The sequence below is a fragment of the Flavobacterium sp. genome (assembly GCF_004295795.1).
Taxonomy (GTDB): domain Bacteria; phylum Bacteroidota; class Bacteroidia; order Flavobacteriales; family Flavobacteriaceae; genus Flavobacterium.
The window spans coordinates 1-56,368 of the sequence record NZ_SEBR01000021.1 but is presented as its reverse complement, the minus strand read 5'-3'; the positions used below and the strand labels follow the sequence as shown (position 1 = coordinate 56,368).

General features: G+C 46.0%; 61 protein-coding genes and 1 pseudogene (1 of these 62 cut by a window edge). 53 read left to right on the top strand and 9 right to left on the bottom strand.

Annotation, left to right across the window (positions count from 1 at the left end):
- Positions 1-3,788 carry the start of a PKD-like domain-containing protein gene (locus EOO49_RS15425; RefSeq protein ID WP_290847292.1) on the bottom strand. 4,351 nt of this gene lie to the left of the window's left edge, so only the first 3,788 of its 8,139 coding nucleotides appear in the window; its start codon is at positions 3,786-3,788; the stop codon falls past the left edge of the window.
- 361 nt (positions 3,789-4,149) lie between these two features.
- Here EOO49_RS15425 and EOO49_RS15420 point away from each other — a divergent pair, with 361 nt between their 5' ends.
- From EOO49_RS15420 to EOO49_RS15405, 4 genes are all read left to right on the top strand, one after another.
- On the top strand, positions 4,150-4,794 hold the full coding sequence (locus EOO49_RS15420; RefSeq protein ID WP_290847290.1) for a hypothetical protein: 645 nt from the start codon (positions 4,150-4,152) through the stop codon (positions 4,792-4,794).
- A gap of 63 nt (positions 4,795-4,857) precedes the next feature.
- Positions 4,858-6,216, top strand: coding sequence for a Mur ligase family protein (locus EOO49_RS15415; protein WP_290847288.1), 1,359 nt, complete (start codon positions 4,858-4,860; stop codon positions 6,214-6,216).
- Positions 6,217-6,225: 9 nt separating this feature from the next.
- Entirely contained in the window at positions 6,226-6,930 is a 705-nt protein-coding gene (locus EOO49_RS15410; RefSeq protein WP_290847286.1) for a hypothetical protein, read from the top strand.
- Positions 6,931-6,938: 8 nt separating this feature from the next.
- A complete protein-coding gene (locus EOO49_RS15405; RefSeq protein ID WP_290847284.1) occupies positions 6,939-7,496 on the top strand; it encodes a YdeI family protein in 558 nt (185 codons plus the stop codon).
- Between the two features lie 122 nt (positions 7,497-7,618).
- Here the strand turns inward: EOO49_RS15405 and EOO49_RS15400 are convergent, their stop codons facing one another.
- Positions 7,619-8,191, bottom strand: a complete 573-nt coding sequence (locus EOO49_RS15400; RefSeq protein ID WP_290847282.1) for a DUF1287 domain-containing protein — start codon at positions 8,189-8,191, stop codon at positions 7,619-7,621.
- Positions 8,192-8,355: 164 nt separating this feature from the next.
- Between EOO49_RS15400 and radC the strand changes: the two genes are divergently transcribed.
- The 3 genes from radC to EOO49_RS15385 are packed head-to-tail and all read left to right on the top strand — an operon-like array spanning position 8,356 to position 10,557.
- The gene (radC, locus tag EOO49_RS15395) at positions 8,356-9,051 is read left to right on the top strand and encodes a DNA repair protein RadC (protein ID WP_290847280.1); all 696 of its coding nucleotides are present in this window, start codon (positions 8,356-8,358) and stop codon (positions 9,049-9,051) included.
- A gap of 48 nt (positions 9,052-9,099) precedes the next feature.
- Positions 9,100-9,792, top strand: coding sequence for a YjjG family noncanonical pyrimidine nucleotidase (locus EOO49_RS15390; RefSeq protein ID WP_290847278.1), 693 nt, complete (start codon positions 9,100-9,102; stop codon positions 9,790-9,792).
- Positions 9,793-10,557, top strand: coding sequence for a hypothetical protein (locus EOO49_RS15385; RefSeq protein WP_290847276.1), 765 nt, complete (start codon positions 9,793-9,795; stop codon positions 10,555-10,557).
- Here the strand turns inward: EOO49_RS15385 and EOO49_RS15380 are convergent.
- Positions 10,554-11,831, bottom strand: coding sequence for a replication-associated recombination protein A (locus EOO49_RS15380; protein ID WP_290847274.1), 1,278 nt, complete (start codon positions 11,829-11,831; stop codon positions 10,554-10,556). The genes EOO49_RS15385 and EOO49_RS15380 overlap by 4 nt on opposite strands.
- A 344-nt stretch (positions 11,832-12,175) precedes the next feature.
- On the opposite strand from EOO49_RS15380, the gene EOO49_RS15375 reads away from it, so the two are divergent.
- Complete coding sequence (locus tag EOO49_RS15375) at positions 12,176-12,967, top strand: rhomboid family intramembrane serine protease (RefSeq protein ID WP_290847272.1); 792 nt, start codon at positions 12,176-12,178, stop codon at positions 12,965-12,967.
- Positions 12,968-13,262: 295 nt separating this feature from the next.
- Here EOO49_RS15375 and rlmB read toward each other — a convergent pair whose 3' ends face one another.
- Both rlmB and EOO49_RS15365 read right to left on the bottom strand, forming a co-directional pair.
- The gene (gene rlmB, locus EOO49_RS15370; RefSeq protein WP_290847269.1) at positions 13,263-14,033 is read right to left on the bottom strand and encodes a 23S rRNA (guanosine(2251)-2'-O)-methyltransferase RlmB; all 771 of its coding nucleotides are present in this window, start codon (positions 14,031-14,033) and stop codon (positions 13,263-13,265) included.
- 104 nt (positions 14,034-14,137) lie between these two features.
- The gene (locus EOO49_RS15365; protein WP_290847267.1) at positions 14,138-15,802 is read right to left on the bottom strand and encodes a hypothetical protein; all 1,665 of its coding nucleotides are present in this window, start codon (positions 15,800-15,802) and stop codon (positions 14,138-14,140) included.
- Between the two features lie 304 nt (positions 15,803-16,106).
- Here EOO49_RS15365 and EOO49_RS15360 point away from each other — a divergent pair, with 304 nt between their 5' ends.
- From EOO49_RS15360 to rplQ, 33 genes and pseudogenes are all read left to right on the top strand, one after another.
- On the top strand, positions 16,107-16,376 hold the full coding sequence (locus EOO49_RS15360; protein WP_290847265.1) for a hypothetical protein: 270 nt from the start codon (positions 16,107-16,109) through the stop codon (positions 16,374-16,376).
- A 248-nt stretch (positions 16,377-16,624) separates the two neighbouring features.
- Positions 16,625-17,008, top strand: coding sequence for a 30S ribosomal protein S12 (gene rpsL / locus EOO49_RS15355; RefSeq protein WP_169528676.1), 384 nt, complete (start codon positions 16,625-16,627; stop codon positions 17,006-17,008).
- An 88-nt stretch (positions 17,009-17,096) separates the two neighbouring features.
- Positions 17,097-17,573, top strand: a complete 477-nt coding sequence (rpsG, locus tag EOO49_RS15350) for a 30S ribosomal protein S7 (RefSeq protein ID WP_176005649.1) — start codon at positions 17,097-17,099, stop codon at positions 17,571-17,573.
- Positions 17,574-17,580: 7 nt separating this feature from the next.
- Positions 17,581-19,523 (top strand): annotated as a pseudogene (fusA, locus tag EOO49_RS15345) (elongation factor G).
- A gap of 18 nt (positions 19,524-19,541) precedes the next feature.
- The gene (gene rpsJ, locus EOO49_RS15340; RefSeq protein WP_091141407.1) at positions 19,542-19,847 is read left to right on the top strand and encodes a 30S ribosomal protein S10; all 306 of its coding nucleotides are present in this window, start codon (positions 19,542-19,544) and stop codon (positions 19,845-19,847) included.
- 266 nt (positions 19,848-20,113) lie between these two features.
- On the top strand, positions 20,114-20,731 hold the full coding sequence (rplC, locus tag EOO49_RS15335) for a 50S ribosomal protein L3 (protein WP_290847259.1): 618 nt from the start codon (positions 20,114-20,116) through the stop codon (positions 20,729-20,731).
- Complete coding sequence (gene rplD / locus EOO49_RS15330) at positions 20,731-21,360, top strand: 50S ribosomal protein L4 (protein WP_290847257.1); 630 nt, start codon at positions 20,731-20,733, stop codon at positions 21,358-21,360. The genes rplC and rplD overlap by 1 nt, the downstream gene beginning before the upstream one ends.
- A gap of 7 nt (positions 21,361-21,367) precedes the next feature.
- Positions 21,368-21,658 (top strand): 50S ribosomal protein L23, encoded by a 291-nt coding sequence (rplW, locus tag EOO49_RS15325; RefSeq protein ID WP_290847255.1) that lies wholly within the window; start codon positions 21,368-21,370, stop codon positions 21,656-21,658.
- A 13-nt stretch (positions 21,659-21,671) separates the two neighbouring features.
- Positions 21,672-22,496 (top strand): 50S ribosomal protein L2, encoded by an 825-nt coding sequence (gene rplB, locus EOO49_RS15320; protein ID WP_290847253.1) that lies wholly within the window; start codon positions 21,672-21,674, stop codon positions 22,494-22,496.
- A gap of 6 nt (positions 22,497-22,502) precedes the next feature.
- Entirely contained in the window at positions 22,503-22,781 is a 279-nt protein-coding gene (gene rpsS, locus EOO49_RS15315; RefSeq protein ID WP_191021041.1) for a 30S ribosomal protein S19, read from the top strand.
- Between the two features lie 6 nt (positions 22,782-22,787).
- Positions 22,788-23,201, top strand: a complete 414-nt coding sequence (rplV, locus tag EOO49_RS15310) for a 50S ribosomal protein L22 (RefSeq protein ID WP_290847251.1) — start codon at positions 22,788-22,790, stop codon at positions 23,199-23,201.
- 6 nt (positions 23,202-23,207) lie between these two features.
- Positions 23,208-23,972 carry a 30S ribosomal protein S3 gene (gene rpsC / locus EOO49_RS15305; protein ID WP_290847248.1) on the top strand — a complete coding sequence of 255 codons (765 nt, stop codon included), beginning with the start codon at positions 23,208-23,210 and terminating at the stop codon, positions 23,970-23,972.
- Positions 23,973-23,995: 23 nt separating this feature from the next.
- Positions 23,996-24,421 carry a 50S ribosomal protein L16 gene (gene rplP / locus EOO49_RS15300; RefSeq protein ID WP_290847246.1) on the top strand — a complete coding sequence of 142 codons (426 nt, stop codon included), beginning with the start codon at positions 23,996-23,998 and terminating at the stop codon, positions 24,419-24,421.
- 18 nt (positions 24,422-24,439) lie between these two features.
- Positions 24,440-24,631, top strand: coding sequence for a 50S ribosomal protein L29 (gene rpmC, locus EOO49_RS15295; RefSeq protein ID WP_290847244.1), 192 nt, complete (start codon positions 24,440-24,442; stop codon positions 24,629-24,631).
- A 12-nt stretch (positions 24,632-24,643) separates the two neighbouring features.
- Positions 24,644-24,904, top strand: coding sequence for a 30S ribosomal protein S17 (rpsQ, locus tag EOO49_RS15290; RefSeq protein WP_290847242.1), 261 nt, complete (start codon positions 24,644-24,646; stop codon positions 24,902-24,904).
- A 2-nt stretch (positions 24,905-24,906) separates the two neighbouring features.
- A complete protein-coding gene (gene rplN, locus EOO49_RS15285; protein ID WP_007803649.1) occupies positions 24,907-25,275 on the top strand; it encodes a 50S ribosomal protein L14 in 369 nt (122 codons plus the stop codon).
- Between the two features lie 11 nt (positions 25,276-25,286).
- A complete protein-coding gene (gene rplX, locus EOO49_RS15280) occupies positions 25,287-25,601 on the top strand; it encodes a 50S ribosomal protein L24 (protein ID WP_290847369.1) in 315 nt (104 codons plus the stop codon).
- Positions 25,602-25,603: 2 nt separating this feature from the next.
- Positions 25,604-26,155, top strand: coding sequence for a 50S ribosomal protein L5 (rplE, locus tag EOO49_RS15275; RefSeq protein WP_290847240.1), 552 nt, complete (start codon positions 25,604-25,606; stop codon positions 26,153-26,155).
- Between the two features lie 3 nt (positions 26,156-26,158).
- Positions 26,159-26,428, top strand: a complete 270-nt coding sequence (rpsN, locus tag EOO49_RS15270) for a 30S ribosomal protein S14 (protein ID WP_191021034.1) — start codon at positions 26,159-26,161, stop codon at positions 26,426-26,428.
- 132 nt (positions 26,429-26,560) lie between these two features.
- Entirely contained in the window at positions 26,561-26,959 is a 399-nt protein-coding gene (rpsH, locus tag EOO49_RS15265; RefSeq protein ID WP_176005663.1) for a 30S ribosomal protein S8, read from the top strand.
- An 18-nt stretch (positions 26,960-26,977) separates the two neighbouring features.
- Positions 26,978-27,520: a 50S ribosomal protein L6 gene (gene rplF / locus EOO49_RS15260; RefSeq protein WP_290847236.1), complete on the top strand. Its 543-nt coding sequence runs from the start codon at positions 26,978-26,980 to the stop codon at positions 27,518-27,520.
- A gap of 11 nt (positions 27,521-27,531) precedes the next feature.
- The gene (gene rplR, locus EOO49_RS15255; RefSeq protein WP_290847234.1) at positions 27,532-27,885 is read left to right on the top strand and encodes a 50S ribosomal protein L18; all 354 of its coding nucleotides are present in this window, start codon (positions 27,532-27,534) and stop codon (positions 27,883-27,885) included.
- Between the two features lie 5 nt (positions 27,886-27,890).
- Positions 27,891-28,415 carry a 30S ribosomal protein S5 gene (gene rpsE / locus EOO49_RS15250; RefSeq protein WP_290847232.1) on the top strand — a complete coding sequence of 175 codons (525 nt, stop codon included), beginning with the start codon at positions 27,891-27,893 and terminating at the stop codon, positions 28,413-28,415.
- An 11-nt stretch (positions 28,416-28,426) separates the two neighbouring features.
- Positions 28,427-28,609 (top strand): 50S ribosomal protein L30, encoded by a 183-nt coding sequence (rpmD, locus tag EOO49_RS15245; protein WP_290847230.1) that lies wholly within the window; start codon positions 28,427-28,429, stop codon positions 28,607-28,609.
- Positions 28,610-28,618: 9 nt separating this feature from the next.
- The gene (gene rplO / locus EOO49_RS15240; protein WP_290847228.1) at positions 28,619-29,071 is read left to right on the top strand and encodes a 50S ribosomal protein L15; all 453 of its coding nucleotides are present in this window, start codon (positions 28,619-28,621) and stop codon (positions 29,069-29,071) included.
- 13 nt (positions 29,072-29,084) lie between these two features.
- Positions 29,085-30,422 carry a preprotein translocase subunit SecY gene (gene secY, locus EOO49_RS15235; protein ID WP_290847226.1) on the top strand — a complete coding sequence of 446 codons (1,338 nt, stop codon included), beginning with the start codon at positions 29,085-29,087 and terminating at the stop codon, positions 30,420-30,422.
- A gap of 4 nt (positions 30,423-30,426) precedes the next feature.
- The gene (gene infA / locus EOO49_RS15230) at positions 30,427-30,642 is read left to right on the top strand and encodes a translation initiation factor IF-1 (RefSeq protein ID WP_007136545.1); all 216 of its coding nucleotides are present in this window, start codon (positions 30,427-30,429) and stop codon (positions 30,640-30,642) included.
- Between the two features lie 65 nt (positions 30,643-30,707).
- Positions 30,708-30,824, top strand: coding sequence for a type B 50S ribosomal protein L36 (ykgO, locus tag EOO49_RS15225; RefSeq protein WP_002987490.1), 117 nt, complete (start codon positions 30,708-30,710; stop codon positions 30,822-30,824).
- Positions 30,825-30,826: 2 nt separating this feature from the next.
- Entirely contained in the window at positions 30,827-31,201 is a 375-nt protein-coding gene (rpsM, locus tag EOO49_RS15220) for a 30S ribosomal protein S13 (protein WP_290847225.1), read from the top strand.
- A gap of 9 nt (positions 31,202-31,210) precedes the next feature.
- The gene (gene rpsK, locus EOO49_RS15215; RefSeq protein WP_290847223.1) at positions 31,211-31,594 is read left to right on the top strand and encodes a 30S ribosomal protein S11; all 384 of its coding nucleotides are present in this window, start codon (positions 31,211-31,213) and stop codon (positions 31,592-31,594) included.
- A 92-nt stretch (positions 31,595-31,686) separates the two neighbouring features.
- Positions 31,687-32,292, top strand: coding sequence for a 30S ribosomal protein S4 (gene rpsD / locus EOO49_RS15210; protein ID WP_290847220.1), 606 nt, complete (start codon positions 31,687-31,689; stop codon positions 32,290-32,292).
- A gap of 20 nt (positions 32,293-32,312) precedes the next feature.
- Positions 32,313-33,305 (top strand): DNA-directed RNA polymerase subunit alpha, encoded by a 993-nt coding sequence (locus tag EOO49_RS15205; RefSeq protein ID WP_290847218.1) that lies wholly within the window; start codon positions 32,313-32,315, stop codon positions 33,303-33,305.
- A gap of 29 nt (positions 33,306-33,334) precedes the next feature.
- Positions 33,335-33,889 (top strand): 50S ribosomal protein L17, encoded by a 555-nt coding sequence (gene rplQ, locus EOO49_RS15200; protein WP_290847216.1) that lies wholly within the window; start codon positions 33,335-33,337, stop codon positions 33,887-33,889.
- 75 nt (positions 33,890-33,964) lie between these two features.
- On the opposite strand, the gene EOO49_RS15195 is transcribed toward rplQ, so the two are convergent.
- Positions 33,965-34,612 (bottom strand): hypothetical protein, encoded by a 648-nt coding sequence (locus tag EOO49_RS15195; RefSeq protein ID WP_290847214.1) that lies wholly within the window; start codon positions 34,610-34,612, stop codon positions 33,965-33,967.
- Between the two features lie 167 nt (positions 34,613-34,779).
- Positions 34,780-36,165 carry a T9SS type A sorting domain-containing protein gene (locus EOO49_RS15190; RefSeq protein ID WP_290847212.1) on the bottom strand — a complete coding sequence of 462 codons (1,386 nt, stop codon included), beginning with the start codon at positions 36,163-36,165 and terminating at the stop codon, positions 34,780-34,782.
- A gap of 539 nt (positions 36,166-36,704) precedes the next feature.
- On the opposite strand from EOO49_RS15190, the gene EOO49_RS15185 reads away from it, so the two are divergent.
- The 4 genes from EOO49_RS15185 (at position 36,705) to carA (ending at position 40,502) form a co-directional block, all read left to right on the top strand.
- Positions 36,705-37,124 carry a helix-turn-helix transcriptional regulator gene (locus EOO49_RS15185; RefSeq protein WP_290847210.1) on the top strand — a complete coding sequence of 140 codons (420 nt, stop codon included), beginning with the start codon at positions 36,705-36,707 and terminating at the stop codon, positions 37,122-37,124.
- 194 nt (positions 37,125-37,318) lie between these two features.
- Positions 37,319-38,437 (top strand): three-Cys-motif partner protein TcmP, encoded by a 1,119-nt coding sequence (gene tcmP, locus EOO49_RS15180; RefSeq protein ID WP_290847208.1) that lies wholly within the window; start codon positions 37,319-37,321, stop codon positions 38,435-38,437.
- Between the two features lies 1 nt (position 38,438).
- Positions 38,439-39,164 carry a DUF5131 family protein gene (locus EOO49_RS15175; protein ID WP_290847206.1) on the top strand — a complete coding sequence of 242 codons (726 nt, stop codon included), beginning with the start codon at positions 38,439-38,441 and terminating at the stop codon, positions 39,162-39,164.
- A gap of 231 nt (positions 39,165-39,395) precedes the next feature.
- Positions 39,396-40,502: a glutamine-hydrolyzing carbamoyl-phosphate synthase small subunit gene (gene carA / locus EOO49_RS15170; protein WP_290847204.1), complete on the top strand. Its 1,107-nt coding sequence runs from the start codon at positions 39,396-39,398 to the stop codon at positions 40,500-40,502.
- A gap of 48 nt (positions 40,503-40,550) precedes the next feature.
- Here carA and EOO49_RS15165 read toward each other — a convergent pair whose 3' ends face one another.
- Positions 40,551-41,981: an MBOAT family O-acyltransferase gene (locus EOO49_RS15165; protein ID WP_290847202.1), complete on the bottom strand. Its 1,431-nt coding sequence runs from the start codon at positions 41,979-41,981 to the stop codon at positions 40,551-40,553.
- Between the two features lie 36 nt (positions 41,982-42,017).
- Positions 42,018-42,917: a hypothetical protein gene (locus tag EOO49_RS15160; protein ID WP_290847201.1), complete on the bottom strand. Its 900-nt coding sequence runs from the start codon at positions 42,915-42,917 to the stop codon at positions 42,018-42,020.
- Between the two features lie 173 nt (positions 42,918-43,090).
- Here EOO49_RS15160 and eno point away from each other — a divergent pair, with 173 nt between their 5' ends.
- From eno to EOO49_RS15120, 8 genes are all read left to right on the top strand, one after another.
- The gene (gene eno, locus EOO49_RS15155; protein WP_290847199.1) at positions 43,091-44,386 is read left to right on the top strand and encodes a phosphopyruvate hydratase; all 1,296 of its coding nucleotides are present in this window, start codon (positions 43,091-43,093) and stop codon (positions 44,384-44,386) included.
- Positions 44,387-44,532: 146 nt separating this feature from the next.
- Positions 44,533-46,065: a T9SS type A sorting domain-containing protein gene (locus EOO49_RS15150; protein WP_290847197.1), complete on the top strand. Its 1,533-nt coding sequence runs from the start codon at positions 44,533-44,535 to the stop codon at positions 46,063-46,065.
- Between the two features lie 94 nt (positions 46,066-46,159).
- On the top strand, positions 46,160-48,118 hold the full coding sequence (locus tag EOO49_RS15145) for a tetratricopeptide repeat protein (protein ID WP_290847195.1): 1,959 nt from the start codon (positions 46,160-46,162) through the stop codon (positions 48,116-48,118).
- A gap of 33 nt (positions 48,119-48,151) precedes the next feature.
- Positions 48,152-48,913, top strand: a complete 762-nt coding sequence (locus EOO49_RS15140; protein WP_290847193.1) for a LytTR family DNA-binding domain-containing protein — start codon at positions 48,152-48,154, stop codon at positions 48,911-48,913.
- Between the two features lie 70 nt (positions 48,914-48,983).
- Positions 48,984-52,349: a T9SS type A sorting domain-containing protein gene (locus EOO49_RS15135; protein WP_290847191.1), complete on the top strand. Its 3,366-nt coding sequence runs from the start codon at positions 48,984-48,986 to the stop codon at positions 52,347-52,349.
- Positions 52,350-52,818: 469 nt separating this feature from the next.
- On the top strand, positions 52,819-54,102 hold the full coding sequence (locus tag EOO49_RS15130; RefSeq protein ID WP_290847189.1) for a citrate synthase: 1,284 nt from the start codon (positions 52,819-52,821) through the stop codon (positions 54,100-54,102).
- 231 nt (positions 54,103-54,333) lie between these two features.
- Entirely contained in the window at positions 54,334-55,251 is a 918-nt protein-coding gene (locus tag EOO49_RS15125) for a dimethylarginine dimethylaminohydrolase family protein (protein WP_290847187.1), read from the top strand.
- Between the two features lie 23 nt (positions 55,252-55,274).
- Positions 55,275-55,847 carry a hypothetical protein gene (locus tag EOO49_RS15120; protein WP_290847185.1) on the top strand — a complete coding sequence of 191 codons (573 nt, stop codon included), beginning with the start codon at positions 55,275-55,277 and terminating at the stop codon, positions 55,845-55,847.
- The last annotated feature ends 521 nt before the right edge of the window (positions 55,848-56,368 follow it).

Genomic DNA, 56,368 nt, shown 5'->3' with positions numbered 1-56,368 from the left:
CTGATCCAAGTCAAAGAAGACAAAGGAATGTTGGTCGACGAAAGACTGATAGCAGGCAAGGTCGCCAAATTACAGAAGGCCGCCGCCGGAACTGAAGTTACTGTTATAACAGGTCGCGGCTCGATCGTCACCTGAAAACTCGAAGAAGTCGCGCAAATCCCGGCAGTGACCGTTGCCGTGAAAGTCACGACTTGCGCCACGTTCGTATTGTTGACGAAAGTTCCCGCAATCGAATTGGTACTTCCCGAATCCGGGCCGCTTACGTTCAAATTGTTGTCGCGCGTCCACGAGAAAGTGCGTCCTGAAATCGCATTCGGGCTCAGGATCGTGACCGCGGGTGAGATATTTCCGCCAGAGCAGATCGAAGTTGGCGTGGCGGAAAACCCGATCGTAGGTTTTGGTCTCACTGTTACGCTCACGGTAAAATTCGCTCCGTTGCAAGTGTTTGCAGTTGGCGTGATCGTGAAAACCACGGTTTGGGAAGCACTTGTCGTGTTGATGAATTGCCCCGAAATGTCGCCGCTGCCCGAAGCCGGAATTCCCGTGACATTGACAGTGTTGCTGCGCGTCCAGTTAAAAGTCGCTCCGGCCACACTTCCAGTTGAGGTGAAAGCGATAGGAGCGATGTTGTCTTCAGAACAGATAATTTGCGCCGTGGGAGTTGCCGTCGAGCCAAGAGCAGGATTTACGGTAACCGAAACAGTTTCAACTGCAGAAGGACATCCGAATTGCGAGGTCGCGACAAGATTGAAAGTCACGACAACAGGATTCGCGGTCGTATTGATGAGCGTTCCCGAGATGTTCGGGCCAAAACCGCTTGCAGGGATCGTTCCGCCAACGATTCCAACCTGGTTGCGATTCCAACTGTAAGTGATAGTGCCGGGAACCGCATTCGGATTCGAGACCGCGATAGCAGCGATCGCCGCGCCCGAGCAAATGCTTTGGGTTGCAGGATTTCCGGTTACGGTAGGCGTAGGACGAACCGTGAAAACGACCGTAAAAGTGCTTTCGTCGCAAGTTCCGGATGCAGCCGTGACGGTGTAAACCGCTTGTCCGTTCACCGAAGAAGTATTGGTCAACGTTTGGCTCAACGCCGATTGGTTCGCACCCGAAGTCGCGCCACTGACACTTCCGGCAGGAGAAATCACGGGCAAACTCCACGAATAAGTCGTCCCGATCGGAACCACATTTCCGCCGCCGTTCGCAGGCGTGAAGTTGAACGTATTTCCGCTACAGGCGATCTGGTTTGGAGGATTTCCGATAATCGCCGCAGGATTCACCGTTACGACAAGAGTGAAAGGAATTCCAGGACATGTTCCTACAATCGGCGTGATCGTGTAAGTCGCCGTTTGCGGTGCGATCGTAGGATTCAGAAGTGTCTGTGAAATCGAGGCCTGGCCGACAGCTTGCGCACTTGCGCCCGTAATTCCGCCCGTGACCACAGGATTTGTCCAGGTGTAAGTCGTTCCTGATGGAATTATCGTCGCGGCCGTTGGGAATCCGTTTGCCGGAGTGAAATCGAAAGCGACATTGCCGCAGGTCGAAGTCACCTGATTTTCTATGAATGGCGTAGGATTTACGGTCAAAGCCGATGCGAGTGAAGTCATGAATCCGCAGCCGTTTGTCACAACGACGTGATAATCCGCGGAAGCGTCAGCCAAATTCGCCGGATTCAAAGTCAGTGTAGCCGAATTCGCTCCCGAAATGTGCCCGCCGTTCGACAGCGAAGTCGCTCCGTTGAACCACTGGTAAGTGAGATTTCCGCCAGTTGCCGAAACCGTGAACGAGACAGGACTTCCGGCGCAGACCGAATTTGTCGTAATAGGTTCGCCAACGATCGCAGGCAAAGAATTCACGACCAAAGCCGCCATGCCGGAATTGAGATTTGCGCAAGGCGATGTTCCGATGACTTCGACGTGATAGTTCGCCGATGCATCCGAAGAAGAAAGCGGATTCAGCGTTAAAGTGGCTGTGTTCGCTCCCGATACATTCCCGGTATTGGTCAAAGCAGTCGTTCCGTTATACCATTGATAGCCCAAAATCGCTCCGTTTGCGAGTACCGAAAAAGTAGCCGTCTGTCCTTCGCAATGCGTTTGGGTAACGACCGGTTGACTGGAAATCGCGATTTGTTGCGTGACCGAAAGACTGGCATTCGTAGAAATTGCCGGCGGAGCGCAAGTGCCGCTCACAACCACGTGATAATCCGCGGAAGCGTCGATCGCATTGACTGGATTTATCGTCAAAGTCTGCGAATTCGCTCCCGAAATATTTCCGCCGTCAGACAAAGCCGTCGCGCCGTTGAACCATTGGTAGGTAAGTCCCGCGCCAATCGCGCCAACGGTAAAACTGGCCGAACTTCCCGAACAGGCCGAAACGGGATTCGGGTTTGCGTTGATTTGCGGCAATTGGTTGACCGTGATGTTTCCTGTAGTATTTGCGCAACCGGAGCCGTTCGTGAACGTAAAAGTTGCCGTTCCGGAAGCCAATCCCGTGACTACGCCCGCGTTTGTGATCGATGCGATTGTCGGGTTATTCGAAACCCACGTTCCGCCGGATGTTGGTGAAAGCGTTGTGGTCGAACCGACGCACACCGAACCTGTCGAAGAAACCGTCGGTCGTGGATTTACCAAAACCGTTGTTGTTGCGTTCGTCGTACAGCCGTTTCCATTGGTTACGCTGTAGCGGATGCTTGCCGTTCCGTTCGCGATTCCGGTGACAAGTCCGGTTGCGTTTACTGTTGCGAGTGTCGGCGCTAGACTTATCCAGGTTCCGCCAGGTGTCGCGTTCGAAAGTTGTACTGTCGCTCCCGGACAAATCGGCGTTGAACCCAAGATTGAGAGAACAGTTGGTTGTGCATTGACCGTGAAGCTTGCCGCACTATTGGCAAATCCAGATGGAATCGTGATGCGAATCGACCCGGAAGTTGCACTAGCCGGAACGGTAGCGACAATTTGTGTTGGGCTAATAATCGTAAATGAGGCGTTCGTTCCGTTGAAAAGAACACTTGTCGTGCCCGTAAAATTCGTCCCGTTGATTGTTACGGAAGTTCCCGGATTTATACAGCCGTTTGCTGGTGTGAACGATGTGATAGTGGGAATGGTGTATGTGATCCGGATTTGTCCTCTCGCTCCGTTTCCGCCGTCTCGCGAAGCGGTAAATGTACCGCCTTTTCGGCCGCCACCGCCACCGCCACCAATTACTGCTCCGTTATTTCCGTCATCTGCGACAGCCAAAGCCGCACCTCCGGCACCTCCTAACGGGCCGTTATTTGATCCGCCTTGTCCCTGGTTGGCTCCGGCATTTCCAGCGATTCCATTGGAACCGTTATTGACCGTTCCTCCTGATCCTGAACCGCCATTTCCTGCTGCTCCGTTGTTTGCCGTTCCGCCGTTCCCGCCGTTGGCCGTGATTCCAAATATTGTTGACGATCCGCCGTTTCCGCCGTTTCCTGTGTTTCCAACTGCTCCTGCGCCAACAGTATAGGGAATTGTCGCAACAACGACTGGTACGTTTGTGGCAATGACATAACCGCCACCGCCGCCACCGCCTCCTCGATTATTATTCGAGGTTGCTCCACCACCGGCTCCACCGGCTCCCCAAACCTCTACCGTAACGGTGGTTACGCCAGCGGGAACAGTCCAGTTTCCACTTGCGGTAAAGATTACGGAGGTTTGTGCCTTGGCGCCAAAAGCAATCAGCAGCAAAAGCATCAGGAAGCTGATTTTGTGGATCATTCCTCGCTTTTTGGGTCGGGCGATATCATCCGGATTGAAGTAATTTTGTTTCATTTGTTTGTTGATTTATTGTTGTTGTCTTTTTGATTGATTAACGCGCAAAGTTATCCCGACAAAACAGCGAAATCGTTTTTTTTGGACGATTGGCATCAAAAGCCGATGAAGTGTTCAAACTGCGAAGTAGGTTGTGCGAAAAAACTGCAAAACGTCCGTAAGCGGCTGTAATTGCGTATTTTAAGACGTGTAATTCATCGGCATTACCAATCCTTTTACCGACTGGAAATCCCGTACACCATTACAATGTGTGAGTCTTTGGAGCTGTGAAAAATCACGGTTCGAATTTAAAACACAAAAACGGCATTGGAAATCCCCATTTTTAGGGATTTTTCTATTTTTGGGAACGAATCTTCGACCTATGGGCAAATGGTTTCTTTTCGCGTTTTTTCTGCTTCCGATTTTGGCATTGGCACAATCTGATCTCGAAAAGGCACGCGAATCGTTCGCCCAAAAACTGTATCCTGAAGCCAAAAAATACTACCTGACACTTTATCGGTCAGACGCGAACGACGCTGAAACCGTTGAACGTTTGGGCGATGTATGCAGTTATTCGAAAAATTGGGAAGAAGCGTCGGTTTATTATCGGAAACTCATTAAACTGCGTCCCAAGTCCGCGCAAGCGAATTACAAATACGGAGGTGCGTTGGCCATGCAAGCGTCCGAAAGCAAATGGAAAGCTTTGGGTTTGCTAGACGATATCGAACAAGCTTTCGAAAAAACCATCGCGCTCGATCCGAAACACGTCGAGGCAAGATGGGCGCTCGTGGAATTCTACCTGCAATTGCCAGGAATTTTAGGCGGAAGCGAGTCCAAGGCCAACAAATATGCCGACGATTTGGCCAGACTTTCGCCCGTCGATCACTATCTTGCAAAAGGTCGGATCGCCGAATATTTCAACCGATTGGAAGCAGCCGAAAAATATTATCTCAAAGCGCACGCCATCGGAAATTCCGAGACGACCTTAAAGAAACTAAAGTCAGTCCGGAAGAAAATGTCGGATTAAAACCAAGGTCAACTCTGTCCATACTAACTATTCATTATCAATTATTAATTATTAATTAAAAAAATGCGTACCCATTTCATCGCCATAGGCGGAAGCGCCATGCACAACCTCGCCCTTGCCTTGCATTCCAAAGGCTATCAAGTAACCGGAAGCGACGACGCCATTTTCGAACCGTCGCGCACGAGGTTGGAGAACAAAGGACTTTTGCCGACCGAAATGGGTTGGTTTCCCGAGAAAATAACGTCGGATATCGATGCCGTTATTTTGGGAATGCACGCCAAAAAAGACAATCCGGAGCTTGCCAAAGCACAGGAATTGGAACTCAAGATCTATTCGTATCCGGAATTCCTTTACGAGCAATCGAAGCACAAAACCCGTGTAGTCATTGGCGGTTCTCACGGAAAGACGACGATTACCTCGATGATCCTGCACGTGATGAATTACCAGAATATAGCCGTCGATTACATGGTTGGCGCGCAACTAGAAGGTTTCGACACGATGGTGCATTTGACCGACGACAATGATTTCATCGTTTTGGAAGGTGACGAATATCTTTCCTCGCCCGAAGATCTGCGTCCGAAGTTCCATTTGTACCATCCGAATATCGCGTTGATTTCAGGAATCGCGTGGGATCACATCAATGTTTTTCCTACGTTCGAAAACTATGTAGAACAATTCGAGATTTTTATCCAAAAGATCACAAACGGCGGTATGCTGGTTTACAACGCCGAAGACGAAGAAGTCAAAAAAGTGTCCGAAGCCGCGACGAACCCGATTAGGAAAGTGCCATACGTCACACCCGATTATTCGGTAGAAAACGGAAAAACGCTATTGCAAACGCCCGAAGGCCAAATGCCGATCGAGGTTTTCGGAAAGCACAACCTGAACAATCTCGCGGGCGCCAAATGGATCTGCCAGGCAATGGGCGTGGACGAAGCCGATTTTTACGAAGCGATTTCCACATTCAAAGGCGCGTCCAAACGACTCGAAAAAATTGCCGAGAACCAAAAAAATGTCGCATACAAAGATTTCGCGCATTCGCCAAGCAAGGTCGCCGCGACTACGAGAGCCGTCAAGGAACAATATCCAAACCGCAAACTCGTGGCCTGCCTGGAATTGCACACTTACAGTTCGCTGAATCCCGAATTTCTGTCGCAATACGAAGGCGCGCTCGATGCAGCCGATGTCGCCGTGGTGTTCTATTCGCCCGAAGCCGTGAAGATCAAACGCCTTGAGGAAATCACGTCGGAACAGATCGCGCAAGCTTTCAAAAGAGACGATTTGGTGATTTACACGAATCCCGAAGCGTTCCGGGAATATCTTTTCCACCTCAAATTCGACACTGAAGGAATCGCTTTATTGCTGATGAGTTCGGGAAATTACGGCGGACTGAACTTCGACGAGATCAAGACGTTGATCTGATTTTTTGCGATGGACGAATCTCAAAAAGCGATTTTCGAAAATTCCGAAGCACTCGTGAACTGGACTTATCCGGGCGCGACTTTGTATTATAAGGATTGCGATCTGAGCGATGAGGTTCGGAACCGATTCACGGTCGGGAAAATCCTCAGGAACGGCTATATGCTTGACGTGAGCAGTCGCGGCGGCGGAATGAAGTACAACACGCGCTTCCTGATCGCCTCGTCAAAAGCGGCAAAACTCTACGAAGTGAATCCCGACAATACCAAATACGGACATTGTTGCCTCAACATCGACAGCTACCTAAAAGTGCTCGATGTCTACGAATTGAATGGAAAAACGCAAATTTTCCTGTTGCACATTCCGTCGAAAGGCGTCGATTTTTTCCGTCAGACGACTACAAATCTAGATACCGAAATCATTGCGAAAGCGCGCGAAGGCTTCGAGAACAAAATCAAATTGGAACCAATTCCCGAACTGCTTGAGAAATTTTGGGTCGAGCGCACGAATTTTCCTGTCGGAATGGACGGTTACGACAAATTTTATCCGTTATCGGAAATCTCGAAATTGCCAGACGCGATCGGTTCTGCCTTTCGTGGCGTGAGAAGTTTGGCAAAAGACACGTCAGATTTGAACATTCCCGAACCGAATTTCAATTTTAGGGATGAATCACCGAAACGCAAAGGATTCTGGAACAATCTTTTCGGTAAAAACTGATTTTAATAATGGAGCCGATTTTTTTTGAAACAACGTCCGATTTTCGCAACTGGCTCGACAAAAACCACGATTCGAAAAAGGAGTTGCTCGTAGGATTTTACAAGGTCGCGAGTGGGAAACCGTCGATGTCCTGGTCAGGATCGGTCGACGAAGCCTTGTGTTTCGGATGGATTGACGGCGTGAGAAAATCGATCGATTCCGAAAGCTATTCGATACGATTCACGCCCAGAAAGCCGTCGAGCATCTGGAGCGCGGTCAACATCAAAAAAGTGGAGCAACTTATCAAATCCAAATTGATAAAACCCGAAGGTTTACAGGCGTTCGCATTGCGATCGGAAGCCAAATCGAGCATTTATTCACACGAGAATCCAACGGCGAAACTCGACGAAAAACTCGAATCGGAATTCAGGAAAAACAAAGTCGCCTGGAACTTTTTCAACGCGCAACCACCGGGTTACAAAAAGGTGATTCTGCATTGGATCACATCTGCCAAACAGGAAAAAACCAAAGAATCCCGATTGGAAAAAGTCATCCGCGAAAGCGAAAATGGGAAGCGGTTACAATGATTTTCGATTTTTAAAGCGTAAGATTTCAGACTTCAGATTTGAGATGTGAGATTTGAGATGTGAGATTTGGGATTTGAGATTTGAGATTTGGTCCCGATAGCTATCGGGATGAGATTTGGAATTTATCGAATGTATTTATAATGCCCAACAACCTCATACCGAAAAAGACAATCTTCCAAGACCTGTCCGCCGCCGACGTTGTGCACGATAAAATGTCTTCCGGTCGCCGTTTTGCGGTTTGTCACGATTCCTATGTGCGGTAATTTTCCGTTGATCATCCACGTCACGATTTCTCCCGTTTTGTAGTCCGATGCATTTTGCGTAACCGCGAGTTTCTTGCCCTTTCGCTCCAGAAATACTTCGAGATTTGGCACGCGCCTGTGGTCGATATTCGTGTCTGGCGTTTTCAATCCCCATTTTTTCGGATACTTCGCGAAGTTTTGGGCCATGTCTTCGTGCACCTCTTTTTGGAGGTCGATCCCAAGTTTGCGATACGACCGAATCACGACATCGGTACAAACGCCTTTGGTCTTTTCGACGTCCCCATTCGGGTACCCGATTTTCGTGTAAGCGCCGTCATACTTGACTTTGGTGTCGATTATGGAAATGGCTGCGTCAGACAATCGCGTCTCGAAATTCTTTTCAGTTCCGACGTGCAGCGTGGCGAGAATAAATAGCAAAGTGGCGAATTTCATACATATTGGTTTGGTCAAAGTTGTAACGCCGATCGCCTGCGATTTATTTTTGTAGGATTTGGATCGGAACCTACATTTAAGATTTTTTACAGATTTTCTGTAATTGGGATCGGTTTGCCCGACGTAATTTGGTCGATGCAAACGCCGAAACACGAATCATAGCCATGTCCGAAACCTCGAATTTCCAAATCCGCCAATGGTCTGAAGACGACAGACCGAGAGAAAAAATGCTGCTCAAGGGCAAAGCTGCGCTAAGCGACGCCGAATTGATCGCGATCTTGATAGGATCGGGAAACCGAAACGAGACCGCCGTCGATCTCGGAAAACGGATTTTGTCGAACGTCGGGAACAATCTCAATGAACTTTCGCGTCTGTCGCTCGCCCAACTCACGGCTTACAAAGGAATAGGCGAGGCAAAGGCGGTGACGATTTCGGCCGCGATGGAATTGGCGAGAAGGAAACGCGAATCGGAATCGCGGGAAATGTCGCAAATCTCGTCCAGCCACGATGTTTTTCAGATCATGCAACCTTTGATAGGAGAATTGCCCCACGAGGAATTTTGGGTGATTTACATGAACAACGCCAATAAAATCCTCAACAAATTCCAGTTGTCCAAAGGCGGAATGACGGGAACGATCGTCGATGTGCGCCTGGTTTACAAAGTCGCGCTGCAACACGGGGCGACCGGCGTGATCTTGTGCCACAATCATCCGTCGGGAACATTGAAAGCCAGCGAAGCCGACCGACAGATCACGCGAAAGCTCAAGATAGCCGGAGAAAATCTCGACATAAAAGTGCTCGACCACATCATCGTGACCGAAACGGCTTATATGAGTTTCGCCGACGAGGGAATATTATGAATTTGCCAACAATTCGTTTGCGCGCTAGTCGTTATATTTGCGGTCATTATGCAAACACTGACTTCCGTACGCGACGTTTTTTTCGACCTCGACCACACGCTTTGGGATTTCGATAAGAATTCGGCATTGGCTTTTGAAACGATTTTTTCCGAATTGGGAATCGACGTCGACCTCAAAGCTTACCTTGAGATCTACATTCCGATCAATCACGAGTACTGGGAAAAGTACAGAAAGGACGAGATTTCGCACGAAGAATTGCGCTACGGCCGATTCCGAAAAGCTTTTGATGTCCTGAAATTTGAGATTTCCGACGAACTTGTGCACCAGATTTCGGTCGAGTACATAAAATGCCTTCCGCAAAACAACCATTTGTTCGACGGCACTTTCGAGATTCTTGACTATCTGGGCCAAAAATATAACCTTCACATCATCACCAACGGTTTTGACGAAGTCCAGAAGCGAAAAATCGAGAACTCCGGATTGCAGCGTTATTTCAAGACCGTGACAAATTCTGAAATGGCGGGCGTCAAGAAACCAAATCCGCTTATATTTGAGCACGCTTTGCAGTTGGCCGAAGCCGACAAAAAACACAGCATCATGATTGGCGATTGTATCGAAGCTGACGTGAGAGGCGCGCTGAATTCGGGAATGGATGCCATTTTCTTCTGTCAGGATGCGACCGCATCGTATGAAGGCGTCAAAAAAATATCGAACCTCATTGAATTGAAAAAATTCCTATAAATGAAAAAACTTTTTACCGTTTTCGCGTTGCTGATTGCCCTGACTTTTCAGGCTCAAACCTCGGACGATGCACATCAGACGCTGAACAACTACAAGTTCGTGATCGTTCCGTCGAAATTCAGTTTCCTCAAGGAACCCGATCAATTCCAACTCAATATGTTCACGAAGATGTATTTTGAAAAATACGGCTTCAAGGTTTTTTACGACACCGATCTTTTGCCTCCAGAAGCTGCGGGAGATAACTGCAACAAGCTTTTCGCCGACGTAATCGCAGAAACCAATATGTTCGTCACCAAACTGACGGTTGTGTTGCGCGACTGCGTGAACAAAGAGGTATACAGATCTGACAAAGGTGCGAGTCGCGACAAAGATTACAAGATTTCATACAGGCAAGCACTTCGCGAAGCTTTCAAATCTTTCGACACTTTGGTATACGAGTACAACGGCAAAGACGGAATTCGTGGTGAATTGGGCGGCGCTGCGTTGCCCGCCTCAAAGTTGAAAACGGCTCCGAATCCTCAAAAGGACGATGTCATTGTCGACAAAAACACGCTATTCGCCCAACCTATAGAAAACGGTTTTCAATTGGTCAACTCTGAACCGAAAGTAATCTATAAACTCAAGAAGACTTCGTCCGACCAAGTATTTTTGGCCGAGAAAGACGGTCAGACCGGAACTTTTATCGCAAAAGGAAAAGGCAAATGGGTTTTCGAATACTATGTGAACGGACAGCTCAAAACTGACGAAGTCTCGGTCAAATTCTAGTAATCGTATCGGTCTTTCCAACGGTTGCGCAAGAACTCACGAGTGGAATTCTCGCGTGAGTTGTTGCCCGGATCGTAGATTTTCGTGCCTCTCAAAGCTTCGGGCAAAAAGTCCTGGTCTATGAAATTGTTCTCGTAGCTGTGGGCATATTTGTATTCTTCGCCGTATCCGAGTTCTTTCATCAACTTCGTAGGAGCGTTTCTCAAAGGCAAAGGAACGGGCAAATCTCCGTGTTCGCGAACCAGCTTTTGCGCGCGTCCGATAGCTTCGTAGCTTGCGTTGCTTTTGGGTGAAGTCGCGAGGTAAACCGCGCATTGGCTCAAAATGATACGCGATTCCGGATAGCCGATCGTCGTCACGGCCTGAAAGGTGTTGTTGGCGATCACAAGCGCCGTCGGGTTTGCGTTTCCGATGTCTTCGCTGGCCAGGATCAACATTCTTCTGGCGATGAATTTCACGTCTTCTCCGCCTTCGATCATTCTCGCAAGCCAATAAACCGCGCCGTTCGGATCACTTCCTCGCATCGACTTGATGAATGCCGATATGATGTCGTAATGCTGTTCTCCCGTCTTGTCGTACAAAACCGTGTTCTGTTGGGCAATTTTGAGCACCATTTCGTTTGTTATCGCAATGGTATCTCCGCCGGTCGCGTTCACTACGAGCTCGAACACGTTCAGCAATTTTCTTCCGTCTCCACCCGAAAGCCGCAACAGCGCTTCGGTTTCCTTGAGTTTTATCTTTTTGGATTGCAGGACGACGTCGGTTTTGATCGCGCGTTCCAAAAGCGCTTCCAGATCTTCTCTTGAAAACGGATTCAGCACATAAACCTGACAACGCGACAGTAAAGCGGGAATAACTTCGAAGCTCGGATTCTCTGTCGTGGCGCCAATCAGCGTAACCCAACCTTTTTCGACGGCCGCGAGTAGTGAGTCCTGCTGGGATTTGCTGAAACGATGGATCTCATCGATAAACAAAAGCGGATTTTTTGCCGTAAACAAACCACCTGACTGTTTGGCTTTGTCGATCACTTCGCGCACGTCTTTCACGCCGGCGTTTATGGCGCTCAAAATGTAGAACGGGCGCTTCGATTCTTCGGCGATGATTTGCGCCAAGGTCGTTTTTCCTGTTCCCGGCGGACCCCAAAAAATAAGCGAAGGCACAACGCCGCGCGCAATTTGCTGCGTGAGCGAACCGTCTGGCCCGATCAGGTGGCGTTGCGCGATGTAATCCTCGAGTTTCTGTGGTCTTATCCGTTCTGCTAGTGGTGCATCCATGTTGCAAAAATACAGGTTTTGAGGCGCAGAGTTTTATAGGATTTGAAGATTTTGGAACGGAGTTGCAGTAGCAGTAGCAGTGGCAGTAGCAGTGGCAGTAGCAGTAGCAGAAGCAGTCGCAGTCGCAGAGTCGGCAAAATGGCGTGCGATTTGCCCCAAAGCTTTGGACAATGGGAATTCAGACGCTACTATTCTCAGGCACTCAGACACTAACTTTCTCAGGCACTCCAAAAAAACCTGACAAAATTTCACCTATCTTGAACTGGCCGCATTTTTGACCATTGCCGTGAAACCAACCGAGCCAAGTCGGTCGACATCGACTTTTGACTTTTGACAACCAAACCATGAACGACAATTACTTCAAATTCACGCCTTCGGTCTTTCTTTTCCCGCTTTTGTTCGCTTCCATAATTTGGGGCATTTATGGTGTCGAGCAGTATTTTAACCTCGATTTGCACTTTCTGGCGATATTGCCGCGGACCGTTCAGGGCTTGCCGGGAATTTTTACCAGCGCATTTTTGCACGGAAGTCTCGAGCACATCGTCAACAATTCGGTTCCGCTTGTGATCCTGATGGCCGCCTTGATTTATTTCTACCGGGAACTTTCGCTAAAAGTGATTTTTTTCGGGATATTGGTTTCGGGCGCTTTTACCTGGATTTTTGGCCGACAGGATTATCACTTGGGCGCAAGCGGACTGATTTATGTGTTGTTCAGTTTTATCTTTTTCAAGGGAATAATCACCAAATACTACCGTTTGGTAGCGCTTTCAATGGCCGTAATATTGAGTTACGGCGGGCTGATCTGGTATGTTTTTCCGGGAATCGAGGAAAGGATTTCGTGGGAAGGACACTTGGGTGGTTTCCTCGCCGGATTGTTGTTCGCCTTCGTCTACAAAACGCCCGAATATCACGAAATGCTCAAGTACGACTGGCAACGGCCTGACTTCAATCCCGAAGACGATCCTTTTATGAGGCGATTCGACGAGAATGGCAATTTCGTTAATCCGCCGAAGCCTGAGCCGGAAGAAGTTGTTTTGGACGAACCTCAGAATGTCGTGAGAATCCATTACACTTTCGTGCCCGAAATCCAGCAAATACCGAAACCTGATTCGGACGGGAGCGAGTTGAAACCGTAATTTTTGTGAATTGAAACCGGAAATCGAACAACGAAAAATGAATAACGAATATTGAATGTTGAACGGGAATAGCCCTGATGCAAGCGGTTAGCTTTTCGCGAAAAACGACTTAGCTTTTGCCCGCTTTGCCAAAGCGACCGGCGGAAGCTCTTGGCGAGCGTTGCAAAACTTGGCGTTTTTAAGAAAACTAAAAGCGGGTCAGCGGGATTTTGCTTCTAAAAATAAATGAACCAGTAAGAAATCAAGCGTATTTCCTGACTCCTTACCGGTTTAAAATAATGGATTTATGGCGGAATTAAAGGGAGCGCTGACGCACGGCTTCGTAAAGAAAAGCGCCGCAAGCGACAGAAACGTTGAGCGACCCGATCGTTCCGAACATGGGCAATTTGGCTTTTTCATCGACGATTTTCAATACCGAAGGATTGATTCCGCGCTCTTCCGAACCCATGATTATCGCCACGGGATCAGTAAAATTGACGTCGTATAAAGCACTTTCGGTTTTTTCGGTGGCCGCGACAGTCTTGATTCCCGAACCTTGCAGGTAGAAAATCGCGTCCTTGATGTGTTCGACCTTGCAGATCGGAACGTTGAAAACCGCTCCGGCCGACGTTTTTACCGTGTCACCGTTTACCGGCGCAGAACCCGCTTTTTGCACGATGATGCCGTTTACGCCCGTACACTCGGCAGTTCTGATGATCGCCCCGAAATTTCTCGCGTCGCTGAGTTGGTCGAGGATCAGGAACAAAGGCGTTTTGCCGGATTCGGTCACTTCGGTCACCAAAGTTTCCATGTCGTAGAATTTCACGGGCGAAATGCTCGCGATCGCGCCTTGGTGATTGAGCTTGGTCATCCGGTTGAGTTTTTCGACCGGCACATAAGAAAAGTTGATGTTGTGTTTCTTGAGCGTTCCGAGCAAATCGCGCATCAAAGTGCCTTGCGCATCTTTCTGGATGAAAACCTTATCGACTTCCTGCTTGTTGCGGATGGCTTCGATAATGGCGCGTATTCCGAAAATCTGGGATTCTTTTGACGGGATTTGTTCTTGTTCGTGTGATTCTTGTTCCATGGCGCAAAGATAGTTTTTTTGGGTCGCAACTGGCAAGGTTTCAAAAACCTTGTAGGTTTGGTAGAATGCAGAGTGCCAAATTGAAATCTATAGTGTTGTGCAGATTAGAAGTTCGCCTTCAAACTCAGATGCACGATTGAATTCGAGAGCTTGATAGGTTGGTCGCCCGTGCTTCCGTTGGCGTAAACGAGGTTCAGAAGTCCGGTTTTGGTTTGGAGTCCGAAGCCGAAACCGAGTCCTAACAGCGAGTCGCGCCTATTCGAGGTTTCATCGACGAAATAGCCGTAGTCGATGATCGAATGCACGTAAAGGTTCGGCGCGAGCACGTATCGGTATTCCGTGAGGATCGAACTCAGGAAATTCGCCTGCAGACTGCTTTCCTGGAAACCGCGGATCGAGTTGATGCCGCCAAAACGGTAAAGTTCATTGATGATATAAGTGTCGCTGCTCAGGTAATAATTGAGACTTTTGACGTTGACGATGTTCTTGTCGTTGAGATAGAAATTGTGGCGCAAATTGGCTTCGGCGAAGAGCTGTGAGTTTTTTTGCAGATTCGAATCTCGTGAACCGATGCCGACTTTGAAGAACAGACGCGTCTTTTCGGGAAATAAAAAGTCGTCGATCTTGTAGTCGATGTAATCGAGGTTCACGGTCGCAAAACGGTTTTCGTAATCGTTTATCGAAAAGTTGTTCTGGTTTTGGATATCGGACGATTCCGTCGATTGATAACCGAGGTAAAGTCGCGTATTGTAGTTGAAATAATAGCCGATGTCGATTGCGGTTTTGGTATTCTGGAAAGTCGAATCCTGCTTGAAAATGTTGAGCGCGGCCTTTACCCCGAAGCGCGATTTGAAAATGTAAGGCAGTTCGATCGAGGCGTTGAAAGTGCGTTGTTCCTTTCCGTCCGATTTCCAGTAAAGCGAAAATTCCTCTCCGGTATTGACGAAATTCACGAGCAGCAAATCGAGATAACCGCTAAAGACAAGTTTGGAATTGGCTTCGTCATTGGCGAATCCGATAAGTCCGTCAAAGCGCGACGGTTTGGCTTTTTCGACGTAGACGTAGACTTTGGTCGTGTCTGTCGTAAACAGGATTTCGGGATATTTCGTCTGGTTCAGGAAGCGGTATTTTCCCACGTCGTTGTAAAGATTCTGCAGCGTTTCCTGGTTGAAGGTCTTGTTTTTGTAAAGCCTGCGGATGTTGCGTTTGTGGCCTTCGGGCATTTTGTCATAACCAGAAAACACGATGTCGTTGACAACCCGCTGTTTTCCGGTGTCGATATTCAGGTCTGCCATTAGCGAATTTCCTTGCTTTCGGATGTTGACCAATTGCAATTTCGCGAGCGAATAGCCTTTCTTTTCCAAAGTCTGCAAAGCGTTGTTCAGAAAGGTTTCGGTTTGGGAAATCTCGAGTGAAACCGTGTCTTTTTCGTTCGGAAAAGCCAGCATTTTCAACTCTGGATTTTTTCCGAGATAAATTCGGACGGTTTTGGTGCGTTGGCCAAGCGAGAATTTGTAGGTGAAAGTTGAATCGTTTGTCTTTGAATTTCCGACGATTTCTGCCGATAGGAAGCCAATGCGCCCGAGTTTGGCCGAAAGCGCTTTTGCCTCGGATTCAATCGCTTTTGCGTTTGCGAAACTTTTGGGGTATCCGATCGAATCGATGATTTTGGTTTCGGATGCGTCGTTTCCGGAAATGACAAGCCCGAGCTGTTGCGAATTCGCCGCAAAGCCAAAGAGCAGGATCAGGAAAGGAATCAGGTTTTTCACGCGCAGTTTTTATGCAAACGCAAAATACGGGCTTTTAATATTGACTCGGATTTTTTGAAGCCACGATTTTCCCGGATGCATTCGATGATGGTTCGTATATTCTTGGCTGAAAACGCTCACGGACAAATTATGCTGCAAATATATATAGGAGAAAAAGTAGGAGTGAGATAGTCGTTCCGTGTTTCCGATTTTTGTAGCGTAAATATAAGTTTGTTTTTCGCGTGGATTTTGCGGCGTGCACTGCGCGAGGGATAGCAGCGGCATCCTTTTGCCGGCCTTTAAGGTTTTAGAAATCTCGAAGGTCTTGGCAAAAGATACAGCGGATAGCCCGACGGCGGCTCCTGACGCAATCCCGGAAGCCAAAACCTGCTATCGCTTTCTGCGCGTTCAGCTGGAAACTGCCGCCGGCGCGCCCGAAGAAAAATTCCAAGGCTCAAATTTCAAATTTCAAATCCCAAATTCCAAATCCCAAATCCCAAATCCCAAATCCAAGTTCCATCCCTATAGCTATCTCGATGAAAATCCAAATGCGTTGTCTTGTAGCTTCACTTGCTTGGTGTTTTCGCTTGAATGAAATGCTACTGATTTCGAGTTGGTTTTTGGATTATTTTCGCGTCGGAAACTTTTTGAGTGCCGCTTTTTTTCAGTGTTGGATTGGACGATGTCTTTTCAGAATAGCCGTGGAATTTGGAATTCGTCATTTGGAATTTTCTGTGAGTTGAAAATTAATGGGTTAAGATTTGTTCCATTAAAATAATTGACTACCTTTGCGACCCCGTAAATAGCGGGAATTAGAATCATAAAATTTTTTTAGTAAACATTATGCCAACAATTCAGCAATTAGTAAGAACTGGAAGAACCCAGATAACTAAGAAGAGTAAATCGGTTGCTTTGGATTCATGTCCTCAAAGACGTGGCGTTTGTACGCGTGTTTACACCACGACTCCTAAAAAGCCAAACTCCGCGATGCGTAAAGTAGCGCGTGTACGTTTGACTAACGGAAACGAGGTGAACGCATACATCCCAGGAGAAGGACACAACCTCCAAGAGCACTCGATAGTATTAGTTAGGGGCGGAAGGGTAAAAGATTTGCCAGGAGTTCGTTATCACATTGTGCGCGGTGCGCTTGACACTTCTGGTGTTGCAGGCCGTACACAACGCAGATCGAAATACGGAGCAAAACGCCCTAAAGACGCAAAAAAGTAATTTAAAAACGTCAAAAGTCTGACGCTGGAAGTTTAACGATCGATTCGTTCTGACTTCGGCTGCAAACCTTTGGCAAAAACTTGAAGAAATGAGAAAAAGACAGGCCAAGAAAAGACCTCTTTTACCAGATCCGCGTTTCAATGACCAGTTGGTAACACGTTTTGTCAACAATTTGATGTGGGACGGTAAAAAATCGACTGCCTTTAAAGTATTCTACGATGCAATTGATATCGTCGAGTCTAAGAAGCAGGACGCCGAAAAATCGGCACTAGAAATTTGGAAAGACGCTTTGACTAACGTAATGCCGCACGTAGAAGTACGTTCGCGTCGTGTTGGTGGAGCTACATTCCAGATTCCAATGCAAATTCGCCCGGATCGCAAGATCTCCATGGCGATGAAGTGGATGATCCTTTACGCACGTCGCCGTAACGAGAAATCGATGGCTCAGCGTTTGGCTAACGAAGTTTTGGCTGCTGCCAAAGAAGAAGGAGCTGCCGTGAAAAAACGTATGGATACTCACAAGATGGCAGAAGCTAACAAAGCATTCTCTCACTTTAGATTCTAATCAGGAAATGGCAAGAGACTTAAAATTTACCAGAAATATCGGGATCGCTGCTCACATTGACGCAGGTAAGACTACGACAACTGAGCGTATCCTGTTCTACACCGGAAAATCACACAAGATTGGTGAGGTGGTCTTGTTTTCCTTTTCTCGGCTGTTGACGGTGTTGAGCCGCAATCAGAGACGAACTGGAGACTTGCTGACCAGTACCGCGTTCCACGTATGGGCTTCGTCAACAAAATGGACCGTCAAGGGTCAAACTTCCTTGGAGTTTGCCAACAGGTTCGCGATATGTTGAAATCGAATGCTGTGGCTATCACGTTGCCAATCGGTGACGAGGCAGACTTTAGAGGAGTTGTCGACTTGGTGAAAAATCAGGCTATCGTATGGCATGATGAAACACAAGGAGCTACTTTCGATATCGTCGAAATCCCGGCTGACATGGTTGACGAAGTGAAAGAATACAGAGATATCCTGATCGAGGCAGTTGCTGACTACGATGAGAACTTGCTTGACAAGTACATGGAAGATCCGGATTCTATCACAGAAGAAGAAATCAACAACGCTTTGCGCGCTGCAACTATGGACATGGCCATCATCCCGATGATCGCCGGTTCTTCTTTCAAAAACAAAGGAGTTCAGTTCATGCTTGATGCAGTTTGTAAATATTTGCCTTCTCCGCTAGACAAAGAAGGTATCCAAGGGATTCACCCTGACGATGCTGACTTGTTGGAAGAAGACCAAACGAAAATCTTGCGTCGTCCGGACGTGAAAGAGCCGTTCGCTGCTTTGGCATTTAAGATCGCTACTGACCCATTCGTTGGTCGTTTGGCATTCTTCCGTGCTTATTCAGGACGTCTTGATGCTGGATCTTACGTATTGAACACGCGTTCCGGAAACAAGGAGCGTATCTCTCGTATCTATCAGATGCACGCCAACAAGCAAAACCCTATCGATTACATCGAGGCAGGTGATATTGGAGCTGCAGTAGGATTTAAGGATATCAAAACAGGAGATACATTGTGTGATGAAAAACACCCAATCATCCTTGAATCAATGAAATTCCCGGCGCCGGTAATTGGTATCGCTATCGAGCCTAAAACGAAGGCTGACGTTGATAAGATGGGTATGGCTTTGGCTAAATTGGCTGAAGAAGATCCAACGTTTACAGTCCGTACGGACGAAGCTTCAGGGCAAACGATCATTTCTGGAATGGGTGAGCTTCACCTTGACATCTTGGTCGACCGTATGAAGCGTGAGTTCAAAGTGGAAGTGAACCAAGGTGAGCCACAAGTTGAATACAAGGAAGCTTTTACGAAAGCCGCTCAACACAGAGAGGTTTACAAGAAGCAATCAGGTGGTCGCGGTAAATTCGGTGACATCGTATTCAAATTGGAGCCAGCCGAAGAAGTTGACGGAAAAGTTCCTGTTGGATTGCAGTTCGTCAATGCAGTTAAAGGTGGTAACGTTCCTAAGGAATATATCCCTTCTGTAGAAAAAGGTTTCCGCGAAGCGATGAAACAAGGTCCTTTGGCAGGTTATCAAGTAGATAGTTTGAAAGTTACTTTGCTTGACGGATCGTTCCACCCGGTCGATTCAGATGCACTATCGTTCGAATTGGCTGCTAAACTTGGCTACCGTGAAGTGGCGAAAGCTGCAGGAGCGATCGTTCTTGAGCCTATCATGAAAATGGAAGTCATCACTCCGGAAGAGAATATGGGAGATATCGTTGGTGATATCAACCGTCGTCGCGGACAAGTGAATGACATGGGTGACAGAAACGGTGCTAAAACGATCAAGGCCGATGTGCCACTTTCTGAAATGTTCGGATATGTAACCACACTCCGTACGCTTTCTTCAGGACGTGCTACTTCTACCATGGAGTTTTCACACTACGCTGAAACGCCTTCAAACATTTCTGAAGCGGTAATCAAAAAAGCAAAAGGTAACTAACGCCTAATCTTTAAGAAAATGAGTCAAAAAATCAGAATAAAACTGAAATCTTACGATCACATGCTTGTTGACAAGTCGTCCGAGAAGATCGTAAAAACGGTAAAGAGCACTGGCGCTGTCGTTACAGGTCCGATTCCTTTGCCAACACATAAAAAATTGTTTACCGTATTGCGTTCTCCGCACGTAAACAAGAAAGCTCGTGAGCAGTTCGAGGTAATGTCTTACAAGAGACTTATCGACATCTACTCTTCCTCATCAAAGACAATCGACGCTCTTATGAAACTCGAATTGCCTAGCGGTGTTGAAGTCGAGATCAAAGTCTGATAATCTGTTTCAGATACCATAAATAAGCAAATGATCGGTTTTGTAGCCGGTCATTTGTTTTTTTATGCCGATTCGGTAAAAGGCGAAAAAGCGCGTTTTTGTTGGGATTTTGAAAGATTGTCTGTCATTGGCCGATAGTTTTTGGGAAATTTCCGAAAACATGCTGATTTCGTTTTGTTTACTGAATGTTAATCTCTATATTTGCACGCTCAAAAAATAGCGTATAGGCTGTTTTGAATCAATTGTTTAATAATTAATTAATTTTTATGTCTGGGTTAATTGGAAGAAAAATCGGCATGACCAGCATCTTCGACGAGAACGGAAAAAACGTTCCTTGTACGGTGATCGAAGCTGGACCATGTGTGGTTACCCAAGTCAGAACCAACGAGGTCGACGGGTATGAAGCGTTGCAACTTGGTTTCGATGACAAATCTGAAAAGCATTCCAACAAAGCTGCTGAAGGTCACTTCAAGAAAGCTGGTACGGTTGCCAAGAAGAAAGTCGTTGAATTCAAAGAGTTCGCAAGCGGGCAGAAACTTGGTGATGTTATCGATGTTACCATTTTCGAAGAAGGTGAATTTGTAGACGTTCAAGGCGTTTCAAAAGGAAAAGGTTTCCAGGGTGTAGTTAAGCGTCACGGATTTGGTGGTGTGGGTCAAGCGACTCACGGTCAGCACAACCGTTTGCGTGCTCCTGGTTCTGTTGGAGCTTCATCTTATCCTTCACGTGTATTCAAAGGAATGCGCATGGCAGGAAGAATGGGTGGAGATAATGTTAAAGTACAAAACTTGAGAGTATTGAAAGTCGTAGCCGACAAAAACCTTATTTTGGTTAAAGGTGCGGTTCCCGGACACAAAAACTCTTACCTAATCATTCAGAAGTAATGGACGTAAAAGTTTTAAATATCAGCGGAAAAGAAACCGGACGTACAGTTAGCCTGGACGCTGCGGTTTTCGGGATCGAGCCAAACAAACACGCCGTTTATCTTGATGTGAAGCAGTATTTGGCCAACCAACGCCAAGGTACTCACAAAGCGAAAGAGCGTGCTGAAGTTACAGGTTCAACCCGTAAGATCAAGAAACAAAAAGGAACTGGTACTGCTCGTGCCGGATCTATCAAGAACCCTTTGTTCAAAGGTGGTGGTACTATTTTCGGACCTCGCCCAAGAAGCTACTCGTTCAAATTGAACAAAAACCTAAAGCGTTTGGCTCGTAAGAGTGTGCTTTCTGCAAAAGTTCATGAGAGTAATTTGGTAGTAATTGAAGACTTCAACTTCGATGCTCCTAACACTAAAAACTTCATCAACGTATTGAAAGCTTTAGGGTTAGAGAATAAAAAGTCACTGTTTGTGTTGGGTGATGCCAACAAAAACGTATATTTGTCGTCTCGAAATTTGAAGAGCTCAAATGTTGTAACTTCTTCAGAACTAAGTACTTACGCTATTTTGAATGCAAATAATGTAGTGCTTCTTGAAGGATCTGTAGAAGGAATTGTAGAGAACCTAAGTAAATAAGAAGGCGATGAGTATCATTATCAAACCAATCGTTACTGAAAAAGTAACCCGTGAAAGCGAACTTGCTAACCGTTACGGTTTCGTTGTTGCTCAAAAAGCCAACAAAGTTGAAATCAAGAAAGCTGTTGAGGCTACTTACGGAGTTAGCGTAGTAGACGTAAACACTATGAATGTACGCCCTGACCGATCTGTGAAATACACGAAAAGTGGTATGATCAGTGCCAAGAAGAGTGGTTTCAAGAAAGCCATTGTTCAGGTTAAGGAGGGTGACACAATCGATTTTTATAACAATATCTAATTAGAAGACTAAGATGTCAGTTAGAAAATTAAAGCCTATTACCCCGGGTCAGCGTTTTAGAGTTGTGAATAGCTTTGACACTATCACAACTGATAAGCCGGAGCGTTCTTTGCTCGCACCGATAAAAAACTCAGGCGGTAGAAATAGTCAAGGGAAAATGACCATGCGTTACACAGGCGGTGGTCACAAGAAAAGGTATCGTATCATCGATTTTCAACGCACGAAAGCGGGAGTTCCTGCTACTGTGAAGTCAATCGAGTATGATCCGAACAGAACTGCGTTCATCGCTTTGTTGGCTTACGCCGATGGAGCCAAAACGTATGTAATTGCTCAAAACGGATTGAAAGTTGGTCAGACTGTAGTGTCTGGCGAGAACGCTCAGCCGGAAATTGGGAATACAATGCCACTTAGCAAAATTCCTCTAGGTACGGTTATCTCTTGTATCGAGTTGCGTCCAGGTCAAGGTGCGGTTATCGCGCGTTCGGCTGGAACATTCGCTCAGTTGATGGCTCGTGACGGGAAGTACGCTACAATCAAGATGCCTTCAGGAGAGACTCGTTTGATTCTTTTGACTTGTTCGGCCACGATTGGTGCTGTTTCCAATTCAGATCACCAATTGGTCGTTTCAGGTAAGGCTGGACGTTCACGTTGGTTGGGCCGTCGTCCTCGTACGAGACCAGTTGCCATGAACCCTGTTGATCACCCGATGGGTGGTGGTGAAGGACGCTCTTCTGGAGGTCACCCACGCTCACGTAAAGGTCTTCCGGCTAAAGGTTACAGAACTCGTGCTAAGGCTAATCCGAGCAATAAGTATATTGTAGAACGCAGAAAGAAATAATAAGACATGGCACGTTCATTAAAGAAAGGACCTTTCGTACACTATAAACTAGAAAAGAAAGTTCTTGAAAACGCTGAAAAAGGCAACAAAGGAGTTGTGAAGACTTGGTCTCGCGCTTCTATGATCACGCCTGATTTCGTGGGCCAGACTATCGCAGTCCACAATGGTCGCCAGTTCGTTCCGGTTTATGTTACCGAGAACATGGTCGGTCACAAACTAGGAGAATTTTCGCCTACCCGCTCATTCCGCGGTCACGCAGGTGCTAAAAACAAAGGTAAAAAATAAGAAGTCATGGGAGTTCGTAAAAGAGAAAGAGCGGAAGCTATCAAAGAAGCTAACAAGTCGTTGGCCTTTGGGAAATTGAACAATTGCCCTACTTCACCTCGCAAAATGCGCCTGGTAGCTGATCTGGTAAGAGGCCAGAAGGTAGGTCATGCACTAAACATCTTGAGATTCAGCCAAAAAGAGGCTTCTCGTAAACTTGAAACATTGGTTCGTTCGGTACTTGCTAACTGGCAGGCGAAAAACCCTGATGCAAGTATGGAAGACGCTGGCTTGTTCATCAAGGAGATCCGTGTAGATGGAGGAATGATGTTGAAGAGACTTCGTCCTGCTCCACAGGGTCGTGCACACAGAATTAGAAAACGTTCCAACCACGTAACTGTTGTTTTGGGACAAACCGATAACACACAAGTTAATTCATAAGTAAGCATGGGACAAAAGACTAATCCAATTGGGAATCGCCTTGGAATTATCAGAGGATGGGATTCAAACTGGTACGGAGGAAACGACTACGGCGACAAATTGGCCGAAGATCACAAAATCCGTAAGTACGTTCATGCTCGCTTGAGTAAAGCTAGTGTGTCTAAAGTGATCATCGAGAGAACTTTGAAGCTTGTAACCGTTACTATCACCACTGCACGTCCTGGTATCATCATCGGGAAAGGCGGCCAGGAGGTAGACAAGTTGAAAGAAGAGCTTAAGAAGATTACCGACAAGGAAGTTCAGATCAACATCTTTGAGATCAAACGTCCGGAACTAGATGCCTTTTTGGTTGCATCAAGCATCTGTCGTCAAATCGAAAGCCGTATTTCTTACCGTCGTGCCATCAAGATGGCTATCGCAGCCTCTATGCGTATGAACGCCGAAGGAATCAAGGTTCAGATTTCGGGTCGTTTGAATGGTGCCGAAATGGCCCGTTCAGAAAACTTCAAAGAAGGTCGTATTCCATTGTCAACTTTCAGAGCAGATATTGACTACGCTTTGGCGGAAGCTCACACGACTTACGGTCGTATGGGGATCAAGGTCTGGATTATGAAAGGCGAGGTTTACGGAAAGAGAGATCTTTCTCCACTTGTAGGTATGGACAAGCAGAAATCCGGTGGAAAAGGTGGAGACGCCCCACGCGGAGATCGCAAGCCTAACGACCGTAGGAGAGATGACAACAAATCTGGAGGTCCTCGTAAAAGAAAGTAATTAACTTAAGGTAAAGTAGAAAAATGTTACAGCCGAAAAGAACCAAGTACCGCAAGGTACAGAAGGGCAGAATGAAAGGTCTTTCCCAAAGAGGGCATGAACTTTCTAACGGTATGTTCGGAATTAAATCAGTTCACGAGACAGGTATGTTCCTGACTTCACGTCAAATCGAGGCTGCGCGTATCGCTGCAACCCGTTTCATGAAACGTGAAGGTCAATTGTGGATCAAGATTTTCCCGGATAAGCCAATCACTAAGAAACCTCTTGAGGTACGTATGGGTAAAGGTAAAGGTGCCGTTGAATATTGGGCAGCCGTTGTCAAACCCGGAAAAATCATGTTCGAAGTCGGAGGAGTTCCTTTGGCAGTTGCAAAAGAGGCACTTCGCCTTGCAGCCCAAAAGCTTCCGGTAAAGACTAAGTTTGTTGTAGCAAGGGATTTCGAAGCTTAATCTTAATCTGTAGAAAAAATGAAACAATCTGAAATTAAAGATCTTTCTGCAGAGCAATTGCAGGAAAAGCTCAACGAAAGCAAGAAATCATACCTTGAGTTGACATCAACTCACGCGATTTCTCCTATTGCGAATCCGCTTCAAATCAGAAGCCTCAGAAGAACAGTCGCAAGACTCCACACTGAAATCGCTAAAAGAGCACAACAATAATCTGCCCGAAAGATGGAAGAAAAAAGAAACTTAAGAAAAGAAAGAGTCGGGGTTGTCACTTCGAACAAAATGGATAAGTCCATTGTTGTTGCTGAGACAAAGAAAGTAAAGCACCCGCTATACGGTAAGTTCGTGTTGAAAACTAAAAAGTATCACGCACACGACGAAACAAACGACTGCAACATTGGTGACACAGTGCGTATCTCTGAGACACGTCCATTGTCAAAAACCAAGTGCTGGAGACTAGTTGAAATCATTGAAAGAGCTAAGTAATTATGGTACAACAGGAATCAAGATTAAAAGTAGCAGACAACACCGGAGCGAAAGAAGTTCTTACGATCCGTGTGCTTGGTGGAACGAAACGTCGTTACGCCTCTGTCGGAGATAAAATCGTAGTTTCGATCAAAGACGCCACTCCAAACGGAAACGTAAAGAAAGGTGCTGTATCGACTGCAGTTGTTGTACGTACCAAGAAAGAGGTTAGGAGAGCCGATGGTTCTTACATCCGTTTCGACGATAATGCATGTGTTCTTTTGAACGCTGCCGGCGAAATGAGAGGAACCCGTGTTTTTGGTCCGGTTGCGAGAGAACTTCGTGAGAAACAATTCATGAAAATCGTTTCACTGGCACCTGAAGTGCTTTAATTTTTACAATGATGACAAAGCTTAAAATTAAATCAGGAGATATCGTTCGCGTTATCGCAGGTGACCACAAAGGTTCTGAGGGCAAAGTCGTTCGCGTTTACCGTGAGAAAAACAAAGCGGTAGTAGAAGGCGTGAACATGGTGTCGAAACACACTAAACCGAGCGCGAAAAACCCACAAGGTGGAATCGTAAAGAAAGAAGCTCCTATCCACGTGTCTAACCTTGCTTTGGTTGACGCTAAGACGAAAACTACAACGAAAGTTGGTTTCCGTACGGAAGGAGACAAAAAAGTCCGTTTTTCTAAAAAATCTAATCAAGTAATCTAATCATGGCTTATATCCCAAGACTAAAGCAGGAATACAAAGACCGCGTTGTCTCTGCCCTGAAAGAAGAATTCGGCTATAAAAACGTAATGCAAGTTCCAAAACTTGAGAAAATCGTTTTGAGCCGTGGAGTAGGTGCTGCCGTTTCTGACAAGAAATTGATCGATTACGCAGTAGACGAACTTACAAAAATCACTGGCCAAAAGGCTGTTTCGACTATCTCTAAAAAGGACGTTGCGTCTTTCAAATTGAGAAAAGGAATGCCAATTGGAGCAAAAGTGACTTTGCGCGGAGAGCGTATGTATGAATTCCTTGATCGTTTGATCACGGCGGCATTGCCACGTGTTCGTGACTTCAGCGGAATCAACGCTACAGGTTTCGACGGCCGCGGAAACTACAACCTTGGAGTTGTTGAGCAGATCATCTTCCCTGAAATCGACATCGACAAGGTGAACAAGATTTCTGGTATGGATATCACTTTCGTGACTTCTGCCCAAACTGACAAAGAGGCTAAATCACTTTTGGCTGAACTAGGTTTACCATTTAAAAAGAACTAAGACATGGCTAAAGAATCAATGAAAGCCCGTGAGGTGAAGCGTCAAAAGACGGTTGACAAGTATGCAGAAAAACGTAAAGCTTTGCTAGAAGCTGGAGATTACGTAGGTTTGCAAAAATTACCGAGAAACGCTTCGCCCGTTCGTTTGCACAATCGTTGCAAATTAACCGGAAGACCAAGGGGTTACATGCGACAATTTGGTATTTCACGCGTTACTTTCCGTGAAATGGCAAATTCAGGATTGATCCCAGGTGTGAAGAAAGCCAGCTGGTAATTTGTTGAAAATTTCCTTTTGTTGTGAGTCAAATCCTACAAAAGGAAATTTTAACATATTTTTAACGAGTTTAATTGGTTACAGGTTCGTCAGTGTGGTGCTGCCGAATACCACAACCGCAATTTTATATAAATGTATACAGATCCAATCGCGGACTACCTCACACGAGTCCGTAACGCTGTGGCCGCAAACCACAAAGTGGTGGAAATCCCTGCTTCGAAAATGAAGAAGGAAATCACTAAGATTTTGTTCGATCAAGGTTATATCTTGAGCTACAAATTCGAAGATGACAAAGTCCAGGGAACCATCAAGATCGCTCTTAAGTATGACAAAGACACAAAAGAGCCGGTCATTAAAGATATCCAAAGAATCAGTAAACCAGGTCTACGTAAGTACGCAGGTGCTTCAAACCTTCCTCGCATCCTCAACGGATTGGGTATTGCCATCGTTTCTACTTCAAGAGGTCTTATGACCGGGAAACAGGCAAAACAACTCAATGTTGGTGGCGAGGTTATTTGTTACGTATACTAATCTTAAATCCGATAGAAGATGTCAAGAATAGGTAAAAACCCAGTCGCAATCCCAGCGGGAGTTACGGTTGACGTAGCAAATAACGTAGTTACGGTAAATGGAAAATTGGGTCAGCTTACACAGAATTTCGCAGATGTTGACGTGAAATTGGAAGATGGCCAAGTAGTGGTTGAACGTTCTTCAAACGACAAAGACCAACGTTCAAAACACGGTTTGTACCGCGCTTTGATCGCAAATATGATCACCGGAGTTTCTACGGGTTTCACAAAAGAACTCGAACTTGTAGGAGTCGGTTACAGGGCTTCAAACGCTGGCCAGAAATTGGATTTGGCGCTTGGATTCTCGCACAACATCGTGCTTGAAGTTGCACCTGAAGTAAAGATTGAGACTATTTCAGAAAAAGGTAAGAACCCAATCATCAAGCTTACGTCTTATGACAAACAGCTTTTGGGAGCAGTTGCGGCGAAAATCCGCGGATTCCGTCGTCCGGAACCTTACAAAGGAAAAGGTGTCAAGTTCGTAGGAGAAGTATTGAGAAGAAAAGCAGGTAAATCAGCTTAATAAGTAGAAGTATGTCATTAACTAAATCCGAGAGAAAACAAAGGATCAAGTTCAGAATCAGAAAGATTGTGAACGGAACGGCCACAAAGCCTAGACTCGCTATTTTCCGTAGCAACAAAGAGATCTATGCTCAGGTAATCGACGACGTGAATGGTGTTACGCTACTTGCTGCATCTTCAAGAGACAAAGGTTTCGACGCTTCGGGAACGGCTTCAGACAAGGCTACGGCCGTTGGAAAAGCAGTTGCTGATAAGGCGTTGAAAGCTGGTATTACAGAAGTTGCCTTCGACAGAGGAGGTAACCTTTACCACGGACGTATTAAATCACTAGCAGACGGCGCAAGAGAAGCCGGGCTTAAATTCTAAGAATCATGTATCATACATATAAAAACGTAGAACTGGTAAAGCCAAGCGGACTCGAATTGAAAGACCGTCTGGTTGCTGTGAACCGTGTAACTAAGGTTACTAAGGGTGGACGTGCCTTCGGGTTCTCTGCTATCGTAGTAGTCGGTGACGAGAACGGTGTTGTAGGTCACGGTTTGGGTAAGTCGAAAGACGTTTCTGAAGCAATCGCGAAAGCGGTGGAAGACGCTAAGAAAAACCTGGTTCGTATTCCACTTGCCGGACAATCGGTTCCACACGAGCAAAAAGGAAAATTTGGTGGTGCGCGCGTTAATTTGATGCCAGCCTCTCACGGTACAGGAGTTATCGCCGGTGGTGCGGTACGTGCCGTACTTGAGTCAGTTGGTATCCACGACGTATTGTCAAAATCACAAGGATCATCTAACCCTCACAACGTGGTAAAAGCGACTTTCGATGCTTTGCTTCAGATGAGAAGCGCCTACACTATCGCAAAACAGCGCGGTGTATCGCTTGAGAAAGTGTTTAAAGGTTAATAACAGGAATCATGGCAAAACTAGTAGTAAAGCAAGTTAGAAGTCAAATCAACTGTCCACTCACGCAAAAAAGAGGTCTCGTAGCTTTGGGACTTAAAAGAGTGGGTCAAGTTGTGGAGCACGAGTCAAATCCTGCTATCCTTGGGATGATAAACAAAGTCAAACACTTGGTTTCTGTAGAGGAATCAAATTAATCCACTGTTATGAATCTAAGTAATTTGCAGCCTGCAACAGGCTCAACTCATAATCAGAATAAGCGCGTAGGTCGCGGTGAAGGTTCCGGAAAAGGCGGAACTGCGGCACGTGGACACAAAGGAGCCAAATCTCGTTCGGGTTATTCTCGTAAGATTGGTTTCGAAGGTGGACAGATGCCATTGCAACGCCGTGTGCCTAAGTTCGGTTTCAAGAACATCAACCGTGTGGAGTATCAAGGGATCAACCTTGACACGCTTCAGGCTTTGGTAGAAAACAACGTCGTTACTGACACTGTAGATTTCACTACGATTGTCGCTAACCGTTTGGCTACTAAAAACGAAGTCGTGAAAATCCTTGGAAGAGGTGAATTGAAAGCGAAACTTAAAGTAAGCGCTCACAAATTTACTGCGACTGCAAAAGCTGCCATCGAGGCTGCTGGCGGAGAAGCTATAGAACTGTAATCAGTCTGGCACGATGAAGAAAATTTTTGAATCATTCGCTAACGTCTGGAAAATCGACGAATTGCGCAACCGTATCACATTTACGTTGTTGTTGCTTCTCGTCTATAGATTTGGTGCGCACGTTACTCTTCCGGGTATCGACGCAACAGCTCTGGACAGTTTGGCTAACCAGACAGATAAAGGTATCGGATCGATCATTGATATGTTCACGGGAGGTGCTTTCTCTAAAGCATCGGTGTTCGCCCTCGGGATCATGCCGTACATTTCTGCCTCTATCGTGGTTCAGTTGATGGGAATCGCTATTCCTTATCTTCAGAAGCTACAGAAAGAAGGTGAAAGTGGACGCAAGAAACTCAACCAGATCACACGTTGGTTGACTATCCTGATCACGCTCGTACAAGGTCCGGGTTACATTTATAACCTTTACCGTACGTTGCCGGCAGACGCTTTCCTTATGGGATTTGATTCGTTCTCCTTCCTTTTCTCATCGGTACTTATCCTTTCGACAGGAACCATCTTCGCGATGTGGCTTGGAGAGAAGATCACCGACAAAGGGATTGGAAACGGTATTTCCCTGTTGATCATGGTTGGAATCCTGGCTCGCCTTCCACAGGCATTCTTTCAGGAATTCACCTCTACGATCACTAACAACAATGGCGGACCGATGATTCTTGTAATCGAAGTCATCGTATGGTTGCTTGTCATCATCTCTTGTGTACTCTTGGTTATGGCGGTGCGCCGTATTCCGGTTCAGTACGCCAGAAGAACGGTATCAGGCGAGTTCGAACAAGATGGAAACCGTCAATGGATTCCACTTAAGCTAAACGCTGCCGGTGTTATGCCGATCATCTTCGCTCAGGCGATCATGTTCATCCCGGCTGCCCTTGCAGGACTTTCACAGTCTGAGACTTCACAGTCTGTAGCAGGAGCGTTCAGCAATATGTTCGGTTTGTGGTACAACCTTGTATTCGGTTTGTTGATTGTACTTTTTACGTACTTCTACACCGCCATCACGGTTCCTACCAACAAAATGGCCGATGATTTGAAAAGAAGTGGCGGTTTCATCCCAGGCGTTCGTCCGGGTCAGGAAACGTCCGATTTTCTTGATCACATTATGTCATTGATTACTTTTCCGGGTTCTTTGTTCCTTGCTTTGATCGCGATTTTCCCTGCGATCCTGGTAAGCGTGCTGAACGTACAACAAGCCTGGGCAATGTTCTTCGGAGGTACATCTTTGATCATTATGGTAGGTGTCGCTATCGATACCATCCAACAGATCAACTCGTATCTTTTGAACAAACATTATGACGGCTTGATGAAGAGCGGTAAAAACAGAAAAGCGGTAGCTTAATTTTATGGCGAAACAATCAGCAATAGAACAGGACGGATCGATTATCGAGGCACTGTCGAATGCAATGTTCCGAGTCGAACTCGAAAACGGTCACATCGTGATTGCACACATCTCCGGTAAAATGCGAATGCACTACATCAAGTTGCTTCCGGGCGACAAGGTGAAACTGGAAATGAGCCCGTACGATTTGTCCAAAGCAAGAATCACATATAGATACTAGCCGTAGGTTTACAGGCATTGAGTAACCACTTAGTGCCTGAATCCTAAAGCATAAAGCAAAAAAAGATGAAAGTAAGAGCATCAGTAAAGAAAAGAAGCGCAGAGTGCATCATTGTGCGCAGAAAAGGAAGATTATACGTAATCAACAAAAAGAATCCTAGATTCAAACAAAGACAAGGTTAATTATGGCAAGAATAGCAGGGGTAGACATCCCAAAAAACAAAAGAGGAGTTATCGCTTTGACCTATATCTTCGGTATCGGTAATAGCCGTGCCGCTGAAATCTTGGCCAAAGCCGGAGTCAGTGAAGACATCAAAGTACAAGAGTGGAACGACGACCAGATCGGTGCTATCCGTGAGGCTGTTTCTTACTACAAGATCGAAGGTGAACTTCGTTCTGAAACGTCTTTGAACATCAAACGTTTGATGGATATCGGTTGTTACCGTGGCATCCGTCACAGAGCGGGACTTCCGCTTCGTGGCCAACGCACGAAAAACAACTCACGTACGAGAAAAGGTAAACGTAAAACTGTTGCTAACAAGAAGAAAGCAACCAAATAATAAGTAGAGATGGCTAAAGCAGCAGCTAAAAAACGCAAAGTCGTAATTGAATCTACAGGAGAGGCTCACGTTAGCGCCACTTTCAACAACATCATCATTTCCTTGACAAACAAGAAAGGTGAAGTTATCTCTTGGTCTTCAGCTGGTAAAATGGGTTTCCGTGGCTCTAAGAAGAACACGCCATACGCAGCTCAGATGGCCGCCGAAGATTGCAGCAAAGTTGCGATCGAAGCAGGTTTGAAGAAAGTGAAAGTGTATGTGAAAGGACCAGGAAACGGACGTGAGTCTGCGATCCGTACCTTGCACAACAGTGGAATCGAAGTTACCGAAATCATCGACGTAACTCCAATGCCGCACAACGGATGCCGTCCTCCAAAGAGACGTCGCGTTTAATAAATTAGAGTAATAAGTATAAACCGGATTGCGCAAAAGGTTATCGGAGGATTTGACCTGAATTCATAACCGCGTGTCCAAAAAAATTAGAAATGGCAAGATATACTGGTCCACAAACTAAAATCGCCCGTAAATTTGGTGAGGCGATCTTCGGAGACGATAAGTCATTCGAAAAGAAGAATTACCCTCCAGGGCAACACGGCCTAGCGAAAAAGAGAGGTAAAAAATCAGAATACGCAGTACAGTTGATGGAAAAGCAAAAAGCGAAGTACACTTACGGTATTCTTGAGAAGCAATTCCGCGGATTGTTCGAAAAAGCATCTGCTTCACGTGGTGTAACCGGTGAGGTTTTGATCCAGCTTTGCGAAGCTCGTTTGGATAACGTGGTTTTCCGTATGGGAATCGCTCCTTCTCGCCGTGCAGCCCGTCAAATCGTTTCACACCGTCATATCACAGTGAATGGCGAGTTGGTGAACATTCCTTCTTATCACTTGAAAGCTGGCGACAAGGTAGCCGTTCGTGAGAAGTCAAAATCTCTTGACGCAATCACGAATTCTTTGGCTGCATCTTCTCATGTTTATGAGTGGATCACCTGGAACCAAGCAACTCTAGAAGGTACTTTCGTTTCTGTTCCTGCACGTCTTCAGATTCCTGAAAACATCAAGGAGCAACTAATCGTCGAATTGTACAACAAATAATAACTGACGCAGTCGAAATTATGGCAATATTTAATTTTCAGAAACCCGATAAGGTTATCATGATTGATTCAACCGACTCAGAAGGCAAATTCGAATTTCGCCCTCTTGAGCCAGGCTATGGATTGACTGTTGGTAATGCTTTGAGAAGGGTCCTGCTTTCCGCACTGGAAGGATATGCAATCACCTCGGTACGCATCGAAGGTGTAGATCACGAATTCTCCACTATTTCAGGAGTTGTGGAAGATGTGACCGAAATCATCCTCAACCTGAAGCAGGTGCGTTTCAAACGCCAGATTGAAGACGTAGACAACGAGTCGGTTACCATTTCCGTTTCAGGAAAAGATCAGCTTACCGCTGGTGATTTCCAGAAGTTCATCTCTGGTTTCCAGGTATTGAACCCAGAACTTGTAATCTGCAATCTAGACAGCAAAGTAAATGTCAACATGGAGTTGACTATCGAAAAAGGACGTGGTTACGTTCCGGCTGAAGAGAACAAAAAGCAAAACGCGCCAATCGGTACAATCGCTACAGACTCGATCTTTACTCCGGTAAAGAACGTGAAGTACGCTATCGAGAACTTCCGCGTTGAGCAAAAAACCGATTACGAGAAACTGGTTTTCGAAATCAAGACAGACGGATCAATCGCTCCAAAAGATGCATTGACCGAAGCTGCCAAGGTTTTGATCCACCACTTCATGTTGTTCAGCGACGAGCGTATCACGCTTGAGGCTGACGAAATCGCACAAACAGAATCTTACGATGAGGAATCGTTGCACATGCGTCAGCTATTGAAGACCAAATTGGTCGATATGGACTTGTCGGTTCGCGCCCTCAACTGTTTGAAAGCTGCTGAAGTGGAGACTTTGGGAGACCTCGTTTCTTTCAACAAGAACGATTTGATGAAATTCCGCAACTTCGGTAAGAAGTCTTTGACTGAGCTTGATGAACTCGTAGCTCAGAAAAACCTGACTTTCGGAATGGATCTAAGCAAGTATAAATTAGATAAAGACTAGTTCGCAGCGCGAATTAAAAAAGTATAACAATGAGACACGGAAAGAAATTTAATCACCTTAGCAGACAGACTGGCCACCGTAAGGCTATGTTGGCGAACATGGCTTGTTCACTCATCGAGCACAAGCGCATCAACACGACTGTCGCTAAAGCCAAAGCGCTTAAGCAATTTGTTGAGCCGTTGGTAACTAAATCCAAAGAAGACTCGACTCACAACCGTCGTATCGTTTTCGCATATCTTCGCAACAAATACGCGGTTACTGAATTGTTCCGCGACGTTGCAGCCAAAGTTGGAGACCGTCCAGGAGGATACACACGTATCATCAAGTTGGGTAACCGTTTGGGAGATAACGCTGACATGGCAATGATCGAACTTGTAGATTTCAACGAACTTTACAACGGAGGTAAAAAAGAAGTGAAAAAATCAAGAAGCCGTCGTGGTGGAGCTGCAAAAGCTACTACTACAGAAGCTGCTCCAAAAGCCGAAGCTGCTCCAGCTGCAGAGGTTGAGGAAACAAAAGCTCCTGAAGCGATCGCTCCTGAAACTCCGGAAACTACAGAAGAAACGAAAGAGTCTGCTGAGTAAACGGAATTCACTCCAATACAAAAAAGGATAAACGCAATGTTTATCCTTTTTTTTGTTTTATAGCCGATGCGACAATCAGTTGAACTCCGAAAGGATCAACTTGAATTTGCCGTTGGTGACATCGATCACATCTGTAGGATCTTCGTCATTGTAAAGCTTGCACGAAAAAGTGCCAGTAACAGTCATCGTCTTTGTTCCGGCAGTGGTTCCCGGCGAATAATTACTTACAGAAAGCGCGCTTCCAGTCTGGATGCCTTCCTTGCTCGAATAGTAGTTGCCATTTGCAGCTTCATAGCCGATTTCTATACCCGGCATATGATTGTCATCTTGCGCCTGCGTCAGGAAGTTCGAAGGAAGCGTACCTACCGTAGTGTGGAAAGCAGCTGTCTCTCCGGATTCGTCTCCGCCCTCGCCAAAATACATGTTGTTCCAGGCGATCGTGAATGAAGGCGTAAAAGACGAATTGAAGGCCGTGGTCATTCCTCCGTAATAATACCAACGATCGAAACCTAGCCCACTGAAACCTGAAATCGGATTGTACAAATAAGTGTCGGTAGCTGTGTTGTTGAACGTGTAGTCGAAAGCAGTTCCGTCCATCTTGCCCTGAATGTAAGCAACCGTATTATTGTTATTGCCACCACCGCCACCGTTCGACGACTCGTCATCGTTGGAGCTACAAGAAAAGAAAAAGGCCGCGCAGGCCAGCATAAGGAATTTTTTCATCATTTATTATTTAGGTTATTGGGCAAATATATACGAATCGGCATTTAAAAAGTGATAGTTTTCAATTCATTTTTGTGAAGTTATCTGAGCTGAATCGCAAATAGAAAAAAAAACAAAAGCGGGCTTTTTTAGACCCGCTTTTTTGTGATAAGATATTTATTTTGTGATCAGTTCTTCACGAACTTTTTCGTCTCCTTCGAGTTCCCCGATTGAAGTTCCACGAAGTAAAGTCCGTTGCTCAAGTGCGCGACGTCAATTTTATGGTTCGTCTCGGCTGTTGGCAAGTTCGATTTGGCAATAAGCTTTCCTGTCGCATCGAAAATAGCGTATGTTTCGATACCATTTTCCGATGCAATGTTCAGCTCTTGGTTGGCCGGGTTCGGGTAAACCGAGAACTTGGAAACCGTTGGCGCATTCACCGAAAGTTCGGCAGAATTGTTTTTGATCCATCCAAATTCTTGGCTGGAACCGTAGAACAAGTCGAGGTCGCCATCGCCATCGATGTCGTAAAGCGCATGTCTGTAAAGTTCGACGGGAATCTGGTTGATCGAAATCGGAATCATGGTCGTACCAAGTTCGCCCCCGGCCGCGCCTTGTTTGTAATAGAAATTACCGTAACGCATGTAGAGCGTATCCATAAAGCCATCAAGGTTCAGGTCGGCGACGTTTACCGTCTCATAATTCATGCAGGTTTGAGTCGTAATAGTGGTCAGGGTCGAATAAACGTCGTTGCCGAAGTTCTTGACCCAGTAGGTTGCGCAGTCAGAACTGTCCATCACGACATCCATCTTGCCGTCGCTGTCAACGTCATAAAGGAAAGATTTGTAAATGTACGGCCAGTTAGGCGCGGTATAGAGCACCGTTTGCACAAGTGCGTTAGTGCCATATTCGAACTTGACGACTTTTTGGGTCGTCGTACTGCCCGAAGAGATGATCAAGTCGGTCTTCTGGTCCTGGTCAAGGTCGCCGAACTCAATCGAGTATACGTTATAATTGGGCGCATAGATCATGCTGTCGTACACAAATGTCCCGTTGCCCGTATTGCGCATGAAATGCACGCTGTCGCCGCTCAATTGGGCAAGCACGATGTCTTGTTTGCCGTCATTGTTCAAGTCGCCAACCTCGAATGTAGACACGGCGGAATTATAGGGCAACGCCTGCTTGCTGCCAAAAAATCCAGACCCCATATTCTTGATCCATGACATTCCGGTTGCCCAGTCTGCCACGACAAGGTCTTTTTTTCCGTCCTCGTCCACGTCAAGCAAACGCACGGTGTTCACGTCGTTATAAGCCGAACTGATCAACGTCTTGGCCGAAAACGTGTTGTTCCCGAGGTTTTTGTACCAAGCCACGTGGTTCGCCGCAGACGAAGTGCTTCCTGTAGTAGACGTGACTATGACGTCGATGTCACCGTCGCCGTCGATGTCGTCGAACGCAAATGAGTTATGCAAGTGAGAGGTTGCATTCAGCACGGTGCGTGAACCGAATTGCTGTGCATTGACAGTGAAAAAAGTTTGGGCTACTAATGCGGCCAGAAGTAATTTTTGTTTCATTGATGCTATTGTCTAGTTTTTAATGCCGCGAAAATAGAAAAAGAAATGAATGAGACACCACCGGATGAATATCCGTTGTCGTTCGTCTAATAAGCGTGGTGCATCGAGACATAACCGTTTAAATGTCCACGTGGAATTTTGCGATACATTCGGTCCAGTAGGAGAAAGCCAAAATCAAACCTGCGATTGGCCATCCGGTATTCGCCACTGTACGTCACTCGCACATAATCCCCGATTCTTTATTTTTAATAGATAGCCTGTTTTTTGGTCGATGCCGATTCGCATCAGGCGACACCAATTCACATAGCGCCGTGCGATAAAGTTTACAGGAATTTGTGTAATAGGATGAGATTTGGCTGTGCGTACCACGAAATGGAACTGTTCTAAGTCTTGTGTGAAATTTCCTGAAAATTTTCTTTTCACACGAAATTTGTGTGAAAACTTTTTCAAACAACAGACTCACACCAAATGCATTTTAGTAAGTTACCAATCCCGTCATTTCTCAAATTGGCTATATTTACAAAACAAACATTTCAATCATGGAAACTCCTTCAAAATCCCATATCGGGCGTAAAATTTCGCGCATCCGTGAACTGCGCGGCATGAAACAGGAAGCGTTGGCGCTGGCTTTGGGCGTGAGCCAACAGACGGTTTCCATTCTGGAAAGGAGTGAGGAGATTGACGAAAAGCGACTGAAAGAGGTTGCCGAGGCGCTTGGGGTTAGCAGTGAGGCGATTGAGAATTTTTCTGAAGAGAACGTGATTACATATTTCAATACGTTCAACGACAATAGTTCAAATGTTGGAGTTGCAGGCACCGCGAATCATTGTTCTTTCAATCCTTTGGATAAGATGATGGAGTTGGTAGAGGAAAATAGAAAACTGTACGAGCAACTACTACATGCAGAACGAGAGAAGATTAGGTATTTGGAACAACTTCTAGGAGAATTTAAAAAATAGCATCCGGTCATTTGCCCGGATTTTTTTTGACTTTATCTTTTGTAGGATTGCTTGCAGATCAAAGCACTAACGTGATTAGGTTTGTGTAGTTTGTCGGGGATTTTTGGTTTTTATGGGATTCCGTAACCGCGGTTAAGTGAGGATGATATATTTGAAATATTATTATAGTATCTGACTAACCAAATCTGTTTAAAATGGGATCAAAAAACATTCACATAGAGCCTTTCGACAACGGAACGATTACCAAACTTGAAATATTTGAAGATTACGCTCAAGCCTGGATTCCAACTTTCGTAATGCAATCAAAATATCCTGAAATTCATATTTTCGATTTTTTCTCCGGACCCGGTTATGACTCGATAAATGTTCCAGGAAGCCCTATTCGGATATTACAAAAAATAGAAGAGCAACTTGGAAACATACTTGCAAAAAAGACTAAAATTGTACTGCATCTTAACGAGTTTGAACCAAATAAAAAGAGACAGGACAAATATGACTTACTTATCGAAAATTGTAACAACTTCTTAGAAAATCATCCGAAGTTTCAGTACTTTCTGAACGTAACTTATTACAATGAAGATGCAGAAGACTTATTTTTTAAACTATTACCCACAATCAAAAAGTTTCCTTCTCTCGTCTATCTCGACCAAAATGGCATAAAGTTCATTTCAAAGGAATATATTGAAGAACTTGATAGCCTAACCACCACGGATTTTCTTTATTTTGTGTCGTCATCGTTCTTTAGAAGATACGGAACCACAGGTGAATTCAAAAAGGTTCTGACAATTGATTCTAGAGAATTGGAAAGTGAAGAATATCGGAATATGCACAGGCTTGTTTGCTCAAAAATAAAATCAAGACTACCACAAACTTCTGACCTCAAACTATTTCCTTTTTCGATAAAAAAGAACAAAAATATATACGGAATTGTATTTGGTGCCAAGAGTTATGCAGCTGTCGACAAATTTCTCAGCATTTCTTGGAAGCGAAATGCCATAAACGGTGAGGCTGACTTCGATATTGACGAGGATAAAGACAAGAATCAGCTAATGCTATTCGATGGGAAAAAAATGACGAAGATTGAAAAGTTCCAAATGGAATTGGAAAATAGACTTTTGCAAAAATCAACTGTTAGTAATAAAGAAATTTTAATTTATACCTATGAATCTGGCCATATTCCAAAACACTCTGTTGAAGTAATCAAAAAGCTTAAAGGCCAGGGAAAACTGGCGTACAATTCAAGATCACCATTTCTGAATTACAAAAACGTTTTTAGAGAAAATAATATCATTAACTATAAGATAGTCAAATAGGATGGCCCAATCTTCAATAGAATGGACAGAAATGACATGGAACCCAACAACGGGCTGCTCAAAAATTTCGGCGGGATGCAAATTCTGCTACGCCGAAATTATGTCGAAGCGTCTCCAAGCGATGGGTGTGGAGAAATATAAGGACAACTTTGCTGTAAGAACTCATGACGAAGCACTAAAGATTCCTTACACATGGAAAAATTCAAAAGTTGTTTTTGTAAATTCCATGAGTGATTTATTTCATGATGAGATTTCATTGGAATTTATCCAAAAAGTCTTTAAAGTGATGAATGACAATCCTCAACATGTTTTTCAGGTACTTACTAAACGAGCCGAAAGATTGCTGGAATTACATAACAAGTTGAAATGGACTCATAATATTTGGATGGGAGTATCGGTTGAAAACGATAAATTCAAAAATAGAATTGATTGTCTTAGACAAACAAACGCAAAAGTAAAATTCTTGTCATTGGAACCCTTAATAGGACCACTTGGTATATTGAATCTTGAAAATATAGATTGGGTGATTGTGGGAGGTGAGAGTGGGCGCAAACCGAGACCTATGGATGCTGACTGGGTTCTCGATATTCAGGAGCAATGTAATCAGAAGGAGGTTGCATTTTTCTTTAAACAATGGGGCGGCAAAAACAAGAAAGCTAGCGGCAGAATTCTAAACGGGCGGACATATGATGAAATGCCTGAAATTGAGTTGCATAAAAATATCTAACCCAAGCGCATATTATAAACGATTTGTCATAGTGGAGTATTTAGAAGTTCAGGGCAACACAAAGCGAAATTTCCCCCAACGAAAATTCCCACCCCATCCCCAAAACCATTTGCCCACCAAAAAAAATCCCGTACATTTGCACCCCGAACAATCGTTTGACATGCCGCATACGGCGTTCGGCCACAGTCCTTCGTCTTCCGTCATTTGTCTTTCGTCCAACTACGCAACAAAATGAAATACAACACACGACAAAAAGCCATCCTGTTACTAGCCGACGGCACCGTTTTCTACGGAAAATCGATCGGGATCGAGGGCACGACTTTCGGAGAAGTCTGCTTCAATACGGGAATGACCGGTTATCAGGAAATTTTCACAGATCCGTCTTACTTTGGGCAGATCATGGTCGCCACGAATGCCCACATCGGCAATTATGGCGTAAACGACGAAGACATCGAAGCCGACAGGATCATGATTTCAGGTTTGGTCGTCAAGAATTTCAGTTTCAACCATTCTCGCGCCAACTCGACTTCAAGCCTCGAAGAGTACTTTACGAAGCAGAATCTTATCTGTATTTCAGATGTCGATACGAGAGCTTTGGTGAGTTATATCCGCGACAACGGTGCGATGAACGCCGCCATTTCAACCGACGGAAAAACGGTAGAGGAATTGAAAGCACTTTTGTCCGACGTCCCGAACATGGAAGGTTTGGAACTCGCCTCGAAAGTTTCCACGAAAGAACCTTATTTCGTGGGCGAAGAAAATGCAACGTACAAGATTGCGGCGCTTGACCTCGGAATCAAGAAAAACATCCTGAGAAACCTCGCCAAACGCGATTGTTATATCAAGGTTTTCCCTTACGATACGTCTTACGAAGAAATGAAAGCGTGGAATCCGCACGGTTTTTTCCTTTCGAACGGACCCGGCGATCCGGAGCCGCTTTTGGTCGCCCAGGAAACCGCAAAGGAAATCCTGAACGCGAACGATCCGGTTTTTGGGATCTGTCTCGGACACCAGATTTTGGGTCTTGCAAACGGAATCCCGACCTACAAGATGTTCAACGGACACCGCGGCATCAACCATCCGGTGATGAACGAACTTTCGGGTCACGGCGAAATCACGTCCCAAAACCACGGATTCGCGATCAACAAAGACGAACTTCTCAAGAATCCGGATTTCGAGATCACGCATTTGCACATCAACGACGGAACGGTCGCAGGCATGAAAATGAAGAACAAGAACGCGTTTTCGGTTCAATACCATCCCGAAGCCAGTCCTGGCCCGCATGATTCGACTTATCTGTTCGACCAATTCATAGACAATATCAAGAGCGCCAATTAAGGCGCTTTTTTTATGTCCGATCGTTTTTGAAAGCGGACAGTTCGGTTGCTAAAACTGAAAATAGATGAATTCGCCAGCACTCGAAAACGCGCCAAGCATCGCGATCCCGACAATGATCAGAACGGCTTTGGCAACTTTGAAGCGTCCGTGAACGGGATGTTCGTTTGTTCGCGAAAACCATTCGATCACAAGGAATAGCGACAACAAAAGCAGCAATTCGGGAGCGTATCGGTCGATCGACAAATACTGCATTCCGCCTTTCGCGTCGAACGAGAAGATGCGTTTTATGTAAAGCACGGCGTCCGATACAGTTTTGGCCCTGAAAAATATCCACGCAAGTGTCGTAAGTGAAAACGTGAGCAAAATCCCGAAAAACTCCCTGAATTTAGGGAAAATCCGGCCTTCGGCGACAATGTGCATGTTGTTTCTGTTGGAGTTCGAAAGCAACAATGGCAGGAAATACAAAGCATTCAATCCGCCCCAAATGAGGAACGTCCAATTCGCTCCGTGCCAGAATCCGCTTACCAGAAAAATGATGAACGTATTCCTGATCTTCATCCACATTCCGCCTTTGCTTCCGCCCAAAGGAATGTAGAGATAGTCGCGAAACCAGCTCGAAAGCGAGATGTGCCAACGCCTCCAGAATTCGGCAATGTCTCGGGAGAAATACGGATAATTGAAATTCCGAAGCAAGTCGATCCCGAACATTTTCGAGGTTCCGAGCGCGATGTCCGAATAGCCGGAAAAATCCCCGTAAATCTGGAAGGCGAAATAAACCGCGCCCAAAACCAACGTGACTGAATTCATCTTGTCCGAATGGTCGAAAATCGCATTCGCATATTGGGCACAACTGTCGGCGATCACGACTTTTTTGAACAAACCCCAAAGCATTTGGTAAAAGCCGTCCATCGCTTTTTTGTAGTCGAAACGGCGTTCTCGTTTTATCTGCGGAAGCAAATGCGTGGCGCGTTCGATCGGTCCGGCGACCAAAAGCGGGAAATAGCTCACGAAAAGCGAGTAAGTGACGAAGTTTTTTTCGGGTGTGATGCGTCCTTTGTAAATATCGATCACATAGGAAAGTCCGTGGAAAGTGTAGAACGAGATCCCGACGGGAAGAATCACCGACAAAGTTGCGAAACTGGCGTGAAGTCCGAAAACAGACAACAATTCGGCAAAAGAATCCGCAAAGAAATTGTAGTATTTGAAAACGCCCAAAAAGCCCAGATTCACGCTAATGCTCAACCAAAACCAGAACTTTTTCAAGCTGCCTTGGCTCGATGCGATCTTGATCCCTGTGAAATAATCGAGTCCGGTAGAGAACATCAGCAGGAACAAAAAACGGAAATCCCAACACGCGTAGAAGAAATAGCTGGCGCACATGAGTACGAAATTCTGTAGCGTCAGTTTTTTCGAAAGCAGCCAGTAAATCGTAAAAACGATAGGAAGGAACAAAGCGAATTCCCAGGAATTGAAAAGCATGTCGGTTTGGGTTATGAAAAATTCAAATTTTGGGATTTATCGGTCTTTGTCTTTGCGCTTGCCAATCAGGTCGCGAATCACTAGGTTCGTGAAAACTTTGGCTCCGTCGTGGTTCAGGTGCGATTCGTTCGAAAAAAAGCTGTCGGTTGCAATGGCTTGAGAATAGTCGTGCAGCTTTGGAATCCTGGTTTTCAGCTTGCCGAAAAAATCCTTGTTTCTCACCGAATGCGCGAAAGGGGAAATGAAATAGACGATGTTGAGCTTGTGTTCCGATGCGAGTTTCTCGAGCTCGTCCACATAACGATTTCGTTGGGCGACGGTCTTGGGAAGTTCGTAGTTGCCAAGCTTTCCGTGTCCTTTCAACATCGTATAACCGCCGCTTAACTCAAGGCTTGAGGGCGATTTTTCCATCAGTTTTTTGATCACTTTGCGGCATCCGAACTGTTGGTCGTAAAAGGCGTATCTGAAAAACGGCACGAATTGGAAGGCTTTGGCCTGTGGCAGATCGGAAATTCTTTGTGCGAGAATCGGTTCCTGATGCAAATACGGCATCGACTCGAAGTTTACGAAACTCGATCCGTCGAGGTGATTGAATCCGTAGTCGACCTGGACGAAAATGGAATCGCAGGTGATGTTGTTGTCGACCAGCAACTTCGCAAAAGCCAGAATGTCGCGCGGCCGGGACGAATTCACTCCAAAATTCACCGACGTTTTTCCGGTCTGTTTTTCGATTTCAGCCGGAATGATCGTATTGTTCACGCGGGACGAACCCAGAAAAACGTAGTTGAATTTTTTGCCTTTGAGGCTTTTCAGCAACGCGATCTTGTCGGTCGGTGCGCTGTTGACAAGGACTTTGGTGTAGGCAAAATCGGCCACGGCCAAAACGAGCAGCGCCAAGACGAGGATCTGTATGATATTTCTAATAAAGCGCTTCAATGTCAATCGGATAAGTTGGAATGTTGCGGCAAAGATAAACGAATATAAAATCTGGAGAAACTTTAAGGAATTACAACGTTTGCGTTGATAAGATGCCAAGTTTTGCGTCTTTTTTAACCTTGATTCTGATTATATTTGCATTATTCATAAACCAAAAATCAACAAAATACAAAATGAGTATTATCGTTAAAATTCACGCTAGACAAATCCTTGATTCCCGAGGAAACCCTACCATCGAAGTTGATGTTGTTACCGAAACCGGAGTTTTGGGCCGTGCTGCCGTTCCATCTGGAGCGTCTACAGGAGAACACGAAGCCGTAGAATTGCGCGACGGCGGAAAAGCCTACATGGGCAAAGGTGTCAGCCAAGCCGTGAAAAACGTAAATACGACCATAGCCGAAGAACTTGTCGGTGTTTCTGTTTTCGAACAAAACCTTATCGACAAGACGATGATCGAACTCGACGGAACGCCAAACAAAGCGAACCTTGGAGCAAACGCGATCCTTGGCGTTTCATTGGCAGTTGCCAAAGCGGCGGCCAACGAACTTGGAATGCCTTTGTACCGTTACGTGGGCGGCGTTTCAGGAAACACGCTTCCGGTTCCTATGATGAATATCATCAACGGTGGTTCGCACTCAGATGCGCCTATCGCTTTCCAGGAATTCATGATCATGCCGGTAAAAGCCAAGACTTTCACTCAGGCGATGCAAATGGGAACCGAAATTTTCCACAACCTCAAAAAGGTGTTGCACGACCGCAACTTGTCTACTGCAGTTGGAGACGAAGGCGGTTTCGCACCGAATTTGGCCGGAGGAACAGAAGACGCTCTTGATTCGATCAAATTGGCAGTCGAGAAGGCCGGATACACTTTCGGGGACGACATCATGGTCGCTCTTGACTGTGCGGCATCTGAATTCTACGTAAACGGAAACTACGATTACACAAAGTTCGAAGGCGAGACAGGAAAAATCCGTTCGTCCAAAGAACAAGCCGAATATTTGGCGGAATTGGCCTCAAAATACCCAATCGTGTCAATCGAGGACGGAATGTACGAAGACGATTGGGACGGATGGAAATACCTTACAGATCTTATCGGAGACAAAGTACAGTTGGTTGGAGACGATTTGTTCGTGACAAACGTGCAACGTCTTTCTACAGGAATCGAGAAAGGCATCGCCAACTCAATCCTTGTCAAAGTAAACCAGATCGGGACTTTGACAGAAACGATCGCAGCCGTAAACATGGCACACAACGCAGGTTACACTTCTGTAATGTCGCACCGTTCAGGAGAAACCGAAGACAACACGATCGCCGATTTGGCGGTAGCTTTGAACTGCGGACAAATCAAAACAGGTTCGGCATCGCGTTCAGACCGTATGGCCAAGTACAACCAATTGCTTCGCATCGAAGAAGAATTGGGAGAAACGGCTTACTTTCCAGGACAAAAAGCTTTTAAAGTAAAGAAGTAATTTTCTTCTGATATAAATTGGAACCCGGCCGTTGCGTCGGGTTTTTTATTGGAACGAATTCTCATTCAGGCCGATACTTTGCCGGTTTTTGTATCCGGATGCAAAAAATTGTGCTACATTTTGGGCACAATTCCAAAATGGCATTTATGAAACAACTTCTACTCCTTTTGATTTTTGTCGGATTATCCGCGAAAGCGCAACAGTTCAGCATTGCCGATTTGCCGTCTTATGAGGTTTGCGATGATAACAACGATTCAGTAGGACAATTCGATCTGGATTCGTATTTCGGACCGATCTTGCTTTCGTCCGCGCCCGGAAATCCTCAGGAGTACGGCTATCGCTTTTTCCTGACGCAAACCGATGCGATGCAAAATATGGAAGTGAATGCGATTCCGAATGGCAATCCGTATTTCAACATAGATCCTTATTCGCAAATACTTTATGTGCGCGTCTACGAAATCGCGAATCCCGATCACTTCGGGATCACTACAGCGACTTTGATCGTGAATCAATCGCCCGTGGTTTTCCCGATCGACGTGCTTTTTGTGCCCGTAACGACGCCGGCGTCGAGTGTCGATCTCGATACGCACGTGCTTCCTTTTTTTGGTGGCGTTCCGGGAATCGCTACCAATTTTTATGTGACCTTGGCCGATGCTCAGGCGGCGCAGAATCCAATTTCGCAATCCTGCTGCTACGTGCCCATGTCAGGCGAAACACTTTATGCTTCGTTCACCAATGCGAGCGGTTGTTTTACGATCGCGGCTTTCGAGATCAGTATGGTCGTCGATCTTCCCGACACGGCTTTGAGACAGCGCATTCTTTCGTCAGTTGCGTCAGGTTCGGTTTTGATCGCCGGCCATTACCAGGACGATTTGATCGTTCCCATAAATGTCGATGCGAACAACGACGGCCAAATTCAGGTTTCGGAAGCTTTGCAGGTCAACTATCTCAACATGACGGGCGATGCTTGGTGGTCGACTCCGGGCGACATTTCGGTGTTGGACGGACTCGAGGTTTTCTCGAATCTCAAATTTTTGGACATTTCCGGAAATGCGATCGCAACATTCGATTTTACGAGCCTTGACCAATTGGAAATCTTGCGCGCCCACGGAAATCTACTCACCGATATCGACTTTTCCAATTTTCCGGAATTGACTTCGGTCGATGTCAGCGCCAACAATTTCACAAGTCTCGATTTCGGCGCCAATACTGAACTTTACGATTTGGGATGCGGCAATAATCCCAATCTGGCTTCGGTCAATGTCAAGAATGTGACGCAGCAGAATTGCGCCGTCGGGGTGATGAGTTTCGACGCTTGGATGGAAACGCCGAATTTGGTGTCGGTCTGCGCCGATGCAAATGAAATTGAGTGTCTGCAGCAAGTCCTGACCTGGAACGGAGCGCATCCGAACACGGTTTTTACGAGCGATTGCAGTTTGGCCGTTCCCGACGTTTCGAAAGCCGATGCGATCCTGTTTCCGAATCCGACATCGTCCACGGTCGAAATCAAGTCTGATTTTGACATCAAAGTCGTGACCGTTTTCGATTCCAACGGACGCAAAGTCGAGGCAAAACGACAGAGCAATGTTTTGGACTTGACCGGATTGTCTTCGGGAATCTATCTGGTGAAAATCGAAACCACGAACGCAATTTCCGTCCAAAAAGTAAGTAAAATCTAGGTTTTTTGCAGTTTACTCACTCACAAACGCCAAATTCTAATCGCTTTACAGAAGTAAAAAGCCAATGCTTACTTTTGTTTCAGTCTTATTGACCATGAAGCAAAACCTACTCGTTTTTTTAGTGCTATTCGCGTGCGTGTTCGTGTCTGCCCAATCGGCGGACAGTCTCGTCGCAAAATTGCCGCAAACGAAAAACGACATAGAAAAAGCCGACGCCCTGAACGCCATCGCCGACGCTTACAAGATCTCCGATCCTTCAAAAATGGGCCAATATGCCGGCAAAGCCTTGGAACTATCGCGCAAGATAAAGTATAAGGTAGCAGAAGGAAATGCCTTGTTGAACCTGGGCAATGCCGGCATTTTATCTGGCGATTATAAAAAGGCGCTGCAAAATTTCACCGCGGCGCAAAATCTCTTCGAGGGCGAGCGTTCGTCTAATGCAGGCGATGCGCAAGTCAAGGCCGGACTGGCAAAGGCTTACGGAAGCATCGGAATCGTTCTTTCGGAACAAAGCAATTACGCGAGAGCTTTGCAGTTTCACCTCAAGGCCGTCCCGCTTTACGAGACGCTCGACGAACCGATGCGTCTGGCGCGTGTATACAACAACGTCGGGATCGTTTACCAATCGCTGCACAACGATTTCAAGGCGCTTGAATTCTTTCTCAAAGCCCAGAAATTGCAGGAGAAAATCGGTGATGTGACTGTCGGGATCACGACGACGAACATCGGCAATATCTACCTTTCCCAAAAGAATTACGCCAAAGCTTTAGAGCACTACCAACGCGCTGCGAAAATGTTCTCGGAATTCCCGAATCCTCGCGGACTTGGCGAATTGCTAAACAACCTCGGCGCCTATTACGCTCAAACCGGAAATGGCGCAAAAGCATCCGAAACCTGGAATCAGGCGCTCAAGGAATTTGCAGCCATAGCAGACAAATTCGGAACAGCCGACACTTACGCACATCTGGCCAATTACCACAAATCGACGAAAAGCCTCGATCAGGCAATGGTTTTTGCAAACAAGTCTCTGGCTTTGGCGCACGAGCTCGAAATTCCCGAACAAGTCGTGATCGCCGAAAAAATGTTGAGCGAAATCTATGTCCTCAAAGGCGATTCGAATCTGGCTTTGCTTCACTACCAGAAATACAGTTCGGCCAAAGACAGTTTGAACGTACACGAGAATATCCGCAAAAGCGTACAGGCCGAAATGAACTATGAATTCGACAAACGCGAGGCCTTACAGAAAAAAGAGCAGGAAAAACGCGAACTGCTTTACACCGAACAAACCAAGCGGCACACGCTTCAAACGTTCTTCATTGTGCTGTTCAGCCTGTTGTTATTCGGAATAATTTTCCTGATCTACAACAGGTTGCAGCTCAAGAAGACCTTAACTTTGGAAAAGGAACTGGCCGAATACGAGCAAAAGGCGCTTCACTTGCAAATGAATCCGCATTTTGTTTTCAACTGCCTGGGTTCGATTTCTAGTTTTATCGTGCAAAACGGGTCAGATGCGGCAATTCGCTACTTGGCCAAATTCTCGAAACTGATGCGGCTCACGCTAGAATATTCGAAGGAATCGCTCATTCCGATAGACAAGGAAATCGAGAGCCTGCGCAATTATCTCGAACTTGAACAACTGCGTTTCAACCAGATTTTTGATTTTAACATTTCAAAAAGCGCTGACATAGAAGACGATACTGCGATCCCGCCACTTTTGTTGCAACCTTTTGTCGAAAATGCCATCATACATGGGTTGGTTCCGAAGAAAGAGCAAGGCAGGATCGACGTGAAATTCGAACTTTCGGGAGAAAATCTGGTTTGCACGATCACGGACGACGGCATCGGAATCGACAAGTCGCGCCAAATGAAAGAGAATTCCGTGTCCATGCACAAATCGATGGCGCTCGACATTACCAAAAAACGACTCGAGATGATCAAGGCGATCACGTCGAGAAAGGCCAATGTCGACATCACCGAAAGAGCGGACGATCTTGGGCACGTGATTGGCACGCAGGTTATTTTGACGCTTCCGATTCAGTATATAACCAATTGATAATTGATAATTAATAATTTCCGAAACCACCACATGATAACCGCACTTTTAATAGACGACGACTCCAATCTGAGAAACGGAATGAGAGGACTTTTGGAAGTTTACGCTCCAGATTTTACCATTTTGGGTGAAGCCGACAGTGTGGAATCGGGGATAAAGGCGATCGACACGCTGCGTCCGCAAGTGGTTTTTCTCGACATCCAATTGGGCGACGGAACCGGTTTCGACATTCTCGAACAGCTCGCCCAAAAGCATGGACGCTCGACGTCCCACATCGTTTTCATCACGGCTCACGAACAATACGCGATCACGGCTTTCCGTTTTAGCGCGCTCGACTTTTTGCTCAAACCCGTCGATCCCGAAGATCTTGACAAAGTGATCGGCAAAATCAGGACGGTCGTTTCCAAGAACGAAGGTTTTGCCCATATCGACTTACTTTTGGAAAACATCCGCAAAAAAGTCGACAATTTCAAAAGGATCGCGCTTTCGACGTCCGATGGCATCCATTTGTTTGAGATTACCGACATCATCCGCTGCGAAAGCGAAGACAATTACACCAAGTTCTTCATCAGGAACAACAAACCGATCCTGATTTCCAAGACCTTGAAAGAATATGAGGAATTGCTCACCGAACACGGTTTCGAGCGCATCCACCAATCCCATCTCATCAATCTTTCGTACTTGAAATCGTACATAAAGAAAGACGGAGGTTACGTAATCATGAGCGACGGAAGCCATTTGCCGATTTCCCAACGGAAAAAAGAACGGCTGCAGGAACTTTTGAGAACGATCTGAAACAACTATCGCCAACGACATTGCCCAAGTTTTTGCTTAACCGACAAAGACACAACTAAAATTACCGACCATGAAAAAACTATACTTCCTGATTTTGCTTTGTTGCGGATGGGTGCACGCCCAACCGGACATAAACGCGAATCCGTCGCCTTTGGTCCAGTGCGATACCGACGCCGACGGAATTGGCACATTCGATCTCACATCGGCCATTCCGGCGATCCTTAACGGGATAAATCCGGGTGATGTCGCGGTGAGTTTCCACCTGAGTTTGTCCGATGCGCAGAACAATTTGTCGGAAATCACGCAGACGACCAATTACAGCAACACGAACCAAACGATTTTCGTCAGGGTAGAAGCGCTTTCGGATGCGACTTATTCGGTGGCCAACCTAAGTATTGTGGTGAGTTCGGTACCATCGGCCATCATTGTCGAACCTTCGCAGAACATCTGCCAGGGCAATCTCGCGACGCTGACTTTTCAGGGCAACGGCGGATCGATTCCATACATATTCTCCTACCAGATAAACGGCGGAACAATCCAAACTGTCGTGTCGGCTTCGGGCGTTGCGACGATCAACTTTCCAACTTCCCAACTCGCTACTTATAACGTACAATTGGTCGGAATTTCAGGTGCGAACGGTTGTTCGGCCGCGTTGAACGCTTCATCGGTCGTAACCGTTGTCGCGCCAGCGATCGCTTTTCCGGCATCGAATATCGTTGTGGAAGCCATTCCGAATACAGGTGTCGCGACTTTCGATATCACTTCGAACGAGTCGACTTTGATCGGGTCGCAAACCAATGTCGAAGCCGCTTATTACATTTCCGAGTCGGATGCGATTTCCCAAACCGAAGCCATCGTTTCACCAACGACTTTTGTCAACACCCAAAATCCGCAGCAAATTTGGGCTGTCGTCAGTTCTACGCTTAGCAATTGCAACGACATGACGAGTTTCAGTCTTGTGGTTTCCGATCCCGGAATCGTCTTTATTCCCGATATGGCTTTCAAATCAGCACTTATCGCAGAAGGCGTCGATACCAATTCAGACACGGAAATCCAATTTACCGAAGCCGCGGCGATCACGACTTTGAACGTCGATTACCAAAATATCAACGACCTTACCGGAATCAAGGCTTTCACGAATTTGCTAAGCCTTTACGCTGTAGGAAATTCGCTTTCCACACTCGATTTGTCAGACATGCCGGAATTGCGGCTTGCGTATTTGTCAGGAAACGAGTTGACTTCGATCAACGTGAATGGCGTAAGCACGCTCCAGGATTTGGTTTTGGACCAGAATCAGCTCACTTACCTGAACCTTTCGAACAAGCCGAACCTCGATCGCTTCTCGGCGATTTACAACGATTTGACGGGAATCACATTGAGCAATCTTCCTTTGTTGCGAGAAATCAACGTCTTCGGAAATGATCTTGTGAGCCTTGAAGTCGCTTCATTCCCGAATTTGCAGATCCTGACGTGCGCGAGCAATTTGCTGACGTCGCTCGATGTCACGACACTTTCGTTGCTCAAGACGCTCGATTGTTCGAACAACGCGATCAGTGCGGTGAACGTTTCGGGATTGGCCAATCTCGAGACGCTATATTTCAACGACAATCCGGTGAGTTCACATTCGTGGACCGGACTTTCGTCCCTGAAATTCCTGAAATTCGGAAATACGAACATCAACGCATTCGATTTGCCGGTTTCGGCCACGCTCGAGACTTTGGAATGTCGCCAAAACGGGATTGCGACGCTCGACTTGTCGGGATTTCCGGCTTTGACCAACATCGATTGCCGTTTGAACGCGATCCAGACGCTTGACGTTTCTGGACAAACCGAACTTCAGTTGCTGAACTGTTCGAACAACCAACTCGAGACGCTCGATCTTTCGGCGAATACGGCTTTGCAGGCGGTCGCGATTTTCGGAAACGCTATGCAGACGCTTTTCGCCAAGAACGGCGTGAACGAGCAATTCAGTACGGGCGATTTCACTGACAACGCGTTCAGCTACATTTGTGCCGATGAAACTCAGGTTGCGTCCATCCAGACTTTGGTCGGAAGTGGCACCCAAGTCAATTCCTACTGTACTTTCGTTCCCGGCGGACAATACGACACGATCATGGGAAGCGTGAGTTTCGACGCCGAAGGAAATGGGTGCGATGCCTCAGATTTGATCGGGCCGTTGGTCAAGATCAGGATGAATGACGGATCGCAAGCGGTCGATGTTTTCACCGATCACACTTCGGTTTACAAATTCTACGTCGGAACAGGAAATTATACGATAAATCCCGTTTTCGAGAACAATTACTTCGCGACCGCGCCACCAAATGCCGACGTTGCTATTTTGTCGGTCAACGGAGCTGTTTCCAATAACGACTTTTGTCTTTCGGCAAACGGAATCAGTCCGGACGCGGAGATCGCGATCGTGCCAATCGTGTCGGCCAGGCCAGGAAACGATGCGGTTTACCAGGTCGTTGTTCGCAACAAGGGCAACCAGATTTTGTCCCAGACTTCGGGCGTTTCGTTTTCATACGACGAGTCGATCATGGACCTGGTTTCGGCCACGACCGCGCCAAGCAGCACGGGAAGCGGTTATCTCACTTGGAATTATTCAGATTTGCGTCCGTTCGAAACCCGCGTTTTCACGGTTACTTTGAGCGTGAATTCGCCCACCGATACGCCAGCGGTCAACATCGGCGATGCGATTTCTTTTTCGGCCAACGTGAATGCGGCTGCAGATGTGGTTCCTGTTGACAATGACTTTGTCTTGGCACAAACCGTCGTGAGCGATTACGATCCCAATAACAAGGAATGTCTTCAGGGCGATGTTGTGAGTGTTACGCAAATTGGAGAATATCTGCATTACGTGATCAATTTCGAAAATACGGGAACCGCTCCGGCCGAAAATATCGTGGTCAAAGACGTGCTCGACCCGACGATGTTCGACCGTTCGTCCTTGCAGATCTTGAGCAGTTCGCACAACGTTGAAGCCAAAAGTTCAACAGACGGTATTTTGTTCGTGTTCAAGGCAATTGCGTTGGATTCGGGCGGACACGGAAACATTTTGCTTCGCGTGCGCAGTCTTGGCAATCTGCACGAAGGTTCGGTGGTTTCGAACAAAGCCGATATTTTCTTCGACTACGGCGCTCCGATCACGACAAACACTTATCATACGACGTTTGAGAATCTGTCGATAAACGATCCGAAAGACGGTCTGGATGTGCAACTTTATCCGAATCCCGTGAAAGATTCGTTTACGGTCACGTCGAGCGCCAATATCAATTCACTCGAGATTTTCGACGTGAGAGGCAGATTGCTTCAGGTGCAGACAGTCGGAAACCTGACCTCGAAATTCGAGATGGCAACGAGAGCGGCCGGCGTTTACTTCGTGAGAATCAACACCGAAAAAGGATCGAGAACAGAAAAAATAATAAAACAGTAAATGGGGTAAAACCTGTTTGGCCTGTTTAAGAAATGTGGTAGTTACAGTTTAGTTAGTTTTTAATTCCCGAGAGCCTGCGTAAATCGCGGGCTTTTGTTTTTTAGTGGTGCGAAGCCGAGACGATTTGGGAATTTGTCGGTGGCGATTCCCATGCGATTTCGGTGTCGCTTTATAATTTTTATGGAAGCGATTTGCCGTTGCGGAAAGTCGCGTCCGAAAATGCCCGGATCGATGTGTTAGAAAAACAATCCGGAACTGATTTCGCCAAACTACTTTCAGCTGACGGCAGTAAAGTGATGAAGTTCGTCAAGCAATAAAAGCAATCGGCACAAAGTCATATCGGCTTCCTTTTCGCGTTTGGGAATGTATATCAATTTAGTAATTATTAACGAAATCGTTACCGCTTCGATTTTTTAAATCCTTTTAAATTACCTAGTTTTGTTTTTCTTATTAAACTTCCAAACATATCATGTCTAAAACTGCAATATTAGAACTCGACGGCAAGAAGTATGAGTTCCCCGTGTTTGTGGGAACTGAGAACGAAGTTGCCATCGATATCAACAAACTGCGCGATGTGAGCGGTGCGATCACTCTCGATCCGGGATATAAGAACTCGGGTGCGTGCAAAAGCGAAATCACTTTTCTCGATGGGGAAGAAGGGATTTTGCGCTACCGCGGATACGCGATCGAAGACCTTGCCGAAAAGGCGAATTTCCTAGAAGTCACGTATTTGCTCATCTTTGGTGAACTTCCAAAAAAGAGCGATCTCGAGCGTTTCGAGACCGATATCCGCAAATACACGCTTGTCAACGAAGAGATGAAAAACATCATCGACGGTTTCCCGAAAACAGCTCACCCGATGGGCGTTTTGGCGGCCTTGACAAGTGCTTTGACGGCTTTCAACCCGAAATCTGTCAATCCCGAAAACGAGAAAGATCTGTATGAGGCGATCTGCAAGACGATCGGGAAATTCCTTGTCATTGCCACTTGGACGTACCGCAAATCGATGGGTTATCCGCTCAATTATTACGACAACACAAAAGGTTATGTGGACAATTTCATGAACCTGATGTTTTCTTTGCCGACAGGTCCGTACAAGATCGATCCTGTTGTAGTGAATGCGCTCGACAAGTTGTTTATCTTGCACGCCGATCACGAACAGAACTGTTCAACGTCTACGGTACGCATGGTAGGTTCATCACACGCCGGACTTTTCGCCTCGATTTCTGCCGGAGTTTCGGCACTTTGGGGTCCGCTTCATGGTGGTGCGAACCAAGCCGTTCTCGAGATGCTTGACGAAATCAACAAATCCGGTGGAGACGTAGAGAAATTCATCCTAAAAGCCAAAGACAAAAACGATCCTTTCCGTTTGATGGGCTTTGGACACAGAGTTTACAAAAACTTCGATCCGCGTGCGAAAATCATCAAAAAAGCCGCCGATGAGGTTTTGACGGCGCTTGGCGTGGAAGATCCGCTGCTCGACATCGCTATGAAACTCGAGCAAGCTGCATTGAACGACGAATATTTCAAGGCACGCAGCCTGTACCCGAACGTGGATTTCTACTCAGGAATCATCTACCGCGCACTTGGAATCCCAACCGATATGTTCACGGTAATGTTCGCCATAGGACGTTTGCCGGGATGGATCGCACAATGGAAAGAAATGCGCCTGAACAAAGAACCTATCGGGCGTCCGCGTCAGGTTTATACCGGAAGTCCTTTGCGCGACTTCGTGGATATGGACAAGCGATAACCGATAATTTAAAATAGAAAGCCTTCCAATTGGGAGGTTTTTTGTTTTTGTCCGATTTCATATCCGATGTAAAAAGCCAAGCTTTGATCGGGCCGACCGCATTTCCGGAATTCCGGTTAAATTAACACGGAATTTCAAAAAAACGACCAAAAAATAATGGCAACTTATTCACAATCGATAGGCTGACAATTGCCTTTTCCTATCTTTGCGCCCGAAACGAAAACGTTTTCTATGATTTCCCCTTCCGTAAAAAATGAATCCTCACGCCTTCGCGCCGTTGTGCTGGGAACGGCTGTGAGCAATGGCCCGACGCCGAAAGCCGAAGACGCATATGACCCAAAATCTCTCGAACACATCTTGGCCGGAACGTATCCGACCGAAAAAGACATGACAGCCGAAATGGAAGCTTTCAATGCCGTTTTCGAGAAGTATGACGTCAAAGTCTATCGTCCGCAAATCGTTGAGAACGAGAACCAGATTTTCACGCGTGACATCGGTTTTGTGATCGACGATGTGTTTTTCAAGGCGAACATCTTGCCTGATCGCGAGCGCGAATTTCCGGCGATCCAGTACATAATCGACGAGATCGATCCGAAGAAATTCGTGGAAATCGAAGACCAAAGCATTCACATCGAAGGCGGTGACGTCATTTTGTGGAACGATTATATTTTCATCGGAACGTACTGCAAACCGGATTATCCGGAGATCAAAACCGCTCGTACGAACCAGAAAGGCGTGGCATTTATCCGCAATTATTTCCCGGACAAGAAAGTTGTCGATTTCGATTTGATCAAGTCGACGACCGAGGCGCGCGACAACGCTTTGCACCTTGATTGTTGTTTTCAGCCCGTCGGAAACGACAAGGCGATCATCTACAAAGAAGGATTTTGCGACGTCGAGGATTACGAGTATCTGCGCGATCTTTTCGGAGTTGAAAATCTATTTCACATCACGCGCCAGGAAATGTACGACATGAACTCGAACGTGTTTTCGATTGCGCCAGACGTGGTGGTTTCCGAAAGGAATTTCACGCGCCTGAACGCCTGGCTGCGCGAAAATGGATTCACGGTAGAAGAAATTCCGTACGCCGAAATCTCGAAACAGGAAGGCTTGTTGCGCTGCTCGACTTTGCCTTTGATCCGCGACTAATGTTGAAAAAGCTCTTTCTGTCGTTGGTTTTAATCGCTGTTTCTTGTCAGAAATCGGATACGTCCGCGAAAGCGAAACAAACTCAAAAACCGGAATCGGAACCCAAAAAAGAACTGACTTTCCCATTTTGCTCTGACAATCTCGATTATTCGAAAAAAGACAAGCAAGGTTATTTCGTTTACACGGATGATTTCCGAAAGTCTGGGTTCGGACCCAAATCGGCAAGGGAATTCGGCAGTTTTTCTGTCGGAAATGTGTTCGTGACTTTTCTCGAAGTAAAACCGATCGGAGACGAAAATACAGAACCGATTGCCATGCTTTACACAAAAGTCGGCGGCAAACTCAGCGATTCGCTGTCGATACACGAGACGATCGATTGGGAAGGCAATTACGAGAAACGCTTTTGTATTTCGAAAGATAAAACGATCGAAATTACCGAGGCATCGAACGCCCCAGATTTGGAACAGATCGACGCCCAAGGAAACGCTCCGGTTTACGAAGCATCCGCGAAAGCGACCTATCGCATTGAAGCAAACGGAAAATTCACGAAAATCAGCTCGTCAGGAAGTATGGACGATTTGAAGCGCGTGCGGTAAATTTCCCGAACTTTGCCCGAAATCCGCGTGAGCGAAATAGTTAGCGCAACGAGCAACGAATCACCAGGTTTTTTAAGCGAAACGATAGTACGAAGTCCGAGAATCAAAGACAAAACCCGAATGTGAATCAGAATTCGAGCTGAAAAACCTTAATGACCTTAACGATCTTAATGGTTCAAAAAAATTAGGTGTGAAAGGTATGATCCGCGGAAGCGACAATTTGAATGACCACAACGAATAACCAAGTTTTTTTCGGCAAAACAATAGGACGAAGTCCGAGAATCAAAGACAAAACCCGAATGTGAATCAGAATTCGAGCTGAAAAACCTTAATGACCTTAACGATCTTAATGGTTCAAAAAAATTAAGTGTGAAAGGAATTATCTGTGGAAGCGACGATTTGAATGACCACAACGAATCACCAAGTTTTTTTCGGCAAAACAATAGGAAGAAGTCCGAGAATCAAAGACAAAACCCGAATGTGAATCAGAATTCGAGCTGAAAAACCTTAATGACTTTAAC

What these genes read in the sequence shown, in the direction of transcription:
- EOO49_RS15185 (WP_290847210.1), top strand. Translation starts at nt 36,705, where the DNA reads ATGGAAACTCCTTCAAAATCCCATATCGGGCGTAAAATTTCGCGCATC.
- rpsM (WP_290847225.1), top strand. Translation starts at nt 30,827, where the DNA reads ATGGCAAGAATAGCAGGGGTAGACATCCCAAAAAACAAAAGAGGAGTT.
- rplP (WP_290847246.1), top strand. Translation starts at nt 23,996, where the DNA reads ATGTTACAGCCGAAAAGAACCAAGTACCGCAAGGTACAGAAGGGCAGA.
- EOO49_RS15145 (WP_290847195.1), top strand. Translation starts at nt 46,160, where the DNA reads ATGAAGCAAAACCTACTCGTTTTTTTAGTGCTATTCGCGTGCGTGTTC.
- rpsL (WP_169528676.1), top strand. Translation starts at nt 16,625, where the DNA reads ATGCCAACAATTCAGCAATTAGTAAGAACTGGAAGAACCCAGATAACT.
- EOO49_RS15150 (WP_290847197.1), top strand. Translation starts at nt 44,533, where the DNA reads ATGAAACAACTTCTACTCCTTTTGATTTTTGTCGGATTATCCGCGAAA.
- rplF (WP_290847236.1), top strand. Translation starts at nt 26,978, where the DNA reads ATGTCAAGAATAGGTAAAAACCCAGTCGCAATCCCAGCGGGAGTTACG.
- EOO49_RS15125 (WP_290847187.1), top strand. Translation starts at nt 54,334, where the DNA reads ATGATTTCCCCTTCCGTAAAAAATGAATCCTCACGCCTTCGCGCCGTT.
- radC (WP_290847280.1), top strand. Translation starts at nt 8,356, where the DNA reads ATGTCCGAAACCTCGAATTTCCAAATCCGCCAATGGTCTGAAGACGAC.
- rpsJ (WP_091141407.1), top strand. Translation starts at nt 19,542, where the DNA reads ATGAGTCAAAAAATCAGAATAAAACTGAAATCTTACGATCACATGCTT.
- rpsC (WP_290847248.1), top strand. Translation starts at nt 23,208, where the DNA reads ATGGGACAAAAGACTAATCCAATTGGGAATCGCCTTGGAATTATCAGA.
- EOO49_RS15385 (WP_290847276.1), top strand. Translation starts at nt 9,793, where the DNA reads ATGAAAAAACTTTTTACCGTTTTCGCGTTGCTGATTGCCCTGACTTTT.
- EOO49_RS15140 (WP_290847193.1), top strand. Translation starts at nt 48,152, where the DNA reads ATGATAACCGCACTTTTAATAGACGACGACTCCAATCTGAGAAACGGA.
- EOO49_RS15405 (WP_290847284.1), top strand. Translation starts at nt 6,939, where the DNA reads ATGGAGCCGATTTTTTTTGAAACAACGTCCGATTTTCGCAACTGGCTC.
- rplR (WP_290847234.1), top strand. Translation starts at nt 27,532, where the DNA reads ATGTCATTAACTAAATCCGAGAGAAAACAAAGGATCAAGTTCAGAATC.
- infA (WP_007136545.1), top strand. Translation starts at nt 30,427, where the DNA reads ATGGCGAAACAATCAGCAATAGAACAGGACGGATCGATTATCGAGGCA.
- EOO49_RS15205 (WP_290847218.1), top strand. Translation starts at nt 32,313, where the DNA reads ATGGCAATATTTAATTTTCAGAAACCCGATAAGGTTATCATGATTGAT.
- EOO49_RS15165 (WP_290847202.1), bottom strand. Translation starts at nt 41,981, where the DNA reads ATGCTTTTCAATTCCTGGGAATTCGCTTTGTTCCTTCCTATCGTTTTT.
- rpsE (WP_290847232.1), top strand. Translation starts at nt 27,891, where the DNA reads ATGTATCATACATATAAAAACGTAGAACTGGTAAAGCCAAGCGGACTC.
- rpsK (WP_290847223.1), top strand. Translation starts at nt 31,211, where the DNA reads ATGGCTAAAGCAGCAGCTAAAAAACGCAAAGTCGTAATTGAATCTACA.
- rplO (WP_290847228.1), top strand. Translation starts at nt 28,619, where the DNA reads ATGAATCTAAGTAATTTGCAGCCTGCAACAGGCTCAACTCATAATCAG.
- rplN (WP_007803649.1), top strand. Translation starts at nt 24,907, where the DNA reads ATGGTACAACAGGAATCAAGATTAAAAGTAGCAGACAACACCGGAGCG.
- rpsD (WP_290847220.1), top strand. Translation starts at nt 31,687, where the DNA reads ATGGCAAGATATACTGGTCCACAAACTAAAATCGCCCGTAAATTTGGT.
- rplQ (WP_290847216.1), top strand. Translation starts at nt 33,335, where the DNA reads ATGAGACACGGAAAGAAATTTAATCACCTTAGCAGACAGACTGGCCAC.
- rplV (WP_290847251.1), top strand. Translation starts at nt 22,788, where the DNA reads ATGGGAGTTCGTAAAAGAGAAAGAGCGGAAGCTATCAAAGAAGCTAAC.
- rpsN (WP_191021034.1), top strand. Translation starts at nt 26,159, where the DNA reads ATGGCTAAAGAATCAATGAAAGCCCGTGAGGTGAAGCGTCAAAAGACG.
- EOO49_RS15400 (WP_290847282.1), bottom strand. Translation starts at nt 8,191, where the DNA reads ATGAAATTCGCCACTTTGCTATTTATTCTCGCCACGCTGCACGTCGGA.
- ykgO (WP_002987490.1), top strand. Translation starts at nt 30,708, where the DNA reads ATGAAAGTAAGAGCATCAGTAAAGAAAAGAAGCGCAGAGTGCATCATT.
- rlmB (WP_290847269.1), bottom strand. Translation starts at nt 14,033, where the DNA reads ATGGAACAAGAATCACACGAACAAGAACAAATCCCGTCAAAAGAATCC.
- tcmP (WP_290847208.1), top strand. Translation starts at nt 37,319, where the DNA reads ATGGGATCAAAAAACATTCACATAGAGCCTTTCGACAACGGAACGATT.
- EOO49_RS15130 (WP_290847189.1), top strand. Translation starts at nt 52,819, where the DNA reads ATGTCTAAAACTGCAATATTAGAACTCGACGGCAAGAAGTATGAGTTC.
- EOO49_RS15375 (WP_290847272.1), top strand. Translation starts at nt 12,176, where the DNA reads ATGAACGACAATTACTTCAAATTCACGCCTTCGGTCTTTCTTTTCCCG.
- rpmC (WP_290847244.1), top strand. Translation starts at nt 24,440, where the DNA reads ATGAAACAATCTGAAATTAAAGATCTTTCTGCAGAGCAATTGCAGGAA.
- EOO49_RS15390 (WP_290847278.1), top strand. Translation starts at nt 9,100, where the DNA reads ATGCAAACACTGACTTCCGTACGCGACGTTTTTTTCGACCTCGACCAC.
- rplB (WP_290847253.1), top strand. Translation starts at nt 21,672, where the DNA reads ATGTCAGTTAGAAAATTAAAGCCTATTACCCCGGGTCAGCGTTTTAGA.
- EOO49_RS15135 (WP_290847191.1), top strand. Translation starts at nt 48,984, where the DNA reads ATGAAAAAACTATACTTCCTGATTTTGCTTTGTTGCGGATGGGTGCAC.
- rplX (WP_290847369.1), top strand. Translation starts at nt 25,287, where the DNA reads ATGACAAAGCTTAAAATTAAATCAGGAGATATCGTTCGCGTTATCGCA.
- rpsG (WP_176005649.1), top strand. Translation starts at nt 17,097, where the DNA reads ATGAGAAAAAGACAGGCCAAGAAAAGACCTCTTTTACCAGATCCGCGT.
- EOO49_RS15415 (WP_290847288.1), top strand. Translation starts at nt 4,858, where the DNA reads ATGCGTACCCATTTCATCGCCATAGGCGGAAGCGCCATGCACAACCTC.
- carA (WP_290847204.1), top strand. Translation starts at nt 39,396, where the DNA reads ATGAAATACAACACACGACAAAAAGCCATCCTGTTACTAGCCGACGGC.
- EOO49_RS15380 (WP_290847274.1), bottom strand. Translation starts at nt 11,831, where the DNA reads ATGGATGCACCACTAGCAGAACGGATAAGACCACAGAAACTCGAGGAT.
- secY (WP_290847226.1), top strand. Translation starts at nt 29,085, where the DNA reads ATGAAGAAAATTTTTGAATCATTCGCTAACGTCTGGAAAATCGACGAA.
- rpmD (WP_290847230.1), top strand. Translation starts at nt 28,427, where the DNA reads ATGGCAAAACTAGTAGTAAAGCAAGTTAGAAGTCAAATCAACTGTCCA.
- rpsS (WP_191021041.1), top strand. Translation starts at nt 22,503, where the DNA reads ATGGCACGTTCATTAAAGAAAGGACCTTTCGTACACTATAAACTAGAA.
- EOO49_RS15190 (WP_290847212.1), bottom strand. Translation starts at nt 36,165, where the DNA reads ATGAAACAAAAATTACTTCTGGCCGCATTAGTAGCCCAAACTTTTTTC.
- rpsQ (WP_290847242.1), top strand. Translation starts at nt 24,644, where the DNA reads ATGGAAGAAAAAAGAAACTTAAGAAAAGAAAGAGTCGGGGTTGTCACT.
- rplW (WP_290847255.1), top strand. Translation starts at nt 21,368, where the DNA reads ATGAGTATCATTATCAAACCAATCGTTACTGAAAAAGTAACCCGTGAA.
- EOO49_RS15420 (WP_290847290.1), top strand. Translation starts at nt 4,150, where the DNA reads ATGGGCAAATGGTTTCTTTTCGCGTTTTTTCTGCTTCCGATTTTGGCA.
- eno (WP_290847199.1), top strand. Translation starts at nt 43,091, where the DNA reads ATGAGTATTATCGTTAAAATTCACGCTAGACAAATCCTTGATTCCCGA.
- rplE (WP_290847240.1), top strand. Translation starts at nt 25,604, where the DNA reads ATGGCTTATATCCCAAGACTAAAGCAGGAATACAAAGACCGCGTTGTC.
- EOO49_RS15175 (WP_290847206.1), top strand. Translation starts at nt 38,439, where the DNA reads ATGGCCCAATCTTCAATAGAATGGACAGAAATGACATGGAACCCAACA.
- rplD (WP_290847257.1), top strand. Translation starts at nt 20,731, where the DNA reads ATGGACGTAAAAGTTTTAAATATCAGCGGAAAAGAAACCGGACGTACA.
- rpsH (WP_176005663.1), top strand. Translation starts at nt 26,561, where the DNA reads ATGTATACAGATCCAATCGCGGACTACCTCACACGAGTCCGTAACGCT.
- rplC (WP_290847259.1), top strand. Translation starts at nt 20,114, where the DNA reads ATGTCTGGGTTAATTGGAAGAAAAATCGGCATGACCAGCATCTTCGAC.
- EOO49_RS15410 (WP_290847286.1), top strand. Translation starts at nt 6,226, where the DNA reads ATGGACGAATCTCAAAAAGCGATTTTCGAAAATTCCGAAGCACTCGTG.
- EOO49_RS15195 (WP_290847214.1), bottom strand. Translation starts at nt 34,612, where the DNA reads ATGAAAAAATTCCTTATGCTGGCCTGCGCGGCCTTTTTCTTTTCTTGT.